Origin of the sequence: Micromonospora sp. NPDC005686, assembly GCF_042871665.1 — a bacterium.
Taxonomy (GTDB): Bacteria; Actinomycetota; Actinomycetes; order Mycobacteriales; family Micromonosporaceae; genus Micromonospora.
In genome coordinates, this window is record NZ_JBIAIY010000017.1 from 1 (window position 1) to 56,013 (window position 56,013).

General features: G+C 73.3%; 52 protein-coding genes and 5 tRNA genes (1 of these 57 only partly in view). 32 read left to right on the plus strand and 25 right to left on the minus strand.

Annotated elements, in window-relative coordinates; all coding sequences use genetic code 11:
- The 3 genes from ACFYON_RS27585 to ACFYON_RS27595 form a co-directional block, all read left to right on the plus strand.
- Positions 1-1,537 (plus strand): non-reducing end alpha-L-arabinofuranosidase family hydrolase (locus ACFYON_RS27585; protein WP_387321257.1); only part of this gene is annotated, 1,537 nt, incomplete at its 5' end.
- Between the two features lie 23 nt (positions 1,538-1,560).
- Entirely contained in the window at positions 1,561-1,722 is a 162-nt protein-coding gene (locus ACFYON_RS27590) for a hypothetical protein (RefSeq protein WP_355097487.1), read from the plus strand.
- Complete coding sequence (locus tag ACFYON_RS27595; RefSeq protein ID WP_354874942.1) at positions 1,704-2,234, plus strand: DUF488 domain-containing protein; 531 nt, start codon at positions 1,704-1,706, stop codon at positions 2,232-2,234. The genes ACFYON_RS27590 and ACFYON_RS27595 overlap by 19 nt, the downstream gene beginning before the upstream one ends.
- A 1-nt stretch (position 2,235) precedes the next feature.
- Here the strand turns inward: ACFYON_RS27595 and ACFYON_RS27600 are convergent, their stop codons facing one another.
- Genes ACFYON_RS27600 through bioB form a run of 3 tightly spaced genes read right to left on the minus strand, consistent with a single transcriptional unit; the run spans position 2,236 to position 3,964 of the window.
- Entirely contained in the window at positions 2,236-2,742 is a 507-nt protein-coding gene (locus ACFYON_RS27600; protein ID WP_354874944.1) for a GNAT family protein, read from the minus strand.
- 3 nt (positions 2,743-2,745) lie between these two features.
- The gene (locus ACFYON_RS27605) at positions 2,746-2,961 is read right to left on the minus strand and encodes a hypothetical protein (RefSeq protein ID WP_354874946.1); all 216 of its coding nucleotides are present in this window, start codon (positions 2,959-2,961) and stop codon (positions 2,746-2,748) included.
- Positions 2,962-2,968: 7 nt separating this feature from the next.
- Positions 2,969-3,964 (minus strand): biotin synthase BioB, encoded by a 996-nt coding sequence (gene bioB / locus ACFYON_RS27610; protein ID WP_354874948.1) that lies wholly within the window; start codon positions 3,962-3,964, stop codon positions 2,969-2,971.
- 157 nt (positions 3,965-4,121) lie between these two features.
- Between bioB and ACFYON_RS27615 the strand changes: the two genes are divergently transcribed.
- Genes ACFYON_RS27615 through ACFYON_RS27630 form a run of 4 tightly spaced genes read left to right on the plus strand, consistent with a single transcriptional unit; the run spans position 4,122 to position 8,356 of the window.
- Positions 4,122-5,258, plus strand: a complete 1,137-nt coding sequence (locus tag ACFYON_RS27615; RefSeq protein ID WP_355096654.1) for an 8-amino-7-oxononanoate synthase — start codon at positions 4,122-4,124, stop codon at positions 5,256-5,258.
- The gene (gene bioD / locus ACFYON_RS27620; protein ID WP_091420131.1) at positions 5,255-5,986 is read left to right on the plus strand and encodes a dethiobiotin synthase; all 732 of its coding nucleotides are present in this window, start codon (positions 5,255-5,257) and stop codon (positions 5,984-5,986) included. Before ACFYON_RS27615 ends, bioD begins: the two co-directional genes overlap by 4 nt.
- Before the next feature lie 46 nt (positions 5,987-6,032).
- A complete protein-coding gene (locus tag ACFYON_RS27625; RefSeq protein ID WP_387190778.1) occupies positions 6,033-7,682 on the plus strand; it encodes a sensor histidine kinase in 1,650 nt (549 codons plus the stop codon).
- Positions 7,679-8,356 carry a response regulator transcription factor gene (locus ACFYON_RS27630; protein ID WP_354874956.1) on the plus strand — a complete coding sequence of 226 codons (678 nt, stop codon included), beginning with the start codon at positions 7,679-7,681 and terminating at the stop codon, positions 8,354-8,356. Before ACFYON_RS27625 ends, ACFYON_RS27630 begins: the two co-directional genes overlap by 4 nt.
- Positions 8,357-8,371: 15 nt before the next feature.
- Here ACFYON_RS27630 and ACFYON_RS27635 read toward each other — a convergent pair whose 3' ends face one another.
- The 3 genes from ACFYON_RS27635 to ACFYON_RS27645 all read right to left on the minus strand — a co-directional run bounded on the left by ACFYON_RS27635 (position 8,372) and on the right by ACFYON_RS27645 (position 10,997).
- Positions 8,372-9,193: an ABC transporter permease gene (locus ACFYON_RS27635; protein WP_354874958.1), complete on the minus strand. Its 822-nt coding sequence runs from the start codon at positions 9,191-9,193 to the stop codon at positions 8,372-8,374.
- Positions 9,190-10,122, minus strand: coding sequence for an ATP-binding cassette domain-containing protein (locus ACFYON_RS27640; RefSeq protein ID WP_354874960.1), 933 nt, complete (start codon positions 10,120-10,122; stop codon positions 9,190-9,192). The genes ACFYON_RS27635 and ACFYON_RS27640 overlap by 4 nt, the downstream gene beginning before the upstream one ends.
- A gap of 206 nt (positions 10,123-10,328) precedes the next feature.
- Positions 10,329-10,997, minus strand: a complete 669-nt coding sequence (locus ACFYON_RS27645) for a 50S ribosomal protein L11 methyltransferase (RefSeq protein WP_354874962.1) — start codon at positions 10,995-10,997, stop codon at positions 10,329-10,331.
- Positions 10,998-11,186: 189 nt separating this feature from the next.
- Between ACFYON_RS27645 and ACFYON_RS27650 the strand changes: the two genes are divergently transcribed.
- The gene (locus ACFYON_RS27650) at positions 11,187-12,026 is read left to right on the plus strand and encodes a hypothetical protein (RefSeq protein WP_354874964.1); all 840 of its coding nucleotides are present in this window, start codon (positions 11,187-11,189) and stop codon (positions 12,024-12,026) included.
- Positions 12,027-12,076: 50 nt separating this feature from the next.
- On the opposite strand, the gene ACFYON_RS27655 is transcribed toward ACFYON_RS27650, so the two are convergent.
- Positions 12,077-12,679, minus strand: a complete 603-nt coding sequence (locus tag ACFYON_RS27655) for a TetR/AcrR family transcriptional regulator (protein WP_354874966.1) — start codon at positions 12,677-12,679, stop codon at positions 12,077-12,079.
- Between the two features lie 274 nt (positions 12,680-12,953).
- Here ACFYON_RS27655 and ACFYON_RS27660 point away from each other — a divergent pair.
- The 3 genes from ACFYON_RS27660 (at position 12,954) to ACFYON_RS27670 (ending at position 13,219) form a co-directional block, all read left to right on the plus strand.
- Positions 12,954-13,026, plus strand: a tRNA-Gly gene (locus ACFYON_RS27660).
- Between the two features lie 34 nt (positions 13,027-13,060).
- Positions 13,061-13,131: transfer RNA gene (locus ACFYON_RS27665), tRNA-Cys, on the plus strand.
- Between the two features lie 13 nt (positions 13,132-13,144).
- Positions 13,145-13,219: transfer RNA gene (locus ACFYON_RS27670), tRNA-Val, on the plus strand.
- A 203-nt stretch (positions 13,220-13,422) separates the two neighbouring features.
- Here ACFYON_RS27670 and ACFYON_RS27675 read toward each other — a convergent pair.
- On the minus strand, positions 13,423-13,668 hold the full coding sequence (locus ACFYON_RS27675; protein WP_013284878.1) for a DUF6458 family protein: 246 nt from the start codon (positions 13,666-13,668) through the stop codon (positions 13,423-13,425).
- 159 nt (positions 13,669-13,827) lie between these two features.
- On the opposite strand from ACFYON_RS27675, the gene ACFYON_RS27680 reads away from it, so the two are divergent.
- The 3 genes from ACFYON_RS27680 (at position 13,828) to ACFYON_RS27690 (ending at position 15,797) form a co-directional block, all read left to right on the plus strand.
- Positions 13,828-13,900: transfer RNA gene (locus ACFYON_RS27680), tRNA-Gly, on the plus strand.
- Positions 13,901-13,911: 11 nt separating this feature from the next.
- Positions 13,912-13,983, plus strand: a tRNA-Val gene (locus ACFYON_RS27685).
- 167 nt (positions 13,984-14,150) lie between these two features.
- Positions 14,151-15,797 (plus strand): PKD domain-containing protein, encoded by a 1,647-nt coding sequence (locus ACFYON_RS27690; RefSeq protein ID WP_354874968.1) that lies wholly within the window; start codon positions 14,151-14,153, stop codon positions 15,795-15,797.
- Between the two features lie 214 nt (positions 15,798-16,011).
- Here the strand turns inward: ACFYON_RS27690 and ACFYON_RS27695 are convergent, their stop codons facing one another.
- Complete coding sequence (locus tag ACFYON_RS27695; RefSeq protein WP_355015237.1) at positions 16,012-16,587, minus strand: hypothetical protein; 576 nt, start codon at positions 16,585-16,587, stop codon at positions 16,012-16,014.
- Positions 16,588-17,461: 874 nt separating this feature from the next.
- On the opposite strand from ACFYON_RS27695, the gene ACFYON_RS27700 reads away from it, so the two are divergent.
- Positions 17,462-18,463, plus strand: coding sequence for an NAD-dependent epimerase/dehydratase family protein (locus ACFYON_RS27700; RefSeq protein ID WP_387190771.1), 1,002 nt, complete (start codon positions 17,462-17,464; stop codon positions 18,461-18,463).
- Between the two features lie 91 nt (positions 18,464-18,554).
- Here ACFYON_RS27700 and ACFYON_RS27705 read toward each other — a convergent pair whose 3' ends face one another.
- Positions 18,555-19,529 carry an Acg family FMN-binding oxidoreductase gene (locus ACFYON_RS27705; RefSeq protein WP_354874712.1) on the minus strand — a complete coding sequence of 325 codons (975 nt, stop codon included), beginning with the start codon at positions 19,527-19,529 and terminating at the stop codon, positions 18,555-18,557.
- A gap of 186 nt (positions 19,530-19,715) precedes the next feature.
- Here ACFYON_RS27705 and ACFYON_RS27710 point away from each other — a divergent pair, with 186 nt between their 5' ends.
- A complete protein-coding gene (locus ACFYON_RS27710) occupies positions 19,716-20,354 on the plus strand; it encodes a response regulator transcription factor (protein WP_354874710.1) in 639 nt (212 codons plus the stop codon).
- A gap of 7 nt (positions 20,355-20,361) precedes the next feature.
- On the opposite strand, the gene ACFYON_RS27715 is transcribed toward ACFYON_RS27710, so the two are convergent.
- Positions 20,362-22,029 (minus strand): GAF domain-containing sensor histidine kinase, encoded by a 1,668-nt coding sequence (locus ACFYON_RS27715; protein WP_387188893.1) that lies wholly within the window; start codon positions 22,027-22,029, stop codon positions 20,362-20,364.
- Between the two features lie 93 nt (positions 22,030-22,122).
- Entirely contained in the window at positions 22,123-23,133 is a 1,011-nt protein-coding gene (locus ACFYON_RS27720; protein WP_354874708.1) for an Acg family FMN-binding oxidoreductase, read from the minus strand.
- 119 nt (positions 23,134-23,252) lie between these two features.
- Between ACFYON_RS27720 and ACFYON_RS27725 the strand changes: the two genes are divergently transcribed.
- Positions 23,253-25,601: a heavy metal translocating P-type ATPase gene (locus ACFYON_RS27725; RefSeq protein WP_354874706.1), complete on the plus strand. Its 2,349-nt coding sequence runs from the start codon at positions 23,253-23,255 to the stop codon at positions 25,599-25,601.
- A 1-nt stretch (position 25,602) separates the two neighbouring features.
- Here the strand turns inward: ACFYON_RS27725 and ACFYON_RS27730 are convergent, their stop codons facing one another.
- The 4 genes from ACFYON_RS27730 to ACFYON_RS27745 form a co-directional block, all read right to left on the minus strand.
- Positions 25,603-26,469 carry a universal stress protein gene (locus tag ACFYON_RS27730; protein WP_354874704.1) on the minus strand — a complete coding sequence of 289 codons (867 nt, stop codon included), beginning with the start codon at positions 26,467-26,469 and terminating at the stop codon, positions 25,603-25,605.
- Positions 26,466-28,844 (minus strand): phosphoketolase family protein, encoded by a 2,379-nt coding sequence (locus tag ACFYON_RS27735; protein WP_355015236.1) that lies wholly within the window; start codon positions 28,842-28,844, stop codon positions 26,466-26,468. The genes ACFYON_RS27730 and ACFYON_RS27735 overlap by 4 nt, the downstream gene beginning before the upstream one ends.
- Positions 28,845-28,923: 79 nt before the next feature.
- Positions 28,924-29,730, minus strand: a complete 807-nt coding sequence (locus ACFYON_RS27740) for a universal stress protein (protein ID WP_354874702.1) — start codon at positions 29,728-29,730, stop codon at positions 28,924-28,926.
- An 81-nt stretch (positions 29,731-29,811) separates the two neighbouring features.
- Entirely contained in the window at positions 29,812-30,612 is an 801-nt protein-coding gene (locus ACFYON_RS27745) for a PP2C family serine/threonine-protein phosphatase (protein WP_355096328.1), read from the minus strand.
- A 98-nt stretch (positions 30,613-30,710) separates the two neighbouring features.
- On the opposite strand from ACFYON_RS27745, the gene ACFYON_RS27750 reads away from it, so the two are divergent.
- The 7 genes from ACFYON_RS27750 to ACFYON_RS27780 all read left to right on the plus strand — a co-directional run bounded on the left by ACFYON_RS27750 (position 30,711) and on the right by ACFYON_RS27780 (position 36,255).
- Positions 30,711-30,947: an HTH domain-containing protein gene (locus ACFYON_RS27750; RefSeq protein WP_354874698.1), complete on the plus strand. Its 237-nt coding sequence runs from the start codon at positions 30,711-30,713 to the stop codon at positions 30,945-30,947.
- Positions 30,947-31,522, plus strand: coding sequence for a Clp protease N-terminal domain-containing protein (locus ACFYON_RS27755; RefSeq protein ID WP_355096326.1), 576 nt, complete (start codon positions 30,947-30,949; stop codon positions 31,520-31,522). Before ACFYON_RS27750 ends, ACFYON_RS27755 begins: the two co-directional genes overlap by 1 nt.
- Before the next feature lie 95 nt (positions 31,523-31,617).
- Positions 31,618-31,761: a hypothetical protein gene (locus ACFYON_RS27760; protein ID WP_354874694.1), complete on the plus strand. Its 144-nt coding sequence runs from the start codon at positions 31,618-31,620 to the stop codon at positions 31,759-31,761.
- Between the two features lie 100 nt (positions 31,762-31,861).
- Positions 31,862-32,869, plus strand: coding sequence for a diacylglycerol kinase family protein (locus ACFYON_RS27765; protein WP_354874692.1), 1,008 nt, complete (start codon positions 31,862-31,864; stop codon positions 32,867-32,869).
- A complete protein-coding gene (locus ACFYON_RS27770; protein WP_354874690.1) occupies positions 32,862-33,863 on the plus strand; it encodes a YihY/virulence factor BrkB family protein in 1,002 nt (333 codons plus the stop codon). The genes ACFYON_RS27765 and ACFYON_RS27770 overlap by 8 nt, the downstream gene beginning before the upstream one ends.
- A gap of 99 nt (positions 33,864-33,962) precedes the next feature.
- Positions 33,963-35,453, plus strand: a complete 1,491-nt coding sequence (locus tag ACFYON_RS27775; RefSeq protein WP_354874688.1) for a phosphatase PAP2 family protein — start codon at positions 33,963-33,965, stop codon at positions 35,451-35,453.
- Positions 35,454-35,457: 4 nt separating this feature from the next.
- Positions 35,458-36,255, plus strand: coding sequence for an endonuclease/exonuclease/phosphatase family protein (locus ACFYON_RS27780; protein ID WP_354874686.1), 798 nt, complete (start codon positions 35,458-35,460; stop codon positions 36,253-36,255).
- Between the two features lie 384 nt (positions 36,256-36,639).
- Here the strand turns inward: ACFYON_RS27780 and ACFYON_RS27785 are convergent, their stop codons facing one another.
- The gene (locus ACFYON_RS27785) at positions 36,640-37,338 is read right to left on the minus strand and encodes an alpha/beta fold hydrolase (RefSeq protein WP_354874684.1); all 699 of its coding nucleotides are present in this window, start codon (positions 37,336-37,338) and stop codon (positions 36,640-36,642) included.
- A complete protein-coding gene (locus ACFYON_RS27790; protein WP_354874682.1) occupies positions 37,335-38,297 on the minus strand; it encodes a TIGR03557 family F420-dependent LLM class oxidoreductase in 963 nt (320 codons plus the stop codon). Before ACFYON_RS27790 ends, ACFYON_RS27785 begins: the two co-directional genes overlap by 4 nt.
- A gap of 305 nt (positions 38,298-38,602) precedes the next feature.
- On the opposite strand from ACFYON_RS27790, the gene ACFYON_RS27795 reads away from it, so the two are divergent.
- Positions 38,603-39,979, plus strand: coding sequence for a cellulase family glycosylhydrolase (locus tag ACFYON_RS27795; RefSeq protein ID WP_387321260.1), 1,377 nt, complete (start codon positions 38,603-38,605; stop codon positions 39,977-39,979).
- Between the two features lie 167 nt (positions 39,980-40,146).
- Positions 40,147-40,719 (plus strand): hypothetical protein, encoded by a 573-nt coding sequence (locus tag ACFYON_RS27800; RefSeq protein WP_355094535.1) that lies wholly within the window; start codon positions 40,147-40,149, stop codon positions 40,717-40,719.
- 71 nt (positions 40,720-40,790) lie between these two features.
- On the opposite strand, the gene ACFYON_RS27805 is transcribed toward ACFYON_RS27800, so the two are convergent.
- From ACFYON_RS27805 to ACFYON_RS27820, 4 genes are read right to left on the minus strand one after another with little or no spacing between them, the layout of a single operon-like run.
- Positions 40,791-42,947 carry an alpha-galactosidase gene (locus tag ACFYON_RS27805; RefSeq protein WP_387190753.1) on the minus strand — a complete coding sequence of 719 codons (2,157 nt, stop codon included), beginning with the start codon at positions 42,945-42,947 and terminating at the stop codon, positions 40,791-40,793.
- Positions 42,944-43,828, minus strand: a complete 885-nt coding sequence (locus ACFYON_RS27810; protein WP_354874674.1) for a carbohydrate ABC transporter permease — start codon at positions 43,826-43,828, stop codon at positions 42,944-42,946. The genes ACFYON_RS27805 and ACFYON_RS27810 overlap by 4 nt, the downstream gene beginning before the upstream one ends.
- Positions 43,825-44,781, minus strand: a complete 957-nt coding sequence (locus ACFYON_RS27815) for a sugar ABC transporter permease (RefSeq protein ID WP_354874672.1) — start codon at positions 44,779-44,781, stop codon at positions 43,825-43,827. The genes ACFYON_RS27810 and ACFYON_RS27815 overlap by 4 nt, the downstream gene beginning before the upstream one ends.
- A gap of 22 nt (positions 44,782-44,803) precedes the next feature.
- Complete coding sequence (locus ACFYON_RS27820; protein WP_387190750.1) at positions 44,804-46,120, minus strand: ABC transporter substrate-binding protein; 1,317 nt, start codon at positions 46,118-46,120, stop codon at positions 44,804-44,806.
- A 279-nt stretch (positions 46,121-46,399) separates the two neighbouring features.
- On the opposite strand from ACFYON_RS27820, the gene ACFYON_RS27825 reads away from it, so the two are divergent.
- The 3 genes from ACFYON_RS27825 (at position 46,400) to ACFYON_RS27835 (ending at position 50,312) form a co-directional block, all read left to right on the plus strand.
- The gene (locus ACFYON_RS27825; RefSeq protein ID WP_387190748.1) at positions 46,400-48,409 is read left to right on the plus strand and encodes a beta-galactosidase; all 2,010 of its coding nucleotides are present in this window, start codon (positions 46,400-46,402) and stop codon (positions 48,407-48,409) included.
- A gap of 34 nt (positions 48,410-48,443) precedes the next feature.
- Positions 48,444-49,220: a DeoR/GlpR family DNA-binding transcription regulator gene (locus ACFYON_RS27830; protein ID WP_354874666.1), complete on the plus strand. Its 777-nt coding sequence runs from the start codon at positions 48,444-48,446 to the stop codon at positions 49,218-49,220.
- Positions 49,221-49,322: 102 nt separating this feature from the next.
- Positions 49,323-50,312: a sporulation protein gene (locus tag ACFYON_RS27835; RefSeq protein WP_354874664.1), complete on the plus strand. Its 990-nt coding sequence runs from the start codon at positions 49,323-49,325 to the stop codon at positions 50,310-50,312.
- A gap of 61 nt (positions 50,313-50,373) precedes the next feature.
- On the opposite strand, the gene ACFYON_RS27840 is transcribed toward ACFYON_RS27835, so the two are convergent.
- Entirely contained in the window at positions 50,374-50,748 is a 375-nt protein-coding gene (locus ACFYON_RS27840; RefSeq protein ID WP_354874662.1) for a hypothetical protein, read from the minus strand.
- A gap of 263 nt (positions 50,749-51,011) precedes the next feature.
- Between ACFYON_RS27840 and ACFYON_RS27845 the strand changes: the two genes are divergently transcribed.
- Positions 51,012-51,434 carry a hypothetical protein gene (locus ACFYON_RS27845; RefSeq protein ID WP_175438907.1) on the plus strand — a complete coding sequence of 141 codons (423 nt, stop codon included), beginning with the start codon at positions 51,012-51,014 and terminating at the stop codon, positions 51,432-51,434.
- A gap of 169 nt (positions 51,435-51,603) precedes the next feature.
- Here the strand turns inward: ACFYON_RS27845 and ACFYON_RS27850 are convergent, their stop codons facing one another.
- Both ACFYON_RS27850 and ACFYON_RS27855 read right to left on the minus strand, forming a co-directional pair.
- On the minus strand, positions 51,604-53,823 hold the full coding sequence (locus tag ACFYON_RS27850; protein WP_354874716.1) for an AAA family ATPase: 2,220 nt from the start codon (positions 53,821-53,823) through the stop codon (positions 51,604-51,606).
- Positions 53,824-54,064: 241 nt separating this feature from the next.
- Positions 54,065-55,183, minus strand: a complete 1,119-nt coding sequence (locus tag ACFYON_RS27855; RefSeq protein WP_354874660.1) for a sigma-E factor regulatory protein RseB domain-containing protein — start codon at positions 55,181-55,183, stop codon at positions 54,065-54,067.
- A gap of 95 nt (positions 55,184-55,278) precedes the next feature.
- Between ACFYON_RS27855 and ACFYON_RS27860 the strand changes: the two genes are divergently transcribed.
- Together ACFYON_RS27860 and ACFYON_RS27865 are read left to right on the plus strand one after the other, a co-directional pair.
- On the plus strand, positions 55,279-55,935 hold the full coding sequence (locus ACFYON_RS27860) for a response regulator transcription factor (RefSeq protein ID WP_354874658.1): 657 nt from the start codon (positions 55,279-55,281) through the stop codon (positions 55,933-55,935).
- On the plus strand, positions 55,932-56,013 hold the beginning of the coding sequence (locus tag ACFYON_RS27865; RefSeq protein ID WP_354874656.1) for a HAMP domain-containing sensor histidine kinase. Its footprint extends 1,322 nt past the window's final position; the window shows 82 of its 1,404 coding nt (coding positions 1-82); it begins with the start codon at positions 55,932-55,934; the stop codon falls past the right edge of the window. The genes ACFYON_RS27860 and ACFYON_RS27865 overlap by 4 nt, the downstream gene beginning before the upstream one ends.

The window sequence follows — 56,013 nt, forward strand, 5'->3', positions numbered from 1 at the left end:
CATCACGGTGTGGGGCGTGCGTGACAGCGACTCCTGGCGCTCCAACGAGAGCCCGCTGCTGTTCGACGGCAGCGGCAACAAGAAGGCCGCGTACACCTCGGTCCTCAACGCCCTCAACGCGGCCGGGCCGACCACCACCCCGACCACCACCCCGACCACGTCACCGCCGCCGAGCGGCGGCGCCGGCCGGATCGTCGGCGTGCAGTCGGGCCGCTGCATCGACGTGCCGAACTCCACGCAGACCAACGGCACCCGGGTCCAGCTCTACGACTGCAACGGTCAGTCGAACCAGCAGTGGACGTACACCTCCAGCAAGCAGTTGATGGTCTACGGCAGCAAGTGCCTCGACGCGAACGGCGCGGCCACCGCGAACGGCACCGGAATCATCATCTGGGACTGCAACGGCCAGCCCAACCAGCAGTGGAACATCAACTCCAACGGCAGCATCAGCGGCGTGCAGTCCGGCCGCTGCCTGGACGTCTGGGGCACCGGCAACGGCCAGCAGATCCAGCTGTACGACTGCCACGGGCAGACCAACCAGCAGTGGCGGACCGACTTCGGTGGCACCACGCCCCCGACCACGTCGCCGCCGACCACGCCGCCGCCGACCACGACGCCCCCGCCGGGCGGCTGCGCGCTCCCGTCGACCTACCGGTGGTCGTCGACCGGCGCGCTGGCCAACCCGCAGAACGGCTGGGTCTCGCTCAAGGACTTCACGAACGTGGTCTACAACGGCAAGCACCTGGTCTACGGGTCGTACGTCAACAGCAGCGGCCAGTACAGCTCGATGAACTTCAGCCCGTTCACCAACTGGTCCGACATGGCCTCGGCCGGCCAGACCGGAATGAGCCAGGGCACCGTGGCGCCCACGCTGCTGTACTTCGCCCCGAAGAACATCTGGGTGCTGGCGTACCAGTGGGGACCGACCTCGTTCAGCTACAAGACGTCGAGCGACCCGACCAACGCCAACGGCTGGTCCTCGGCGCAGACGCTGTCCACCGCCACCCTGCCCGACGCCCCGTACGGCGTCATCGACCAGACCCTCATCGGCGACGACCAGAACATGTACCTGTTCTTCGCCGGGGACAACGGCAAGATCTACCGGTCGAGCATGCCGCTGGGGAACTTCCCGGGCAGCTTCGGTTCCAGCTACACGACGATCATGACCGACTCGACGAACAACCTGTTCGAGGGCGTCGAGGTCTACAAGGTCGCGGGCCAGAACCAGTACCTCATGATCGTCGAGGCGATCGGAAGTCAGGGACGCTACTTCCGGTCGTTCACGTCCAACAGCCTCGGCGGCTCGTGGACACCGCAGGCCGCCACGGAGAGCAACCCCTTCGCCGGCAAGGCCAACAGCGGCGCGACGTGGACGAACGACATCAGCCACGGTGACCTGGTCCGCACCAACCCCGACCAGACCAAGACCGTCGACGCCTGCAACCTGCAGCTCCTGTACCAGGGCAAGAACCCCAGTGCGGGAGGCGACTACAACCTGCTGCCGTGGCGGCCGGGTGTGCTGACCCTCCAGCGCTGACCGTCACACAGTCACCGGAAAGCGTGCCCGGCACCCGCGTGGTGCCGGGCACGCTTCCAGGTGGGGCCGACCCCACCCGGCCGGACGGCAGGGCCCGGGTGGTGGCCCTGGGCCGGCCCGCGGCGAAACGCGGGCGGGCGGCGGCGACCCGGGGCAAGCTGGGGCGGTGGAGCGCGAGCTGCTGACCGTCGGCCACGGGGCCGCCCACCGCGACCAGATCGGGGACCTGCTGGCCGGCGCGGCTGTCGCCCTGGTCGTGGACGTGCGCCGCTACCCGGCCAGCCGGACCAACCCGGACGTCCGCCGCGAGGCCATGGAACGCTGGCTGCCCGAACGGGGCATCGGCTACCGCTGGGAGCCGCGCCTCGGCGGCCGCCGGCACGTCCGCGCCGGTGAGCCGGAACCGGACACCTGGTGGACTGTCGCGGCCTTCCGGGCGTACGCCGCGTACACCCGCACGCCCGACTTCGACGCGGCCGTGGCCGAGGTGCTCGCCGACGCCGCGCTGCGGACCACAGCGGTGATGTGCAGCGAGAGCGTCTGGTGGCGCTGCCACCGCCGGCTGATCGCCGACGTCGCCGTGCTCGGCCGCGGGGTGCCGGTGTCGCACCTCATGCCGGACGGCCGGCTCAGCCCGCACCGGCCCGCCGAGGGCGCCCGCCGCCTGCCCGGCGGCAACCTGCTCTGGGCCGGCTGAATCAGCCGGCCAGGTCCTCGGCGAGCAGATCCATCAGCAGCGCGTCGTGCCAGCGTCCGTCCGCGCCGCGCTCGTAGCGGCGCATGATGCCCACCGGACGGAACCCCACCTTCGCGTACGCGCGGATCGCCGCCGTGTTCGCCGCCGCCGGGTCGATGGTGAACCGGTGGTGGCCGTACTCGTCGATCAGGTGCCGGACCAGCGTGCGGATCGCGTCCCCGCCCAGCCCGGCGCCGCGTACCGCCGGGTCGAGGAAGACGTCCAAGCTGGCGTGGCGGTAGTCCGGGTCGGTCTCGGCGTACCACTGGATCGCGCCGACCAGCCTGCCGTCGTGCTCGACGGCGTAGGTCGTCAGCGCGTCGTCGGCCAGGTCGGCCCGCACCGACTCGGCCAGGTCGTCGCCGCCGCGCCACCAGCGGCGTACCTCGGGGGTGGCCCGGATCGCGGCCAGGGCGGGCACGTCGGCGTCGGTCACCGGTCGCAGTGTCACCGCTCGCCCGCGCAGCACGCCTCAGCCCTGCCGCTCGCCGTGCTCGACGCACACGGCCGACCAGCCGGCCGGTACGACCTGCACCTTCATCCGGCGCCGGCAGGACGCGCACCAGCGCGGTGGCTCCCACGCGCGGGCCGCCTCGCACGCCGGGTGCGGCCCGGCCGTCACCGACTCGCCGCACCTGTCGCACCAGCGCGCGGCGGGCGGCGCCGTGGCGGGGGAGGATTCGGTCACCGCTGCCTCACAGGGTCGCCGAGAGCGCCTTCACCGGCATCTTCAGGTCTTCCAGCAGCTTCAGGTCGGCCGTCGCCGGCCGGCCCAGCGTGGTCAGGTAGTTGCCGACGATCACCGCGTTGATGCCGCCCAGCAGACCGTCGCGGGTGCCGAGGTCACCGAGGGTGAGTTCCCGGCCGCCCGCGTACCGGAGGATGGTGCGCGGCATGGCCAGCCGGAACGCGGCGATGGCGCGCAGCGCGTCCTTGCCCTCCACCACCGGGCGGTCACCGAGCGGCGTGCCGGGGCGAGGGTTGAGGAAGTTCAGCGGCACCTCGTGCGGGTCCAGCTCGGCGAGCTGCGCGGCGAACTCGGCGCGCTGCTCGACCGTCTCGCCGAGGCCGAGGATGCCGCCGGAGCAGACCTCCATGCCGGACTCGCGGACCATCCGCAGCGTCTCCCAGCGCTCCTCCCAGGAGTGCGTGGTGACCACGTTCGGGAAGTAGGAGCGGCAGGTCTCCAGGTTGTGGTTGTAGCGGTGCACGCCCATCTCGACCAGCTCGTCGACCTGCTCCTTGGTGAGCATGCCGAGCGAGGCGGCGACCTGGATGTCGACAGCGGCGCGGATGGCGGCGACACCCTCGCGCATCTGCTTCATCAGCCGGGCGTCCGGGCCGCGCACGGCGGCCACGATGCAGAACTCGGTCGCCCCGGTGGCGGCGGTCTGCTTCGCGGCCTCGACCAGCGCCGGGATGTCCAGCCAGACCGACCGGACCGGCGAGGTGAAGAGGCCGGACTGCGAGCAGAAGTGGCAGTCCTCCGGGCAGCCGCCGGTCTTCAGCGAGACGATGCCCTCGACCTCGACCTCCGGACCGCACCAGCGCATCCGGACCTCGTGGGCGAGCTGGAGCGCGGCGGGCAGGTGCTCGTCGGGAAGGTTCAGCACCGCGAGGACACCGGCCTCGTCGAGGCCGACGCCGTTGCCCAGCACCCGCTCCCGGGCCTGGTCGAGGATCTCTGGCATGGCTCGTAACCTAACAGGCCACCATGAGCGCGGGAAACCGTCGCCGCGGCCCTCCGGCGAGCCGGGACCGCGCCACGCCGGGGCCCTCGGCGCGGGTGGTAACTTCGCCCCGCGGAAGCGCCCGGCGGGGCGAAAGTCGGCGGGAGGGGACGGCACGGTGGCGGACTGGCTCGCGGCCCTGGACCGCCGCGCCGAGCTGCGGGCCCGGGCGGGGCTGACCCGCACGCTGCGCCCCCGGGCCGCCGACGACGCCGTGGTCGACCTGGCCGGCAACGACTACCTCGGCCTGGCCACCCACCCCGAGGTCACCGCCGCCGCCGCGAGGGCGCTGTCCGCGTACGGACTGGGCGCCACCGGGTCGCGTCTGGTGCGCGGGTCCACCGACGCCCACCACGCGCTGGAGGACGACCTGGCCGACTGGCTCGGCGTCGACCGGGCGCTGGTGTTCTCCTCCGGCTACCTGGCCAACGTCGCCGCCGTCCGGGGGCTGACCCAGCCGCGTACGCTGCTCGTCTCCGACGCCCACAACCACGCCTCGCTGATCGACGGCTGCCGGATCTCCGGCGCCGAGACGTTGGTGACGCCGCACGCGGACGTGGCGGCGGTGGCCGCGGCGCTCGCCGCCGCACCGGGCCGCCCGGCGGTGGTGGTGACCGAGTCGGTCTTCTCCGTCGACGGCGACCTTGCCCCGCTCGCGGAGCTGCACGCGGTGGCCCGCCGGCACGGCGCGCTGCTGCTCGTCGACGACGCGCACGCGCTCGGCGTCACCGGCCCGGCCGGAGCCGGCGGGGTCGCCGCCGCCGGGCTGGCCGGCGCGCCCGACGTGGTGGTCACCGCGACGCTGTCCAAGGCGCTCGGCGGGGCCGGTGGCGTGGTCGCCGGGCCGGCCGAGTTCGTCCGCCACCTGGTGGAGACCGGCCGCACGTTCATCTTCGACACCGCGCCGCCGCCCGCCGTGGTGGCCGGGGTCCGCGCCGCGGTGCGGCTGGCCCGCACCGGTGACGCGCTGCGCGCCGAGCTGACCGACCGGGTCGCGGCGGCGGTGCGCCGGCTCGGCGCGGCCGGGCTGTCCGTGTCCGCCCCGGACGGCGCCGTGATCTCGGTGACCGCGCCCGGCCCGCAGGAGGCGACCGCGTGGGCCGCCGCCTGCCGGGACCGGGGCGTCGCGGTCGGCTGCTTCCGTCCCCCGTCCACGCCGGACAGCCGGTCCCGGCTGCGGCTCACCGTCAGCGCCGGGGTGGACCGGGCCGACTTCGACCGGGCCCTGGACGTCATCGTGGAGTGTGCGCCATGAGCTTCGGCGACGCCTGGACCGGGCCGGTGCTGGTGACCGGCACCGACACCGAGGTGGGCAAGACCGTGGTGACCGCCGCCGTCGCCGCCGCCGCGCAGGCGGCCGGCCTGCGGGTCGCCGTGGTCAAGCCCGGCCAGACGGGTACGGCCACAGGCGAGCCCGGGGACGTCGACTCGGTGACCCGGCTGGCCGCCCCGCTGACCGGCCGGACGCTGGCCAGCTACCCCGATCCGCTGGCCCCGCTGGCCGCGGCCCGGGTCGCGGAGTTGCCGCCGCTGGAGCTGTACAACGCCGTCGACGCCGTCCGCGAGGAGGCGGACAAGCACGACCTGGTGCTCGTCGAGGGCGCGGGCGGGCTGCTCGTACCGATGGGGTTGCGCCCCTCCGGTGAGCCGTGGACGGTGGCCGACCTGGCCGTGTCGCTCGGCGCGCCCGCGGTGGTGGTGGCGCGGGCCGGGCTCGGCACGCTCAACCACACCGCGCTGACGCTGGAGGCGTTGGAACGACGGGCCGTCCCGGCCGGCGTGGTGATCGGCGCCTGGCCGACCGAACCGGAGCTGGTGCACTGGCTCAACCTGTCCGAGCTGCTGCCGAACCTGCTCGGCGCGGTGCCGGCCGGCGCGGGCGGGATGGACCCGGGCGTGTTCCGCCGGTCCGCGCCCGGCTGGCTCACCCCCGCCCTGTACGGCGTGCTCGACGACTGGCGGGCCTGGGCCGAGGAGACCTGACTTTCGTCGGTGCCCGGCCCGGCCGGGCGTGGGTAGCGTGACCGTCGTGGAACCCCGCGAACGGCAGCGCCGGGCCGGTGACCTGCTGCTGTGGGCGGTGCTCGCGACGCCGGTGACGGCCGGCCGGATCAGCCCGCCGTGGCAGGCGCACGACCTGCCGCTGTACGGCGTCGTGCTGGCCCTGCTCGCCCTGGCAGTGGCGGTGAGCCGCCGATGGCCGCTGGCGGCGGTGCTGGTCGTGGTCGCCGGTTCGCTCGTCGACGGAAACGTGGTCTTCGCCATCCCGGTCTTCGGTTACCTGGCCGGGCTGCGCAGCGCCCGGGCCGCGCCGGCCGCTGTCGTCTTCGCCGCCATCGCGGTGACCGGCACCGTGCTCAACCTCGGGCTGTTCGGCACCGACCCGGCCACCTGGTTCATGCTCGCCTCGGTGCTGCTGTTCGCCGGGGTCTTCCCCTGGCTGCTGGGCCGGCTGCGGCGTCAGCAGCAGGCGCTCGCCGACGCCGGGCGGCGGCACGCGGAGGACGAGCGGCGGGCGGTGGTGGAGCGCGTGCGCCTGCGGGAGCGGGCCCGGATCGCCCAGGACATGCACGACTCGCTCGGCCACGACCTGAGCCTCATCGCGCTGCGGGCCGGGGCACTGGAGCTGGCGCCGGACCTGTCCCCGGCACATCGGGCGGCGGCGGGGGAGCTACGGGCCAGCGTGGCCGCCGCCTCGGAACGGCTGCACGACGTGGTCGGCGTGCTGCGCGAGGAGCACACGCTGCGGCCGCCGGGGGAGTCGGTCGCGGACGTGGTCGACGGCGCGCGCGACGCCGGGATGGCGGTCGAGCTGCGTGCCGACGCCGCGGAGCTGCCGCCGCTGGTGGCGCACGCCGTGCACCGGGTGGTCCGGGAGGCGCTCACCAACGCCGCCCGGTACGCCCCGGACGCCCCGGTCGTGGTCGAGGTGGCGCGGGCCGCCGACGCGGTGACCGTCGCGGTGGTCAACCCGGCGCCACCGGCCGGCCCGCTGCCCGGACCGGCGTCGCACGGCTCCGGCCTGGTGGCGCTGCGCGAGCGGGTACGCCTCGCCGGCGGCGTGCTGGACGCCGGCCCGCGCGACGGCGGCTGGGCGGTCACCGCACACCTCCCGCTCGCCGACGCGGCCCGTCCCGGCACGCCGCCGCTCGGCCGCGCGGACGCCGGTTCACCGGTCGCCGGCCCGATCCGGGCCTTCGGGACGCCGGCCCTCGCCGACGCCGGTCCGCCGGTCACCGGCCCGGCTGACGGTTCCGGGGCGACCGCCCCGCGACCCGGCGACGACGACCTCGCGGAGATCGACCCGCTCGACGCGGGACGCGTCGGCGTACCCGGCCGGGACGCGGAGCGCCGGCTGCGGGAGGCCCGGCGGCGGCTGCGGCGCAGCCTGCTCGTGGCGTTCGGCGCGCCCGCCGGACTGGCCCTGGTGCTGACCCTGGTCTACTACCCGCTCGCCACGGCCGGGGCGGTGCTCGACCAGGCCGGCTTCGAACGGCTGCGGCTGGGCGAGCCGCGCGAGGCGCTCGAACTGCCCCGCCGCCAGGTCGCCCCACCGGGGACCGGTGCCGTTCCGGGCTGCGAGTACTACACCGACCGCAACTTCCCGTTCGCCCAGGCGACCTGGCAGCTCTGCTTCGTGGGCGGGCGGCTGGTCAGCAAGGAGCAGATCGCACCATGAGCGACGAGCGTGGACGTCCGGTGCGGGTGGTGCTCGCCGACGACGAGGCTCTGGTCCGGGCCGGGGTCCGGGCGATCCTGGCCGCCGACCCCGGCGTCGAGGTGGTCGGCGAGGCCGAGGACGGCCTCGCGGCGGTCGAGCTGGTCCGCGCACACCGGCCCCGGGTGGCGCTGCTGGACATCCGGATGCCCCGCTGCGACGGGCTCAGCGCCGCCGCGCAGATCCGCCGGCTGGTGCCGGAGACGGCGGCGGTCATGCTCACCACGTTCGGCGACGACGACCTGATCGCCCGCGCGCTCGGCCACGGGGCCGCCGGATTCCTGCTCAAGTCCGGTGACCCGCGCGAACTGCTGGCCGGGGTGCGGGCGGTGGCCGACGGCGGGGCGTACCTGTCGCCGCGGGTGGCCCGCCGGGTGATCGAGCTGAGCGGCGGCCGGCTGGCCCGCGGTCCGTACGCGCGGGACCGGCTGGCCGGGCTCACCGACCGGGAACGCGACGTGCTGGCGCTGGTCGGGGCGGGACTGTCGAACGCCGAGATCGCCCGTCGGCTGCACCTGGTCGAGGGCACCGTGAAGAGCTACCTGACCAGCATCTTCACCCGGCTGGACGTGCGCAACCGGGTGCAGGCGGCGATCCTCGCGTACGAGGCGGGGCTGGTCCCACCCGCCGGCTGACCAGCCCCGCCCCGCTCAGGCGTCGCGCCGGGCCAGCGCCCACCGGCCCAGAGCCAGCGCGGCGGCGGTCCAGGCGGCGAGCACCAGCAGACCCACGGCCGGCGGGTACGGCGCGGTGTCCCCGGCCAGGAAATGGTTGCCGGCCACGCCGGGCAAGGCGTCGGAGATCCGGGTGAGCACGGTGATGTCCGGCTCCCGCAACGACAGCGGCACGATCATCAACAGCGCGAACAGCACTGTCAGCGTGAGTACCGCGCCGCGCAGCGCGCACGCCAGGCCGAGCGCCAGCACACCGGCCAGCGCCAGGTACGCGGCGCAGGCGATGACGTCGGCCACCGTGCCGCCCAGCGGGGCGCGGCCCCACTCGCCGAGCACCGGCCGGGCCGACACCGCGCCGACGACGCCGAGCAGCAGCCCGAGGCCGAACGTCACGGCGCCCACCACGATCGCCTTCGCGGTCAGCACCCGCCCCCGCGACGGGGTGCACCGCAGCGTGGTGCGGATCGTGCCGGTGGTGAACTCGCTGGTGATCGCGAACAGGCCGAGCGCCAGCACCACGTACTGGGTCAGCTCCAGCGACCCGGCCACGATCTCACCGACGCCGACGACGCCCGGGTTGTTCGCCGGATCGTCGTCGGTGTTGGCGTTGTGTGCGTAGATGGCGAGCTGGGCGTTGCTCGCCGCCATGGTCAGCACCGCCGCGAGCAGCGTCCACCAGGTGGAGCGCACCGACCAGAGTTTGGTCCACTCGGCGGCCACCGCCCCGGCGAGCGGATGTCCGGCCGGGGCGGGCCGGGCGGTCCGCCGGGCCGGGTCGAGCATGGACTGTGCGGTCATCGGGCGCCACCTCCGGTCAGGCCGGCGGCGTACTCCACGCTGTCGGCGGTCAGCTCCAGGAACGCCTCCTCCAGGGAGGGGGCGACGGGGGTCAGCTCGTGCAGGCGTACCCCCATCTCGTGCGCGAGGTCGCCGACCCGGGCGGCGGTGCTGCCGGCCACGGCCAGCCCGCCGTCGTCGGCGGTGACCGTCGCGCCCTCGGCGGTGAGCCGGTCGCCGAGCGCGGTCAGGGCGGCCGGCTGCGGGCCGCGTACCCGGACCGACGCGGCGGGCCGGGCGGCGATCAGCTCGGCCAGCGGCGCGTCGGCCACCAGCCGGCCGCGCCCGAGCACCACCACCCGGTCGGCGGTCTGCTGCATCTCGCTCATCAGGTGGCTGGAGACGAGGACGGTGCGGCCCTCGTCGGCGAGACGGCGGGTGAACCCGCGGATCCACCGCACCCCGTCCGGGTCGAGCCCGTTCACCGGCTCGTCGAGCAGCAGCACCGGCGGGTCGCCGAGCAGCGCGCCCGCGATGCCGAGCCGCTGACCCATGCCCAGCGACAGCGCCCGGCCCGGCTTGCCGGCGGCACGGGCGTCCAGGCCGACCAGGTCGAGCACCTCGGTCACCCGCCGGGCCGGTACGCCGTTGCTGCGCGCCATCGCCCGCAGGTGCGCCAGGCCGGAGCGGGCCGGGTGCACGCCTGTCGCGTCGAGCAGCGCGCCGACCTCGTGCAGCGGGTGCCGCAGGGTGCGGTAGTCCCGGCCGTTGACCAGGGCCTGCCCGGCGGTGGGCCGGTCCAGGCCGAGCACCATCCGCATGGTGGTGGACTTGCCCGCCCCGTTCGGGCCGAGGAACCCGGTGACCTGCCCGGGGCGGATCTCGACGGTCAGGTCGTCGACGGCTGTCACGTCGCCGAACCGTTTCGTCAACGCACGAAGTGTGATCATGCGGTGACGCTATGGGCCGGCGCGGGCGCGCCGCCGCCGTCGAACGGCAGCCGCTCACCCTGACTTTCGTCAGGCCCTCTCTCGACACCCGCGGGGCTCAGGCGCGGCGGACCACGAACGCGTCAGGCGTCCCTCGGCGACCACCACCGCGGCCTCCATCCGGCCAGTTGCGCGCCGACGCAGCGGTGCGGCCCGGCGCGGTAACGCTAGCGGCGGGCGCCGGGCGGGTTCGGGTCCAGCTCCCAGACGGTGGTGTGCTTCACCCGTACGCTCTCCAGCGCCTCGGAGACCGGCACCTCGTACGCGGCCAGCTCGTGGAAGCGCTCGCGGGGCAGGAACGCCCGGCCCGGGTCGCCCACCAGCACCCGGGCCCCGGCGCGGGCGGCCCGGAGCAGGAAACGCAGCATCCGGCGGGCCATCGCCTCGCTGTAGAAGACGTCCCCGGCCAGCACCACCTCGGCGTCGCCGGCGCCGGAGTCGAGGATGTCGCCGAGTTCGGCGTCGACGCGTACCCCGTTGGCCTCGGCATTGAGGGCGACGGCCGCGACGGCCCGCTCGTCCACCTCGACCGCCCGGACGGCGGCGCCGCCGGCGCGGGCGGCGGCGATGGCGACCAGGCCGGAGCCGGAGGCCAGGTCGAGCACCCGGCGGCCGGCGACCACCTCGGGGTGGTCGGTGACGTAGCGGGCCAGGCCCTGCCCGCCGGCCCAGGCGAACGCCCAGAACGGCGGCGGCTGGGAGCTGCGGAACTCGCCCTCGGTCAGCTCCCACAGCCCGATCGGCTCGTCGGCCTGGTGCAGCAGCACCTCGGGTACGAAGGCGACCGGGGCGAGGCGGGCGTGCAGCCGGACGAACGCTGCGGACAGCTCGGACACCGGAGAATTGTGTCCCACCGCCCGGCCGGGCCCGATCCCGGGCGTGTCGCGGTGACGCCGTGACCGGTTCACCACACTCGGTGAAACAGCCCTCTTGTCTTGGCGTTGGATGCGAACACGCCCGTCTACCGGCGTGCCCGGCGCGCTCCTAGCGTTGCCTGTGGACACGACCGAGGGGGAGGAGGCGTGGTGAGCGGCTGGCGGCACGCGCTGCGGATCGGACTGGTGCTGACCTTCGTGGCCGGGACCGGGTACGGCGGTGCCCTGCCGGCGCGGGCGGCCGCGGCCTTCTCCACCGAGTTGAGCGGCCTGCCCGACGAGTTCACCGCCGGGAACCGGGTGGAGACGCTCTCCGCCGTGGTGTCCCGCTCCGACGGGGGCGGCTGTGTCAAGGTGCGCTGGTCGATGCTGGTGCGGGTGCAGGGCCTGCGGCTGGACCAGCTCAAGGTGGACCGGGTGGAGGACAGCGGATCGTTCCCGCTGGAGATCCGCACCGAGGGAGACACCGCCCGGCTCACCGACCGGCAGCTCGACCCCGGGGTCCTCTGTCCCGGCCGTACCGTCACCGCCCGCTACCGGGTGGCGTTCGCCGAGGACGTCGGGCGCGGGCGGGTGAGCTTCGCCGCCGAGGCGTACGACCCGCAGCTGCGGCTGCTCGCCCGGCGGACCGCCTCCCGTCAGGTGGTGGGGGAGGGGCCCGAGCCGACGCCCTCGCGGAGCAGCGCGGAGCCCTCGGAGTCGCCGAGCGACGAGCCGCCCGCCGAGGAGCCCTCGGACGAGCCGGTCACCGGCGAGCGGACCGACGCCGCGGTGGTGGAGCCGCCGCCGCCGGGTGGCCTGGCCGGGCGGCCGGTGGCGGACAGCGGCGGGTTCGGCGTGGTGCAGGCCGCGTTCCTGCTCGGCGGGTTGCTGCTGTTCCTCGGCGCCGGTCTGCTGCTGCGCATGCGCCGGCTCCTGCGCCCGTCGGCGGAGGCCGAACCGGAGACGCTCCCGCCCCCCTTCGAACGCCCCCGCCCTCGCTGGCACTGACCCTGCCCTCACCCGCGCTCCATGATCGGCGGCGGGGTGGGCCGGGGCGGTCAGTCGAGCTGGCTGGGTTCCAGGCCCAGTTCCCTGGCGGCCACCAGGCGGATCCACTCGGCGATCTGCCGGCGGGTGATCACCCGCTCGTGCACCGCGAGCTGGACCGCCAGCCCGTCCATCACCGCGCTGATCCGCCAGGCCGCGCCCGCCGGGTCGGGGCAGTCGAACGTGCCCTCGGTGACCCCGGCGGTGATCACCGCCGCCAGGTCCTGCCGCCAGCGCAGGTCGAGGCGGCGGGAGAGCTTCTCCAACTCCGGGGTACGCAGCGACTCCGCCCACCCGTCGATCCACATCGACCAGGAGGTGGCCCGGCCGGTGGGCGTGTAGAGGCGCAGCATCCGGCGCAGCTTGGCAAGCGGCGGGGCAGAGGAGCGCAGCACCGCGTCGAGGCGGGCCAGATCCTGCTCGACCGCGTACGCGAAGGCCTGCGCGAGCAGCCGGTCCTTCGTCGCGAAGTGGTAGAACACGAGCGCCTGGCTGACCCCGGCGGCCTCGGCCACGTCCGCGGTGCGGGTGTTGGCGAGTCCTCGTTCCGCGATCACCTCGCAGGCCGTACGCAGCAGCGCGTCCAGGCGGATCTCGGCGGCTCGTCTCGTCACGGCGTTACGGTAACCCATCCGATTGACCACGAGGAGTTACCGAAGCGGCCGGTCGTCGATGGGACAGTCGGATGCCGGACACTCGACTCGCCGGACGTATTCGGGCAGGTCGCAGTCGCTGCGACTAGGGTCGGGGCCAGCCACCCAGGTTCCTAGGAAGCCTCGCGGGCGAGAGGGCGGTCACCCGCGGACGCGCCGGACGGGGACCCGATTTGGCAACCGTTCCCGGACTCGGCTAAAGTTCTCATCCGTCACCGGTTAACACCGGGGGCGTGCGGACGTAGCGCAGCTGGTAGCGCATCACCTTGCCAAGGTGAGGGTCGCGGGTTCGAATCCCGTCGTCCGCTCGGAGATGCCGCCACGCAGTTCGGGGGCAACCTCGGTGGAGTGGCCGAGAGGCGAGGCAACGGCCTGCAAAGCCGTGTACACGGGTTCAAATCCCGTCTCCACCTCGGCAGTAGACGAGGGCGATTGGCGCAGTGGGAGCGCGCTTCCTTGACACGGAAGAGGTCACTGGTTCAAACCCAGTATCGCCCACCAGCGGAAAGGCCGTGTCGATCATTCGACACGGCCTTTCTCGTCGTCATCGATCGGTCAGCTCTCGTCGTCCGTCTTCTGCCCTTGGCCGCCGCCGCCCTACTCGTGGTCGGCGCCGGCACGCCCGTAGCAGATCGGACCGGCCGGATCGGGTGATCCGGCCGGTCCGGTTCGGGACCGATCAGCTCCGTCGGCCCCGGCGGCGGTCACATCGGCGGGGCGACGTCCCGGCGCTCCTCGACCCGGCGGTACTCCACCGGCTGCTCGGCGGTGGTGGTGACGACCTGGCGACGGCGGCCCCACACCAGTGTGGTCATGATCAGGCCGAGTACGCCGGCCGCCATGAGGATCCAGCCGACGACGTCGAGGTCGACCCCGCCGACGCTGGCGTTGAGCGCGAACGTGAGGATCGCGCCGACCGCGATCAGGAAAATGCTCGTACCGATACCCACGACAGCCTCCTTCGGGGGGATGGTTGTGCTGTCACCGGCCTCAGTACCCCGGCGGCGAGCAGCGCAACCACCGGGCCACCCGACGCGGCGGGGGTGTGCCGCGCGGAGATCTTGTCATCGGGTAGAGTTCACCCCGTCGCCGGCGCGAACCGGCGGCACGCGGACGTAGCGCAGCTGGTAGCGCATCACCTTGCCAAGGTGAGGGTCGCGGGTTCGAATCCCGTCGTCCGCTCGCGATTGCCCGGGCGATTGGCGCAGTGGGAGCGCGCTTCCTTGACACGGAAGAGGTCACTGGTTCAAACCCAGTATCGCCCACCGAGAGTCACCCTCCCCGCCCGTCGGCACCGCCGGTCGATCTGCGGACGTACCCCACCGGACGGTTCGTACCGGCCACATCGGTCACCCGCCTCCACCGTGCGGGTTATTCAGCCACCGCCACCGCGCGTGTCACTGTGATGCCCGACGCGCAGGGAGGCGGTCACATGCACATGATCGAGCGGGGACGATGGCGGCGGACGGCCGCCCGGTTAGGGGTGGCGACCGTCGTCGTGGCGGCCGGGGTGACGATCTCGGCCGCGCCCGCGCAGGCCACCGCGACGCGGACGGTGGCGTTCTTCAGCATGGACGAGCCGACGTCGTCGACGCTGCTGACCGACTACAGCGGCAACGGCCGCCACGGCACGATCGGCGGCGAGGTGGTCACCGGCGCGCTCTACGCCGGGGCCACCGGCCACCGCTTCGCCACGCACCTGCCCACCGACGAGGAGTACGTTCCGGGCCACGTCGACCTGGTGCCGCACAGCACCGACTTCAACCCGGATGCCGGGGACTTCTCGGTGACCATCCGCTACCGGACCACGTACTCCTTCGGCAACATCCTCCAGAAGGGACAGGGCAACACCGCCGGCGGCTACTGGAAGCTCGAGGCGCCGAACGGCAAGCCGAAGTGCCTGTTCCGGGGCGCGGACGGCGCATCCCGTACCGGCTACACGGATCTGCCGATCTCCGACGGCCAGTGGCACACCGTCACCTGCAACCGCACGTCGGCGTACGTGGAGATGTACGTCGACGGCGTGCGGACCAGCCGCCTCAACGGGCCGACCGGCACCATCGCGAACACGTGGCCGCTGTCCGCCGGCGGCAAGAGCCAGTGCGACGGTACGAATGTCACCTGCGACTACTTCGCCGGTGACATCGACTACGTGAAGATCCTCAAGGGATCGGGCGGCCCGGCCAACCAGGCGCCGGTGGCCGCGTTGACGCCCACCTGCTCCGGCCTGGTGTGCACGTTCTCCGGCGCGGGCTCCACCGACGCCGACGGCGCGATCCAGGACCACAGCTGGAACTTCGGCGACGGGGACACCACCGGCACGGCCTCCGTGCCGACCACGTCGCACACGTACGCGGCGGCCGGCACCTACCCGGTCACGCTCACCGTCACCGACGACCGAGGCGCCACCGGCACCGCGACCGTCGAGGTGACAGTCGCGCCCGTGCCGGAGCGGATCTCGTTCGTCGGCCAGGCCACCGCGAACGCCAACTGGATCAGCCACACGGCCACCGTCCCGGCCGGCGTGCAGGCCGGCGACATGCTGCTGCTCCTGCTCAGCCAGAACACGCACACCGGCACCGGTGAGCCGACCGGGGTGACCGGGTGGAGCAGGCTCGACCGTCTCGACGGTGGCTTCGCCACCACCACCGCCTGGTGGAAGACCGCGAGCGCGGGCGACGCGGGCACGACTGTCCGGGTGGCGCTGGACAGCCAGGCGAAGGGCAACCTGGTGCTGGCCGCGTACCGGGGGGTCGCGCCGGGAGCGCCCGTCTTCAGCAGGGCCACCGATCCGGCGAGCACCGCCACCCGGCTCACCCCGTACGCGCCGGTGACCGCCGCGCAGAGCTGGGCCGTGTCGTACTGGCTGCACGGCGACAGCACGTCCACCGCGCTCACCCCGCCGTCCGGCGTGGCGGTGCGCAGCAACTCCTCGCAGACCGGCGGCGGACGGGTGACCGGCCTGCTCGCCGACTCGGCGAGCAGCGTGCCGACCGGCAACTACGGCGGGCTGACCGCCACCGGCGCCGCGGCCAGCACGACCACCACCACGTGGACGTTCGTCCTGCCCCCGGCCTGACCCATCGGGTACGCGAGAGGAAGGCCGGCACCCCGTCTCGGGGTGCCGGCCTTCCGACGTGTTCCAGCGGACCAAGCCGCGCCTCGTGTGACGTCCGGAGCCATGCTCGGTGGAAGGCCGGAGGGCGTTTGCGGCGGTCGCGGACGAGCTTCACCATCAGGGCAAGGCCAGGCTGGCCGGGCCCGGTGCACGGGGTCCGGCCAGCCGGTTGGTCTTACTTGGTCCAGTGCTGGGCGACGAGGTCGGCGGCCTGCTGCTCCCACTGGGCGTAGTGGTCCGGGTAGGCCGACACCTGGACGGTCTGGGCGGCCTTGGTCAGCGGCATGTCCCGCCAGCCGTCGACCTGCTTGAGACCCTTCAGGAAGGCCGTGGTCGAGTACTCGGGGTCGGTGATCTGCTCCACCGTGCCCCAACCACTCGACGGGCGCTGCTGGAACAGGCCCTGCGAGTCGTGGTCGTTGCGGTCGCCGAGGTGGCCCAGGTTCTCCAGCTTCGACTCCTGCAACGCCGTGGCGATGGAGACGACCGCGGCACGCTCGTCCATGCCGGCCTTCTTCGTCGCCGCGATGATCGCCTTCACATTCGCGGTCTGCTCGTCGTTCAGCTCGATACGCGACTGCTCGCCCTGCACACCGTGCGGGATCAACTTGTCACCCTGCACCGTCACCGACACCGGCCTGACGCTGGCCGTGGTGTCAGCCGCGTGAGCGGCCACCGGACCGGCGAACACACCACCGGTGAAAGCCAGACCAGCAACACCCAGAACGCTCTTCCGCAGAATCGTGTTCATGATGAGGGCTCCATTCGGGGGATCGACGCCCACACCGACGGGGGATCGGCGCGGGTGCGAGCACCACGTCAGGCGCTCAAAAGGTCTTCGGGGGAACCGGCCGCTCGCGGGGCAAGGGGATGCCACGTCGCGGCGCCGGAGACATGTCCAACGACCCACCACCCGGCATCATTCCCGAGGGCCACACACCAGCGGGGAGCAGCGCGGGCCGTCACGTCGTCGTGGTGCTCGGTCGTTCACCCGATTACAACGCCACCCACCCGCCCACGATTCCGCCACCAGAGTGCCGCCCACCACCCCCGACCCGGACACCCGCCCACACACACCAGATCCTCGCCGCGCCCAGCCGGGCGCCTCGCTCTGCGCCCCGTGATCAAGGAGTTTGCGGCACCTTCCAGCGCCCGCGAGACCACAAACTCCTTGATCACCCCCGGAGAAGCCCTCCCCAGGCGCCCACCACAGGGTCGATCATGAGTTTAGCTGCGACAAATCGGACACAAAGCCGCCGCTAAGTTCATGATCGACGCCTCGGGGTGGGCCGAATCGGAGGGCGGAGCGGGGCCGGCGCCGATCTTGACGGGCGGGCCCTGCGGGTGTCCCATTTGCACGTTATGCGGGGCGCAGAGTGCAAGATCGCGGGTGACCCGGGGCGAGGCTTGTTCGGAGGGCTCGGAACTCGCCGTGATCTCGCCTGAGCGGTCAGGGCGAGGGCCGCGTGGAGCCCGACAGCGCGGCAGTTGCTCCGCTCACTGGGCGCAGGCGCCGGCCGGTCGCGCGGCGCGGCCCGCTGCCGACCGCGGGTTCTGCCGTTGGCAGATCCGCTGACCGTGAACAGGGCACGCAGTACCCGACACGGGGCGGCAGGCTGGGACTCATGCGACTCCTGATGCTCGGCGGTACGGGATTTGTGGGTGGTGCGGTGGTGGCCGAGGCGGTACGCCGCGACTGGCAGGTGACCGTGTTCAACAGGGGTGTGCACGGGCAGGTGCCGGACGGCGTACACCGGTTGCGAGGTGATCGGACCGTGCCGGACGGGCTGGCCGCGCTCACCGGCGGTGAGTGGGATCTGGTGGTGGACACCTGGGACGGCGCCCCGCGGGCGGTGCGGGACGCGGCGCTGGCGCTCGTCGACGCGGTGCCGCACTACGTCTACGTGTCCAGCGGGTCGGTGTACGCGCCACCCGTCACGCTCGGCAGCGGCGAGGAGTCGCCCACGGTGGCGGCCGACCCGGACGCCGACGACGGCGACTACCCGGCGAACAAGGCCGGCGGGGAACTCGCCGCGACGCGGGTGTTCGGTGACCGGGCGCTGCTGGCGCGCGCCGGGCTGATCCTGGGGCCGGGGGAGGACATCGGGCGGCTGCCCTGGTGGCTGCACCGGATCGCCCGGGGCGGCGACGTGCTGGCGCCCGGGCCGCGTGACCTGCCGATCCAGTACGTGGACGTCCGGGACCTGGCGACCTGGCTGCTGGACCGGGGCGCCGAGGGCGTCGGCGGGGCGTACAACGTGGTGAGTCGCACCGGGCACGCGACGATGGGTGACCTGCTCGACGCGGCGGTGGCGGCGACCGGGTCGGACGCGACGCTGCGGTGGACCGCGCCGGAGCCGGTCCTGGCCGCCGGGGTGGAGCCCTGGAACGACCTGCCGGTGTGGATCCCGCGCGGACACGAGTACCGCTGGCTGCAGGAGCGGGACGTCGAGCGCGCCTACGCGGCAGGGCTGGTCTGCCGGCCGGTGACCGAGACGGTCGCCGACACCTGGCGGTGGCTGCGCGAGGTGGGGCACGTGCCGGACCGGGCGGGGCGGCCGGCGCGCGCCCCGGTCGGCCTGGCGCCGGAGCGGGAGGCCGCCCTGCTGGCCACGCTCCCGGCCTGAGGCCCGCGCGGCTCCAGCCGGGCCCGCACGGCAGCACCACGCCGCACGGGCGGGGGCCGCGCGGCCGGCCCGACCCGCGGAGGGGTACGGGTCAGGCCGACACGACCGGCAGGTCGAGCACCTCCTCGACCCGGCGGCGGGGGGTGGCGCGGCCCGGCTGGCCGTACCCGATCCGCATCACCATCTGCGGGGTGCCGAACCGGCCGAGCGACATTCGCAGCGCCTCACGTGCGGCCGGCACCTCGATCGGCTGGGACAGCATCGACACGCTCAGCCCGGCGTCGGTGGCGGTGAGCAGCACCCGTTGCAGCGCCTGCCCGGCCAGGATCTGGTCGGCCGAGGTGTTGCCGGCCGAGCCGATCACCGCGACCAGCGGCTCCGGCTCGAAGTCGCGGCCGGGGGCGCGGTTGCGGCCGCCGAAGCCGCGCTGGGGCAGCAGGTCCTGCGGCTCGCTCTGCGGTCCGCCGGCACCCGTCGGCACGCCGTCCGGGGCCGGCTCGGAGCGGATCCACTCGGCCCGTTCGGCCACGTACGCGGGGTCGCGTTCCAGCACGCGGTGGGCGCTGCGGGCGACCTCGGCGACGGCGTTGACGGCGCTCGTGCCGATCACCAGCTCCAACCAGCACTGCTCGGCGCGGGCCGCCTCGCCGAGCCGCCAGCGGGCCTCGGCGGGCACCGGGTCGGGCCAGAACGGCGCGCGGTTGCTGAACCGGTGGGGGATCGCCCCGTACAGGCTCTGCTCGACCGGGGTGGGACGGCGCGGTACGTCCGGCACCAGCCGGGCCACGACGTCCGGGTCGGCTGGGTACGGGCGCAGCCGGACGGTGGCCGGGGTGCCCGCGACGGCGAGTGCCAGCCGCAGGTTGAACAGGGCCGCTCCGGCGGCGATCCGTGAGCCCCAGCCGCTCGGGTCGGTGGCGGGCAGGCCGCGCAGCGGGTCGACGGCCACCTCGATGCCGCCGTCGACGAGCCGGAACCGCCACGGCTGGGTGTTGTGCAGCGACGGCGCCCGGACCGCGTCGGCGACCGCGGCCCGCAGCTGCTCGCCGGTGTATTCGGTCGTCATGGTGGTGCTCCCTCTCGTGCGGAGCCGGCTCCCCGGCCGGGTACACCACTACGGTGCGTCAGCGTGCGGCGCGGTGAGCAGGGCCGGAGGTCCCCACCTGGGCCCGGCCGTCGGTCCCGGCCGGCGCGGGCAGAACGGGACTTTCGACCCGTGCTAACGGGCCGGGAAAGCGGGTAGAAAGGACTGATGATCCGGGTGTTCCTGCTCGACGACCACGAGGTCGTCCGTCGTGGCCTTGCCGAACTGCTCCAGAGCAGCGGCGACATCGAGGTGGTCGGCGAGTCCGGCCTGGCCCAGGAGGCGGCCCGCCGCATCCCGGCGCTGCGTCCCGACGTGGCGATCCTCGACGCCCGGCTGCCCGACGGCAACGGCATCGACGTGTGCCGGGACGTCCGCGCCGTGGACTCCTCGATCAAGGGCTTGATCCTCACCTCGTACGAGGACGACGAGGCGCTGTTCGCGGCGATCATGGCGGGCGCCGCCGGCTACGTGCTCAAGCAGATCCGCGGCACCGACCTGGTGGACGCGGTCCGCCGGGTGGCGGCCGGGCAGTCGCTGCTCGACCCGGCGATCACCACTCGCGTGCTGGAGCGCATCCGCAGCGGCGTGGAGCAGCCCCGGGAGCTGAAGTCGCTCACCGAGCAGGAGCGGCGGATCCTGGAGTACGTGGCGGAGGGGCTCACCAACCGGGAGATCGCCGGGAAGATGTTCCTGGCCGAGAAGACGGTGAAGAACTACGTCTCCAGCGTGCTGGCCAAGCTCGGCCTGGAGCGGCGTACCCAGGCGGCGGTGCTGGCCACCCGGCTGCTCGGCAAGAACACCTGACCGGCGCTCAGTCGAGCGGGGCACTCCAGCGCACCTCGGTGCCGCGCGGCTCGGCCCGGCGCAGCGAGAACTCGCCGCCGAGCCGCTCGGCCCGCTCGCGCAGGTTGATCAGGCCGCTGCGGGCCGCCTCCGGGTCGCAGCCGACGCCGTCGTCGGTGACGGTGACCTCGACCCGGCCGGAGCCGACGCGTACGCGCACCGACACCCGGCCGGCCCGGGCGTGGCGTACCGCGTTCGACAGCGCCTCGCGCAGCACTGCGGTGAGTTCGGGGCGCAGGTCGTCCGGGACGGCGCTGTCGATCGGGCCGACCAGTTCCAGCTCGGGACGGTAGCCGAGCAACTCGGTGGCCACCTCGATGGCCTCGCGGATCTCGGTGCGCAGCGCCGCGCTCATCGGGGTGCGCAGCTCGAAGATGGTGCGGCGGATGTCGCGGATGGTGGCGTCCAGGTCGTCGACGGCCTGGTTGATCCGCCTGGCCGCCTCGGGGCGGGCGTTCATCGCGCCGCTCTGCAGTTGCAGGCCGGTGGCGAACAGCCGCTGGATCACCACGTCGTGCAGGTCACGGGCGATGCGTTCGCGGTCCTCCAGGACCACCAGCAGTTCCCGCTCCTCCTGCCCGCGGGCCCGCTCCATGGCCAGCGCGGCCTGCCCGGCGAAGCTGGCGAGCAGGGTGAGGTCGTCGTCGGCGGCGGGACCGTGGTCGGGCCGGTAGCCGATCACCAGCACGCCGTGCAGCGTGTCCGCGGCGGTCAGCGGGGAGAGCACGGCCGGCCCGGCGACCACCGGCCGGGGCCAGGGCGCCGCGGCGGCGAGGTTCTCCACCTGGTCGTGCCGGCCCGACGTGGCGGACGCCGCGAAACTGGTCTCGGCGGCGGGCAGCACCGCGCCCACCAGTTCCCGGGTGACCGGGTCGGGGCCGTCGACCACCTCGACGGTGAACTGCGCCTCGTCCTCGTCGTAGAGCAGCACCAAGGCCAGTTCGGCCTCGGCGACCTCGCGGGCGCGGCGGGCCACCAGGCTCAGCGCGTCGGTACGGCGCACCTCGCCGAGCAGCACCGAGGTGATCTCCGCGGCGGCGGCCAGCCAGCGTTCCCGCCGGTGCGCCAGCGCGTAGAGGCGGGCGTTCTCGATCGCCACGCCGGCCGCGGCGGCGAGCGCCACCACGATCTCCTCGTCGTCCTCGGTGAACTCGGTCGCGCCCTGCTTCTCGGCCAGGTAGAGGTTGCCCCAGACGTGGTCGCGGATGCGGACCGGCACGCCGAGGAAGCTGTGCATCGGGGGGTGGTTCGGCGGGAAGCCGTACGAGTCGGGGTGCTTGGTGATGTCCGGCATGCGCAGCGGCTTCGGGTCGTCGATGAGCAGACCCAGCACGCCCCGGCCGTGCGGCAGCTCGCCTATCTTCGCGTGCAGCTCGGGGTCGATGCCGTGGACGATGAAGTCGTGCAGCATGCGGTCCGGGCCGATCACGCCGAGCGCGCCGTAGCGGGCGCCGGCCAGCTCACACGCGGACTGCACGATCCGCTGCAACGTGCTGCGCAGGTCGAGGTTGGAACCGATGCCGACGACGGCGTCCAGCAGCGCCCGTAGCCGCTCGCGGCTGGTCACCACCTCGCCGACCCGGTCGAGCATCTCCTGGAGCAGTTCGTCCAGGCGGACGCGGGACAGCGGGGTCAGCCCGAGCGACGGCGCGACGTGCTCGTGCGAGGGCTGGGGTTCGGCGGCCACCCGGCGATGGTATCGCCCGGTGACCGCCGTGATCGAGACCGGTCAGGAGAGCTGGTCGCGGACCGCCGAGGTGTCGACTGTCTGCGCGACGTCCAACCGGGGGGTGTGCGGCGGGCCGGCGTGCACCGGGTCGGCCACGCCGAGCCGCATGCTGAGGTACGGGAACCCCAGGCCGGCGAGCATCTGCCGCAGCACCTCACGGGTGCCCTCGACCTCCACCACACCGGACAGCGGCACCAGCGACACCCCGTGCCGGGTCGCGGCGAGCCAGGCGGCGGAGAGCGCCTCACCGGCGCGCAGCCAGCTCAGCGTCTCGTCGTCGGAGCCCCAGAGGATCCCGTACACGGCGGTCTTGTCGTGGCCGGGCCCGACCGGCAGCGAGCCGGCGCGGCCGAAGTCGCGGGCCGGAACGGTCGTCTGCGGGGCCTGCTCGGGCAGCACCTCCGGCGGCAGCCCGGTGCCGGTGCCGGCCCGGCTGGTCCAGTACGCCAGCTCCTCGCGCAGCTCGGGGCTGTCCGCCTCGACGGCGGCGGCCTGCTGGGCGGCGCTGGCGAGCTGGATCTTCTGAGTGTCGTCGAGCAGTTGCAGGTTGACGCCCTCCAGCGTGGCGGCCCGGTCGATGTCAGCGAGCGCGGCGGTGGGGATCTGCTCGTCGCTGACCGGCCGCCGGTCGGTGTGCCGGACCCGCATGCACTGCACGAGGTGCATGGCGTCGGGGTCGGCGCCGGTGTGCTTCAGGCCGGTGATCCGGGCCAGCAGGTCGGGTTCCTTCGCGTCGGGCAGCCGCTCCACCACCGGGGTCCAGCCCTCGGCGGCCAGCGCCACCCGGGCGTGGTGCAGCGCGGCGCCGCAGCTCACCACCAGCAGGTGCCCTTCCGGGTCCATCGCGCTGAGGTGCCGTTCGCGGACCACCCGCAGCTCCAGCGCGTCGGGCAGGACAGTCCAGTGCCACGGCTGCGTGTTGTGCACCGAGGGGGCGTGGCCGGCCATTCCGGCGGCCTCCGCGAGCGCGGTGGTCAACGGGCGATCGGCAGCCGGCGTCTCGTGGCTCATCGTCACGACCTTTCCTGTTTTCCCCATCGTGCCCCACGCGCGGGTGGGGACGCCGTTCCATCCCCCGGATTACCCGCATCGCCCCGCCCGTCCCACGTCCGGGCTGAGACGATCCCCACGTGGGAACCGAACCGGGCGAGTGCGTACCCGAGCAGCCGTCCCGCGCCCCGCGGCGGGCCTGGATCGAGTGGGCGCCGCTGGTGCTGCTCACAGTGGCCGTGCTGGCCGGGGCGGCGCTGTGGTTCGCCGGTGCGCACGACGCCGCCCGGCTGATCTGGGCGGCGGTCACCGTGGTGGCCCTGGTGCCGGCGGCCTGGACGACGCTGCGCCAGCTCTGGCTGCGGCAGTTCGGCGTGGACGTCATCGCGGTGCTGGCGCTGCTCGGCGCGTTGCTGGTGCGGGAGTACCTGGCCGGCGCCGTGATCGCGGTGATGGTGGCCACCGGGCGGGCGCTGGAGGAGTACGCCCAGCGCCGGGCCACCCGCGACCTGCGGGCGCTGCTGGAACGCGCGCCGAGGCAGGCCCGCCGGCGTACCCCGGACGGCGGCATCGAGGTGGTGCCGCTGGACCGCGTCGCGGTGGGGGACCGGCTCGTGGTGGGACCGGGCGACGTGGTTCCCGTCGACGGCGTGGTCGAGGAGCCGGCCACGCTCGACGAGTCGGTGGTGACCGGCGAGTCGCAACTGGTCACCCGCGCGGCGGGGGAGGAGGTGGCCAGCGGCGTGGTGAACGCGGGCGCGGGCTTCGGGCTGCGGGCCCGCCGCAACGCGGCGGAGAGCACCTACGCGGGCATCGTCCGCCTGGCCGGCGAGGCCACCGCCCGCAAGGCCCCGATGGTACGGCTGGCCGACCGCTACGCCGCCGCGTTCGTGCCGTTCACGCTGGTGCTGGCCGGGCTGGCGTGGCTGCTGTCCGGCGACTTCACCCGGGCGGTGGCGGTGCTCGTGGTGGCCACCCCGTGCCCGTTGCTGCTGGCCACCCCGATCGCTGTGGTCTCCGGCCTGTCCCGGGTGGCCCGGCGCGGCGTGCTGGTCCGCGACGGCGGGTCGCTGGAACAGCTCGGCCGCGCCCGTACCCTGCTGCTGGACAAGACCGGCACGCTCACCGCGGGCCGGCCCCGGGCGTCCGAGGTGGTGGTGGCGCCGGGCGGCGACCGGGACGAGGTGCTGCGGCTGGCCGCCTCGGTCGAGCAGCTCTCCCCGCACGTGCTGGCCGCCGCGCTGGTCCGGCAGGCCCGCGAGCGCGGGCTGGCGTTGGCCGAGCCGACGCAGGTCACCGAGGAGCCGGGGCACGGGGTGAGCGGGCGCGTCGACGGGCGGATGGTGCACGTCGGGCAGCTCGGCGGCGAACCGCCGGAGTGGGCGGGCCGCGTCGGTGAGCGTGCCGAACGGGCCGGGCGCTCCGCGGTCTGGGTCAGCGACGACAGCGGGCCGCTGGGCGCGATCCTGCTGGAGGACCCGGTCCGCCCGGACGCCCGGCGGACCGTGCGTCGGCTGCGCGAGGCGGGCCTCGACCGGCTGGTCATGGTGACCGGCGACCGTCCCGGCACGGCCCGGCAGGTGGCGCAGATCGTGGGCGTGGACGACGTGATCGCGCGGTGCTCGCCCCAGGAGAAGGCCGAGCGGGTACGCCAGGAGTCGGCGCGCGCGGTGACGGTGATGGTCGGTGACGGCGTGAACGACGCGCCCGCGCTGGCCGAGGCACACGTCGGGGTGGCGATGGGCGCGACCGGGGCGACCGCCTCGGCGGACGTGGCCGACGCGGTGCTCACCGTGGACCGGCTGGACCGGCTCGCCGACGCGGTCGAGATCGCCCGGTACGCCCGCCGCATCGCGGTGCAGAGCGCCACCGTCGGGATGGGCCTGGCGGTGCTGGCGATGCTGGTGGCCGCCGCGGGCCGGCTGCCCCCGGTGGCCGGCGCGTTCCTCCAGGAGGGCATCGACGTCCTGGTGATCCTCAACGCGCTGCGCGCGCTCGGCGGCGGCCTGCGGCGGCGTGACCTGCCCGCGCACACCCGCGAGCTGCTGGACCGGTACGCGGGCGAGCACGGCGGCGTCCGCGACGTGCTGGCCCGGCTGCGCGACACCGCCGACCTGGTGGCGACCCGCCCGGACGACCCGGCGTGCCTGCCGGCGCTGCGCGAGGTGCACCGGCGGCTGGTCGACGAGGTGCTGCCGCACGAGGCGGCCGAGGACCGGCAGCTCTACCCGGCGTTGGCCGGCCCGCTGGGCAGCGCGGAGGCGACCTCCACGATGAGCCGGGCGCACGTGGAGATCGTGCGGCTGGTGGAGCGGATCGGCGGGCACCTCACGGCGCAGCCGGACGGCCGGCTGCGCCGTGACGAGATACCCGATCTGCTGGCCGCGCTCTACGGCCTGGACGCGGTGCTGCGCCTGCACCTGGCCCAGGAGGAGGAGGACTACTTCTCGCTCAACCCCGACGAGGGCTCCACCGCGTCCGGCCGCTGAGTCAGCGCTCGCGTACCACGGCGACCGGGCAGTGCGAGTGCTGGATGAGCTGCTGGCTGACCGAGCCGAGCAGCATGCCGCGCAGGCCGCCCCGGCCCCGGCTGCCGACCACCACCAGTTGTGCCGACCGGCTGGCCTCCACCAGCAGCGCCGACGCGCTGCCGGGCACCGCCTCGATCCCGACCGGCACGTCGGGGAAGCTCGCCCGCCACGGCGCCAGCTCCGCCTCGGCGGCGGCCCGTTCGCTGGCGGCGACCCGCTCCGGGTCGAAGTCCGGCGGCACCCACCGCTCACCCGGCGGCTCCCAGGCGCGCAGCACCCGCAGCGGCACGTCCCGCTGCGCGGCCCGCTCGACGGCGAAGCCGAGTGCCCGTAGCGCGGACTCCGAGCCGTCCGAGCCGACCACCACCGGTCCGGACGTGGCGGCCTGGCCGTCGCGGACCACCACCACCGGGCAGTGGGCGTGCGCGGTGACCGAGACCGCCGTGGAGCCGGCGAGCAGCCCGCCGAAGCCGCCGTGGCCCCGGCTGCCGAGCACCAGCATTCCCGCCCCGGCGGACCGCTCCTGGAGCACGAGCGCGGGCGGTCCGTCGAACACCTCACCGTGCACGGTCAGGCCCGGCCGTTCGGCGGCGGCGTCCGCCGCCGCCTTGCGCACCAGTTCCTCGACCTGCTGCCGGGCGGTCTCGTCCGGCCACACCCCCGGCGCCACTGCGGGTCCGACCCAGCCGGTCACCGTCAACCACTCGAAGACGTACGCCAGGCGTACCGGCCGCCCCGAGCGGCCCGCCTCGTCCAGCGCCCAGTTCAGGGCTACCGCCGCGTCGGCGGAGCCGTCGTAGCCGACCAGGATCTCGTCGTCACTCATTCGTCACTCCTCACGGCCGGGTCGTTCTCGCGGATCCAGCGCCACTCGGCGACCCGCGGGTCGTCCTCACCGTAGCGGCGGGTGTGGTCACGGCAGGACCGGCGGGTGTCCACCATGTCCTGGCGCAGGTGGGCGGCGCGCGACCGCAGCCCGGGCACCCGGTCGATCACGTCGATGACCAGGTGGAAGCGGTCCAGGTCGTTGAGCATCACCATGTCGAACGGCGTCGTGGTGGTGCCCTCCTCCTTGTAGCCGCGTACGTGCAGGTTCTCGTGGTTGGTGCGGCGGTAGGTGAGCCGGTGGATCAGCCAGGGGTAGCCGTGGTAGGCGAAGATGACCGGCTTGTCGGTGGTGAAGATGGTGTCGAACTCGTTGTCCGGCAGGCCGTGCGGGTGCTCCGACGGCGGTTGCAGGCGCATCAGGTCGACGACGTTGACCACCCGCACCTTCAGGTCCGGCAGGTGCCGGCGCAGCAGGTCCGCGGCGGCGAGCGTCTCCAGCGTCGGCACGTCGCCGGCGCAGGCGAGCACCACGTCCGGCTCGGCGCCCTCGTCGCTGCTCGCCCAGTCCCAGATGCCCAGGCCGCGGCGGCAGTGCTGGATCGCCTCGCCCATGGTCAGCCAGTTCGGCGCGGGCTGCTTGCCGGCCACCACCACGTTGATGTACTGCCGGCTGCGCAGGCAGTGGTCCATCGTGGACAGCAGCGTGTTGCCGTCCGGCGGTAGGTAGACGCGGACCACCTCGGCCTTCTTGTTCACCACGTGGTCGATGAAGCCCGGGTCCTGGTGGGAGAAGCCGTTGTGGTCCTGGCGCCACACGTGGCTGGACAGCAGGTAGTTCAGCGACGCGACGGGCTCCCGCCAGGGGATGTCCCGGGTCACCTTCAGCCACTTGGCGTGCTGGTTGACCATCGAGTCGACGATGTGGATGAACGCCTCGTAGCTGGTGAAGATGCCGTGCCGGCCGGTCAGCAGGTAGCCCTCCAGCCAGCCCTGGCACAGGTGCTCGGAGAGCACCTCCATCACCCGGCCGTCCGGGGAGAGGTGGTCGTCGCCGGGCACCTCGGTGCCGACGAACGCGCGGTCGGTGACCTCGAACGCCGCGCCGAGCCGGTTCGAGGCGACCTCGTCCGGGCCGAACAGGCGGAACGTCTCGGGATTGCGCACGATCACGTCGCGTACCCAGGGGCCGAGCACACCCGTCGCGCCGGCCATCGGCTCACCGGGCGTCGGTACGTCGACCGCGTAGTCGCGGAAGTCCGGCAGCTCCAGGTTGCGCAGCAGCCTGCCGCCGTTGGCGACCGGGTTGGCGCTCATCCGGCGGTCACCGGTGGGTGGCAGCTCGGTCACCTCGGCGACCGGACCGCCGGTGGCGTCGAACAGCTCCTCCGGCCGGTAGCCGCGCATCCACCGCTCCAACTCGGCCAGGTGCTCCGGGTTGTCCCGGACGCCGGAGATCGGCACCTGGTGGGCGCGGAACGTGCCCTCGACCTGCTTGCCGTCGACCCGGGACGGCCCGGTCCAGCCCTTCGGCGTCCGCAGGACGATCATCGGCCAGCGGGGGCGCTCGACGCGCTCACCGGAGCGGGCCCGGCGCTGGATCGCGGCGATCTCGTCGACCGCCCGGTCGAGCGTGCCGGCCAGCAGCCGGTGCACGGCCGCCGGGTCGTCGCCCTCGACCAGGTACGGCTCGTAGCCGAAGCCGCGCATCATGTCCCGCAGGTCCTCGCCGGGGATCCGGTCCAGCACCGTCGGGTTGGCGATCTTGTAGCCGTTGAGGTGCAGGACCGGCAGCACCGCCCCGTCGCGGGCCGGGTTCAGGAACACGTTCGACAGCCAGCTCCCGGCCAGCGGGCCGGTCTCGGCCTCGCCGTCGCCGATCACGCAGGCCACCAGCAGGTCCGGGTTGTCGAACGCGGCGCCGTACGCGTGGCTCAGCGCGTACCCCAGCTCGCCGCCCTCGTGGATCGAACCCGGCACCTCCGGCGCCACATGGCTCGGGATGCCGCCGGGGAAGGAGAACTGCCGGAACAGGCGCTGCATGCCGGTCGCGTCCCGGGGGATGTGGTGGTACAGCTCGCTGTAGGTGCCCTCCAGCCAGGTGTTGGCCACCAGCGCGGGGCCGCCGTGGCCGGGGCCGGTGACGAAGATGGCGGACAGGTCCCGCTCGACGATGACCCGGTTGAGGTGCGTGTAGAGCAAGTTGAGCCCGGGGCTGGTGCCCCAGTGGCCCAGCAGGCGCGGCTTGACGTGCTCGGGCCTGAGCGGTTCACGCAGCAGCGGGTTGTCGAGCAGGTAGATCTGGCCGACGGTCAGATAGTTCGCCGCGCGCCAGTACGCGTCCAGCCGGCGTACCTCGTCTTCGGTCAGGGTCACATCTTCCTCCTCGGCACGTCCAGCCTCGACCTCGGCAAAGGGTGCCGGTCAGGGCCGTAGGTCCCGCCCCGCGCGGGCGTCACGACCCGTCCCCGGCGTCCGCGGGTAGTCCCCGTACGACGATCAGTGGGGCCGGCGAGTGGTACAGCAAGGACTGGCTGACCGCGCCCAGGGTGGACCCGAGCGGCCCGTCACCCCAGGCGGCCACCACCGCGAGCTGCGCCGCGTGGGACCGGTCGAGCAGGACGGGTCCGGGCTCACCGTGGACGGTCTCGCAGTCGGCGGTGACCCGCGGGTGCCGCCGGGCCTCCCGGGTGACCGCCTCCTCCAGCCGCCCGTCGTCGCGGTCGCCGGAGTCCGGCTCGATCACCCGGACGGCGAGCAGGCGCGCGCCGCGGTGTTGCGCGCAGTCGAAGGCATACCCGAGGGCGGCCCGCGAGCTGGCCGAGCCGTCGAAGCCGACCAGCAGCGGCCCGGGCGGGGCCGGCTCGGTGCGGCCGACCAGCACCGGGCAGGTGGCCCGGGCGGCCACGTCCACGGCGGGCGTGTCGGCCGGTACGCGGGCCGGGTGCGCCGAGCTGCCCCCGTCACCGAGCGCGATCAGGAACGCGGTGTCGGCGACCCGCAGCAGCGCCTCGACCGGGGAGCCCTCGACGATCCGGCCGCTGACCGGCACCCGCGGCGCGCACTCGGCAGCCACCCGTCCGGCGTTCTCCAGCACGTTCTCCGCGTCGGTGCGGGTGCCGCCGGCCCAGTTGAACGCGTGCAGCAGGTGCAGCGGACGGTCGTGGGCGGCGGCCTCGGCGGCGGCCGTGCGGACCACCGTCAGGTCGGCCTCGGCGCGGCCGACGCCGACCACCACCGCGCCGTGGCTGGGTGCGGCCACCCGGCTCACCTCCCGACCCTGCTTTTCACCCACCGTAGTCGCGGGACCGGGTGCGCCGGAGCGGGTCGGCGGAACTGGCGGTCAGCGCGGGGCGGGCAACGCCGGGTGTACGCGCAGCACGACTGCTGTGGCGTTGTCCTCGCCGCCCTCGTCCAGGCTGGCGGCGAGCAGGGCCTCGGTGGTGCGCGCCGGGTCCCGCCGCGCGGCCAGCAGGTCGCGTAGCCGGTGGTAGCCGAGCTGGTCGCTGATGCCGTCGGTGCACAGCAGCCAGGTGTCGCTCCGGCGCAGCGGCACGGCGAGCAGGTCCGGCTCGGGCCGGTCCGGGTGGCCGACGTAGCGCAGCAACTGGTAGCGCGCCCGCGCCGCCTCCGGCGAGTCCGCCGGCCACCAGCCGTGCAGCAGGCCGAGCCAGGCCATGGTGTGGTCGACGGTGACCAGTTCCAGCAGCCCGTCGCGCAGCCGGTACGCCCGCGAGTCGCCGAGCTGGACCAGCCAGCCCTGGCCGCCGTCCGGTTCGGCCACGAACGCGGTGAGCGTGCACCCGGTCAGGCCGGCCTGCGCGGCGCCGGCCTGGCGTACCCGCCGTTGGGTCTCGGCGACGGCGGCGCGCAGCGTGGCGGCGCCGACGGCGGGCCAGCCGGCGCGGACCCGCGCGGTGAACGTCTCGGCCGCTGTCGTGCCGGCCACCCGGCTGCCCTCGCCGTCGCCCATCCCGTCGCAGAGCACCGCTAGCGGCAGCTCGGTGTCGACGTGCAGCACGTCGTAGTTCTCCGGGTAGCGGTGCCCGACCACGCTGCCCCCGGCGATCTCCAGGCTGAGGCGGCCGACGGTGAGCCGGCGCGCGGACTCGACCGGCCGGTCCGGCGGACGGCGGCGGAACACCAGCGGACCGTAACACCGCTGCGGGCCGGGCAGCGGAAGGCCGGGTCGCGTGTCAACCAGGGTTGACAGGCCTCATGCTGTCAACCTACATTGACAGCATGAGTCAAGCGACGGAACTCGCGGCGGCGGCCGGCAGCACCGACCCCAAGGTCGGCCTGCGCGCCGTGCTCGCCCTGCGCCGGCTGCTCGAACGGCTCGAGGTGATCCAGGTCGACAACGCCCGGCGGCAGGGCTGGTCGTGGCAGGAGATCGCCGACGCCCTGGAGGTCAGCCGGCAGGCGGTCCACAAGAAGCACGCCGGACGGCCGGCGGTGCGTCAGAGCTGGGAGGCGTGATGTTCGAACGATTCACCAACCGGGCCCGGACCGTGGTGCACCATGCCCTCGACGAGGCCCGCAGCGAGGGGCGGCGGCCGGTCGGCACCGAGCACCTGCTGCTGGGCGTGCTCGCCGACCGCGACAACCTGGCGGTACGGCTGCTCGCGGCCGGTGGCGTGGAGGCCGACGCGCTGCGCGCCGCGGTGGCCCGCCACACCGAGCAGGGCGTCGACGGGCTCGGCGCGGCGGACGCCGCGGCGCTGCGCGAGATCGGCATCGACCTCGCCGCGATAGTGGCCCGGATCGAGGAGTCCTTCGGCCCCGACGCGCTGCGCGAGGCGACCCCGAGCCCGCGCCGGTGGTGGCGTCGCGGGACGCACCACGGCACGTTCTCGCCCCGGGCAAAGAAGGTGCTGGAGCTGTCGCTGCGCGAGGCGCTGCGGCTGCGCCACCGGCACATCGGCACCGAACACATCCTGCTCGGCCTGCTGCGCGAGGGCGACGGCCTGGCTGCCGTGGTGCTCACCGAGGCCGGGGTGGACATCGACGACCTGCGGCGGCGCGTCGACGCGGCGCTGCGCGAGGCGGCCTGACGCGTCACCGCCAGGACGCGGGCGGCGGTCGGCGACGTCCCCGCCGGCGGTTTCGTCGGCCCGAGCCGCTTCGGTGGGTCCGCGGACCCGCAGCGGTGACCGAGCCGTCCGCCGGAGCGAAGGACCTCGATGCGGCCGGACGGCTCTGGCAGGTCTCGGAGGAACTCACGCAGACCCGCTTTCCGCTCACGTACCGGCCGGCCGTGCCAGGTCAGGCGACCGGCGGCGCGACGGCCTGACGGCGGCCGGGCGCATCCGGTTCTCAAACCTGATTGCGGTCCTCGCAACGTCCCGCTGCGCCGGGTCGCCGTCACGCCCCGTGTCCTGCACACTGACGCCGTGGACGGTGCAGACGACAAGCGCCCGGTGAACGCGGATAACCGCACGCCGCGCTCGGCAGTGGTGGTCAACCCGGTGAAGGTGGCCGACCTGGACGAGTTCCGCCGCACCGTGGACGGCGCGCTCGACGCCGCCGGGTGGCCGGCTCCGACCTGGTACGAGACGACAGTCGAGGACCCGGGCCGAGGGCAGGCGGAACAGGCCGTCAAGGCGGGCGCCGAGGTCGTCTTCGCCTGCGGCGGCGACGGCACGGTGATGGCCTGCGTGACCGCGCTGGCCGGCACCGACGTGGCGCTGGCCGTGCTGCCCCAGGGCACCGGCAACCTGCTGGCCGCCAACCTCGGCCTGTCGAACGACCTGGCCGCCGGGCTCCAGGTCGCCGTCGACCGCGGGATGCGCCGCCTCGACGTCGGCGTGGTCGGTGACAGGTGCTTCGCGGTGATGGCCGGGATGGGCTTCGACGCCCAGATGCTCGACTCCACCTCGGAGACCACGAAGAAGCGGATCGGCTGGCCGGCGTACGTGGTGGGCGCGGCTCGTCACCTGCGCGACCGGCCGATGCGGGTCTCGGTGCGCATCGACGGCAAGCCGCCGCTGCGCCGCCGGGCCCGCTCGGTCCTGGTGGCGAACGTCGGGCGCCTGCAGGGCGGGGTACGCCTGCTCACCGAGGCCGAACCGGACGACGGCTGGCTCGACGTGGCGGTGCTGACGCCGCGCCGGCTGCGCCACTGGCTCGCGATGGGCTGGGCGGTGCTGCGCCGCCGCGACAGCGTGCCCCGGATGGAGGTGTTCCGGGCCCGCTCAATCGAGATCACCAGCACCCGGGCGCAGCCCCGGCAACTCGACGGCGACCTGATCGAGCCGGGCCGGTCGCTCAAGGCCACCATCCGGCCCGAGTCGCTCTGGCTCTGCGTACCGCGCCCCGAGGAGGACCCCGACCTGGCGGTGGACGCCGACGCGGTCGGCGAGCGCGGCGAGCACCTGGTCGAGGAGGCCCGCCGTGAGTAGCACGAAACTGGTCCCCGAGACCCGGCTGATGGCCGAGGACCAGCTCTCCGCCGACGACGCCTGGCACACACTGCGCCGGCACGGCGGCTGGTGCCTGCTGCGGGACGCCTTCGTCCGGTTCCGCTACGGCGACGGCTTCAGCCACTCCCGGGCGCTGGGCTTCCAGCTCTGCCTGGCGGTGGTGCCGTTCCTGATCGCGCTCACCGGCCTGATCACCGACCTGGGCGTGGACGAGGGCGGCAAGGTCGTCGCCGACACGGTGCTGGCCATCACGCCCGGTCAGAGCGAAGCCGTGGTGCAGGACCTGCTGACCGACGGCGAGCGCACCGAGGACGCCGGTGAATTGGCGCTGACGCTCGGTCTGCTCACCGGACTGGTCGCGCTGACCACCACGATGGCGCAGATCGAGCGGGGCGCGAACCGGATCTACGGCGTCGAGCGGGACCGCCCGGCGCTGCCGAAGTACCTGCGCGCCTCCATCCTCGCCGTGCTCGCCGGCGTACCCGCGCTGGCCGGCTTCCTGATCCTGGTCGGCGGCCGGGCGATGGGCGAGTCGGTACGGCGGCACTACGAGTGGGGCGACGTCGCCATGGCCACCTGGGACGTGATCCGGTGGCCCCTGAGTCTCGGCCTGACCGTGCTCGCCGTCGCGGTGCTGTTCCGGCACGCCCCGCGGCGCCGCCAGCCCGGCCTGTCCTGGCTGTTCTTCGGCGCGTCCATCGCGATCGCGCTGTGGTGGCTGGCCAGCCTGCTGCTCGCCGCCTACGTGAAGTACAGCGGCGGATTCGGCCAGACCTACGGCGCGCTGACCGGCATGATGGCCCTGCTGCTCTGGGCCAACCTGACCGGGATCGCGCTGTTCGGCGGGCTGGCCTTCGCCGCCCAGCTCGAAGCGATGCGCATCGGGGTGGAGGAGCCCGCCCAGCCGGACCTGTGGGAGCCGGAGGCGCAACGCGAGGAGCTGCTCGACACCGGTGAGATGACCTCGCTCTGACGCCACGCCGGTCGGGCGTGTACGCCGCGCCGGTCGGGCGTGTACGGGACACGCCGATCGGGTACAGCGCGCCTCGCAGAGGAACGAGGGAGGTGCGGTGTGACCGCGGTCAAGGAAGCCGGGAGCCGGCCGCTCAGCCATTTCGCCGAGCGGAGCCTCGCGGGCCTGCTCGCCGTGGCCGGCGCGGGAGTCGGGTTCGGCGTGCTGCTCATGCTGGTCCGGTTCCGCTGGAGCCCGCTGGGCGACGCCGACCACGCGGTGGCCGAGTGGTTCAACGACCTCGTGGCCCCGCACGGTCCGCTGGTCACCGTGCTCCAGGCGATCACCGACCTGGGCGGGCGGCCGGTGCTGATCTGGCTGGTCACCATCGCGGTGGTGGGCCTGCTGATCCGCCGCCAGTCGCGGCTGGCGGTCTACCTGATCGTCACCGGCGTGGGCGGGCTGATCCTCGACCCGTCGCTCAAGGCGCTGGTCGGACGGCTGCGCCCGGTGGTGGACGTCCCGGTCGCCGCCGCCCCGGGCAACAGCTTTCCCAGTGGCCACGCGCTCGGCTCGTTCGTCGCGTACGGGGCGCTGCTGCTGGTGTTCCTGCCGGCCATGTCGAAGCGCTGGCGCAAGCCCGCGATCGCCATCGTCGGTGTGCTGATCTTCCTGGTCGGGCTGACCCGGATCGCGCTGGGCGTGCACTACGTGTCGGACGTGATCGGCGGCTGGCTGCTCGGCGCGGCCTGGCTCGGCGTCACCGCGTACGCCTTCCGGCTGTGGCGGCGCGAGCGCGGCCGGCCGGTGCCGCCGCTGCGCGAGGGTCTGGAGCCGGAGGCGGGCGAGGAGCTGGCGCTCGCACCCGACGAGGAGAAGGTGCTGGAGCACCCCCGCTCGGCGGTGGCCGAGCTGCTGGTCGGCTGGGTGCTCGTCTTCGGGGCGCTCTACGCGTTCGGCATGTTCGTCAGCTACCACGCCAAGGGCACGTTCTTCCACACCCTCGACACCGAGGTGCCGCGCTGGTTCGCCGAGCGGCACACCGACGCGCTGACCGACCTGAGCTGGTGGTGGAGCAAGTTCGGCGACACCCACGCGATCCTGCTGGTGTCGCTGGTGTTCTGCCCGATCGTGCTGGCCCTGTGGCGGCGCTGGCGCCCGGTGCTGTACGTGGTGCTGGCGATGTTCGGCGAGCTGAGCCTGTTCCTGGCCAGCGCCCGGGTGGTGGACCGGCCCCGGCCGCCGGTGGAGAACCTGGACGGGCAGATGCCCACCTCGTCGTTCCCGTCCGGGCACATCGCGGCGACCATCTGCCTCTGGGTGGCCATGGCGATCATCGTGTTCCCGCGTACCGACAGGTGGTGGCGGTGGCTGTTCGTCGGCATGGCCGTGCTGATGCCGGTCGGCGTGGCCACCTCCCGGATGTACCGGGGCATGCACCACCCGACCGACTTCATGGGCGCGATCCTGCTCGGCGCGCTCTGGCTGTCGCTGCTGTACTGGGTGATCCGGCCCAACGCCGACGTGGCCGAGGGCAACCAGCCGGCGATCGAGTCCGAACAGGTGGACGAGCTGGACGACGAGCTGGCCAAGGCCGCGCGGCCGGGCTGAGCCGATGCTGCGGGTGATGACCTGGAACATCCGGACCGGCGGGCGGGACTCAGGCAGCGCCGACCGCCGGGACCGGATCGTCTCGGTCGTCACCGCGCAGCGTCCGGACGTGCTGGCGGTGCAGGAACTGCGCGGCATGGACGCCACGCTGGACGGCCTGGCCGATCGGCTCGGAATGGCGGCGCACCTGGCCCGGTCCTGCTTCGGGCAGCCGGTGGCGGTGCTGGTCCGCCCGCCGCTGCGGGTGCTGCGCGCCGGCCGGGTCCGCCGCCCGTTCCACCACGCCGCCGCCCGGGTGCGGGTCGCCACCGGCGCCGGGCCGCTCACCGTGGTCAGCACCCACCTGTACCCCTACTCGGGCGGGCGGCGGCGGATCGAGGCGGACTGGCTGGCCACGGCGATGCGCCGCACCGGGGGAGAGCTGGCCCTGCTGGCCGGGGACCTGAACACGCTGGAACCCACTGTCGACCACACCGCCCGGCTGGCCGGGCTGGCCACCGCGTACCGGCGGCGGCACCTGCGCCGCGACGGCCGTACCGTGGACACCCGCGCGGTGGCCCGGCTGATCGACGCAGGCCTGGTCGACCTGTGGCCGTGGTCCGGCGGCGACGAACCCGGCGGCCTGACCGTGCCGACCCGGCACGGCGGCGCCGAGTTCGCCGGGATGCGGCTGGACTACCTGCTCGCCACCCCGGCGCTGGCCGATCGGGTACGCGCGGTGCGGGTGGTCCGTGACGGCGACGCGGACACGGCGTCGGACCACTATCCGGTGCTGGCCGAGCTGGACCTCACGGCCGGCTGAACGACCCCGCCAGGTCGGCCACCACGAAGGCCGCGAAGATCAGGACCGCCGTCTCGCTGACCGGCCAGGAGTGCCTGGCTGCCGCCCACCCCGATGCCGCGCACGGTCACGCCGCCGCGGTCCTACAGGATGAGGTTGAGCAGCACGGTGAGCACCACCGAGGCGACGATCGAGAAGAGGATCATCAGCAGGCAGCCGAGCCCGCCCCCGGCGGGCCGGATCTCGGTGTTCCCGATACGCATGGCGTCAACTCCTCAGTGGGGTGGTGAGCAGGCCGTGGACGGCGTCCGCGACCTGGGCCGGTGCGGTGGTGACCACGTTGTGCGCCGCGCCCGGGACGGCCACCGTGCGGGCGTCCGGCACCAACCGGGCGACCTGTTCCCGCTAGGCGGCCGGCGCGACCGGGTCGCGGGCGCCGGTGAGCACCAGCGTGGGTGCGGTGATCCGGGCCAGGTCCTCCTCGACCGCGTTGCGGACGGAGTGGGACAGCGTGGCGAACACCCGCCAGGGCCGGGCGTCGGTCACGTCGCGCAGCAGGATCGGCGCCTGCCACGTCGCCTCCCGCAGCGTGTCCCGCAGCCACCGGCCGATCAGGGCGTGCCGGGACCGGGCGGCCGGGTCGCAGGTCGGGCCGGCCAGCACCAGCGCGTTCACCAGGCCGGGGTGGCGGGCGGCGAGCGAGGCGGCCACCTCCGCGCCGAAGGAATGGCCGAGCAGACAGACCGGACCCAACCGGTACGCGGCGAGCCAGTCGACCAGGAACGCCACATGCCGGTCCACGTCGTACGCGGCGGCGGGGCGTTCGGTCAGCCCGAAGCCGGGCAGGTCCGGCACGTACACCTGCCGGCGCGGCGCCAGCGCGACCGCCAGCGGGGTGAGGTAGCGGTGCGACACGGCCAGGCCGTGCACCAGCACCACGGGCGGCCCGTCCCCGCCCGGGTCGCCGGAGCGGCGGGTGTGCGCCCGCAGCCCGGCGACCTGCCGGAACTCGCTCGTCAACCCGGCGGCCGGCCGGGGCGCGGCGAGCGCCAGGCGCAGGTCGGCCGGGCCGAAGCGCCCCGGCGGGGACGGCGGGACCGTCACAGCTCGCGCAGCCGGGGCAGCAGCTCCTCCTGGGCCCAGTCGAGGAACATCGGCTGGGTGTCGCCGCCCACCTGGATCAGCGCGACGTGGGTGAAGCCCGCGTCGACGAACTTCTTGAACGCCTCGACGTGCCGGTCGGTGTCCGGGCCGCAGGAGATGCCCTCGGCCACGTCCTCCTCCCGGACGAACTGGGTGGCCGCGTCGAACGACTCCGGGCCGGGCAGGTCGGCGTTGACCTTCCAGCCCAGGCCGAACCAGCGGAACTGGTCGTGCACGATCTTGCGGCACTCGTCCTCGTCCGGCCCGTAGCAGATGGCCACCTGCCCGTAGCGGGGGCGGCCCGCGCCGCCGGCCTCCTCGTACATGTCGATCAGGTGGGACAGCGGGTCGGTGGCGATCATGGCGTCGGCGTACTCGGCGGCGAGCGTCGCCGACTGCCGCCCGGACGCGGCCACCGCCATCGGCACCGGCCGCTCCGGCCGGTCCCAGACGTACGCGTCGGGCACGTCGAAGTGGTTGCCGGAGAACGTCAGCGTCTCGCCGTTGAGCAGCGGCCGGATGATCTGCAGCGCCTCCTCGAACATCTCGTGCCGCTGCTGCACGTGCGGCCACCCGCCCACCACGTGCTCGTTGAGGTTCTCCCCGGCGCCGAGGCCGAGCGTGAACCGCCCGTCCGAGAGCACACCGATGGTGCTGGCCTTCTGCGCCACCACCGCCGGGTGGTACCGCCGGATCGGACAGGTCACGAACGACATCAGCTCCGCCCGGCTGGTGGCGTGGGCGACCGCGCCGAGCACCGACCAGGCGTACGGGGAGTGGCCCTGGGACTCCAGCCAGGGGTAGTAGTGGTCGGACATGACCAGATGGTCGAAGCCGGCGGCCTCGGCGCGTACGGCGTGGTCGACAAGTTGCTTCGGGCCGGCCTGCTCGCACATGAGGGTGTAACCGACGTTGACCATGGCACGTCTCCTTCCCGGGCGGATCGTCCCGGGATACCCCACCCGGCGCGGGTCAACCCTGCTGTCCACTTCCCTGCTCGTCTTCGCCCGGATTCCTTAACCGGTTCAGCGCGTGTGGCCCGTCAAACGCTCTCGCCTCCCGGCTCGTCCCGCTTAACCGGTTGCTTCGCGCCTTCCATCGCCCTACGCTGATGCCTGCGTCCGTTCGGGAACCGGGCGGCGGCTACCGGGCTCAGTCGCCACCACCTCGTCACCGTCACCGCACCCCCGCTCGGGCACGGGGGAGACTTCCCCTGAGGACAGCCATGAAGAAACTGCTCTCCGTCGCGGGCGCCGCCCTGCTGACGGCCCTCGCCGCCGTCTTCGCCCTCGGGCAGCCGGCCCAAGCCGCCACCGGGTTCTCCGTCTCCAACGGTCGGCTCTACGACGCCAACGGCGTCGAGTTCGTGATGCGCGGGGTCAACCACGCGCACACCTGGTACCCGCAGCAGACCAACTCGTTTCGCGACGTCAAGGCGCTCGGCGCGAACACCGTCCGGGTGGTGCTGGCCAGCGGCGACCGCTGGACGAAGAACAGCGCCGCCGACGTGGCGAACGTGATCTCGCTGTGCAAGGCCAACCGGCTGATCTGCGTGCTGGAGGTGCACGACACCACCGGGTACGGCGAGGACGGCGCCGCCACCACGCTGGCCAAGGCCACCGACTACTGGCTGAGCATCGCCGACGTGCTCAAGGGCCAGGAGAAGTACGTCATCGTCAACATCGGCAACGAGCCGTTCGGCAACCAGGGCTACAGCGCCTGGACCACCGACACCTCGAACGCGATCAAGCAGCTGCGCGCCGCCGGCCTGACCCACACGATCATGGTGGACGCGCCGAACTGGGGCCAGGACTGGTCGTTCACCATGCGCGACAACGCCGGCACCGTGTTCGCCGCCGACCCGCAGCGCAACACCGTGTTCTCCATCCACATGTACGGCGTCTTCGACACCGCCGCCGAGATCAGCGACTACCTGGGCCGGTTCCGGGCAGCCGGGCTGCCGATCGTGGTCGGCGAGTTCGGCTTCAACCACTCGGACGGCAACCCGGACGAGGACGCCATCATGGCGTACAGCCAGGCCAACGGCATCGGCTACCTGGGCTGGTCGTGGAGCGGCAACGGCGGCGGCGTGGAGTACCTGGACATGACCACCGCGTTCAACCCGGCCCAGCTCACCAGCTGGGGCCAGCGGATCTTCAACGGCGCCAACGGCATCGCCGCCACGTCCCGCGAGGCGTCGGTCTATGCCAGCAGCACCCCGACCGCCAGCCCGACGACCAGCCCCACCGCCAGCCCGACGGTCAGCCCCACCCCGCCGCCGGCCACCACGCCCCCGCCCTCGGGCGGCTGCACCGCCACCTACACCGTCGGCAACTCGTGGCAGGGCGGCTTCCAGGGCGAGGTCAAGGTGACCGCCGGAGCCGCGGCGATCACCGGCTGGACGGTGCGCTGGACGTACGCCAACGGCCAGTCCGTCACCCAGGCGTGGAACGCCAGCGTCAGCAACAGCGGTTCGGCGTACACCGCCCGCAACGTCGACTACAACGGCCGCCTCGGCGCCGGCGCGAGCACCAGCTTCGGCTTCATCGGCACCTCGCAGGGCACCAACTCCACCCCCGCGGTGACCTGCACCCCCGCCTGACCGCCGATCCGATGATCAAGGAGTTTGTGTCGCCGTCGAGGTCCGATCGGGACACGAACTCCTTGATCACGGTTCCGGCGTGGAGGGCGAGGGCGGGGGCGGCCGGGCTGCCGTACGATCTGCCGCGCGCCGCATCGACCGGTGGGCGACCGTCGGGAGGAGACACCATGAGCGCGGGGACCAGGGGGCGACCGTCGGGGCTGGTGGTCGGCTCGCTCGTGGCCGTCTCGTTCGGCACCGTGTTCGTGCTGGTCAACAGCGGCGGCCTGGACGCGCCCTGGCCGCTGGTGCTGCGCGTCGCCGGCCTGCTGGTGGCCGCGCTGCTCCTGGTCGCCCTGTCCCGGGTGGCCCGCGTCGAGACGCCCGGCCCGCAGCGGGAGGCCGCCGGGTTCATGGACCGCCGCTACTGGCTCGTGGTGGCGCTGGAGGCCGTCGCGCTCTTCGGTGGCCTGTTCGTGATCAACAACGTGCTGGACCGGCCCGCCGTGGGAGTCGCCTGGGTCGCGGTGGTCGTCGGCGTGCACTTCTTCGGCCTGGCCCACGTCTGGCGGATGCCGCTCTACCACTGGCTCGGCGCCGCGATGACAGCGCTCGGCCTGGCCGGCTTCCTCGCCCACGCGCTGGGCGCCGGTGCCGGCACGGTCGGGCTGATCTCCGGCGTGGGCTGCGGCGCGGCCCTGTTCGCCGCCGTGGCCATGGCCCTGCGCGACACCGTCCGCCGCGCGGAGCGCCCGGCCTGACTGCGCGGACGACCTCGCCGCCCGCCCCGCACCTTCGACGACTGGACGGCCGGGCACGCCCACCTGTTCCGCTAGGCCGCGACAACCTCCAGCAGCAGGGCCTGTTCGGGGTGCAGGGCCGGTAGTTGCAGGCCGACCGACCCCAGCACCGAACCGCTCACTGTGATCCCGTCACCGGGCCAGGCCAGCCAGCCCGGCGGGACCATCTCCAGCAGCGCGGGCTCCGGCACCCCGGCCGGCGGGCGGACCCGGTAGCGCCGCTGCGGGTCCAGCCCCGGCAGCCGTACCGCGCCCGGCACCTGTGCCGCCGAGGTGGTCAGCCGGCTGACCGCGTACACCGCATGTGAGCGGTCGTGGGCGACCACGCCGTGGGCCTGCACGGCCGGATCCGGGTGGTCGACCCGGACCACCCGGCCGCCGTGCAGCAGCGGGCGCAGCCGCTTGTGCAGCGCCACCCACGCCGTGAGTTCGGCCCGCTCGGTCGCGTCGATCGCGCTGATGTCCCACTCGATGCCGTGGTGGCCGAACAGCGCGGTGACCGCGCGGAAGCCCAGGTCGTGCACGCGGTGCGTGGTGTGCGAGCGCGCCGGCCCGATGTGCGTGCCGATCAGTTCCGGCGGCAGCAGCAGACCGGTCCAGCGCTGGATGGACAGCCGTTCCAGCGCGTCGTTGCAGTCGCTGGCCCAGACCCGGTCGGTACGCCGCAGGATCTCCAGGTCGACCCGCGCGCCGCCGGAGGAGCAGCTCTCGATCTCGACATCCGGGTGCCGGGCGCGCAGCTCGTCGAGCAGCCGGTAGGCCGCGAGCGTCTGCCCGTGCACACCCGGCCGCCCGGCGTGCCCGGCCTCGGTCAGGTCGCGGTTGTGGTCCCACTTCAGGTACGCGAGCCCGTCGTGCTCGCCCAGCACCGCGTCGAGCCGTTCGAGCAGGTACGCGTACGCGTCCGGGTGGGCCAGGTCGAGCACCTGCTGGTGCCGCCAGGGCGGCGGCAGCCGGTCCGGCGCCTGGAGCACCCAGTCCGGGTGGGCGCGGAACAGGTCGGAGTCCGGGTTGACCATCTCCGGCTCGACCCAGAGGCCGAACTGCATGCCGTGCCCGCGTACGTGGTCGATCAGCGGCTGCAACCCGTCCGGCCACACCTCGCCGTCGACCCACCAGTCGCCGAGCCCGGCCTGGTCGTGCCGCCGGCCGCGGAACCAGCCGTCGTCGAGGACGAAGCGCTCCACACCGACCTCGGCGGCCCGGTCGGCGAGCGCCCGCAGCCGGTCCAGGTCGTGGTCGAAGTAGACCGCCTCCCACACGTTCAGCGTGACCGGCCGTGGCGTGCGCGGGTGCGACGGACGGGCCCGCAGGTGCGTGTGCAGCGCCTCGCTGAGCCCGTCCAGCCCATCGGCGGAGTGCGCCGCGTAGAGCAGGGGAGTGGCGCACTCCTCGCCCGGCCCGAGCACGATCTCACCCGGCGCGAGCAGCTCACCGCCGCCGAGCGTGGCCTCGCCGGTCGGGCGGCGTTCGGCGGCCGTGACGTGGTCGCCGCTCCACGCGGTGTGCACCGCCCACACCTCGCCGTGCCGGAAACCGAACCCGGCCGTGCCCGCGACCAGCAACAGCGTGGCGTCGTGCCCGGTGCGGCCGTGCCGCCCTTCCCGTACCCACGCGCCCATCGGCCACGGATGCCGCTGCGGCGCGCGCTCCCGGCACCACCGGCCGGTCAGGTCGAGCAGTTCGGTGGCGACCGCCGGCACCGGCAGCACCGGCGTCAGCTCCCGCACCTCGTACCGGCCGTCGCCGTCGTTGCGCAGCCGGTGCCGCAGCGTCAGCACCCCCGCCGGGTCCAGCGTGATCTCGACGGTCAGGCTCAACCCCGCGCCCGGGTCCGCCGCCCGCACCGTCACCCGTGCGGCACCGGCCCCGTCGTGGTCCCGCTCCTCATCGGGTACGTCGAGGTCGACCAGGCGGAACGCCGTCGACCAGTCCCGGCCGTCGCGGTGACCGGCCAGCCCGGGCCGCCCGCTCCACCCGGCGCTCGCCTCGGGCAGCAGCGACAGCACAGTTGGCGCGTCGAAGCTGCTCGGCACCACCGGTGGCACCGTGGCGTCGACGAGCGCGGGCAGGTCCCCGTCGGGCAGCGGGCCGAGGTCGGCGCCCCAGTGCACGACCCGGGGCAGTCCCGGGCCGCGTGCGTCGAGCACCAGGCTGGTTCGCGCGCGGCGCAGGTGGACGATCGTCATCCCTTGGAGGCTCCCAGCGTCAGACCCCGGACGAACTGCTTCTGGAGCAGGAAGAAGATCACCAGGGTGGGGATCGCGACCAGCACCGAACCGGCCGAGACCAGGTTGTTGTCGGTGAAGAACTCGCCGCGCAGGTTGTTCAGCGAACTGGTGACCGGGAACTTGTCCCCGGTACGCATGAGCACAGTGGCCCAGAAGAACTCGTTGTAGATCCAGGTGACCTCCAGCGTCGCCAGCGCGGCCAGCGCCGGACGGCACAGCGGCATCGTCACCTGCCAGTACTGCCGCCACACGTTCGCCCCGTCGACCATCGCGGCCTCGTACAGCTCGTGCGGCAGCGCCTTCATGTAGTTGCTGAGCACGAACACGCAGAAGCCGCACTGGAACGCGACGTTCACCAGGATCAGTCCCCAGTAGCTGTCGTAGAGCAGCTCCGAGTCGCTCATCCAGGCCGGCAGCGGGATCTCGGTGAACATCCGGAACAGCGGGATGAGCAGCGCCTGTTGCGGCAGCAGGTTCGCGGCCGTGAACAGGCCGAGCAGCGCGATGTTGATCTTCCAGCTGAACCGGGCGATCACGAACGCCACGCAGGAGGCGAGGAAGAGCGTGAGCAGCACCGCCGGGACGGTGATGTATGCCGAGTTGAGGAAGTGCTTGCCGAACTCGGCGGTACGCCAGGCGGTGACGTAGTTGTCGATCGTCCAGCCGCCCAGCGACACGTAGCCGTTGGCGGCGGTGTACTCGTAGGAGCGGAACGAGGTGAGCAGCGCCCAGAGGATGGGGAACAGCCAGCCCACGGCGACCGTACCCAGGAACAGGTGCAGGGCGATCCGGGCGGGCCGCACGGGGCGGCGGCGGCCGGTGGAGACTGCGGCGGTCATCGCTTGCCCTCCCGCATCACGGTCCAGAGGTAGATGGTGATGAAGACCAGCGAGACGGCGAGCATGATGGTCGCCAGCGCGGAACCGAAGCCGATCCGGCTGGCCTCGCCCACCACGTTCTGGGTGACCAGCGCGGAGATCAGCTCCAGCCCGTTGCGGCCCTTGTTGATGACCCAGACCAGGTCGAACGCGCGCAGCGACTCGATCACCGTCACCACCAGCACGATGATGTTGATCGGGCGCATCACGGGGAAGACGACCCGGAAGAACGTGCTGGTCTCCGACGAGCCGTCGACCGCGGCGGCCTCCCGCAGCGACGGGTCGACGCCCTTGAGGCCGGCCAGGTAGAGCAGCATGATGTAGCCGACGTGCCGCCAGCCGGCCGCCACCAGCACGGCCCAGATGTTGACGTTCGGGTCGCCGTACCAGTCGGTCTCGCCGCCGAACACGCCGTTGAGCAGCCCCTGGTCGCGGCTGTAGATGAGTTGCCAGACGAAGCCGATGAGCGCCAGCGACAGCACCACCGGCAGGTAGAGCGCGGTCTGGTAGAAGCGGCTGCCGCGAATCTCCTTGTCGAGCAGCACGGCGAGGAACATGCCGAACGGGGTGGCCACCACGAACAGCGCGGCGAGCCAGAGCAGGTTGTTCTGCACCGCGGGGACGAACGGCGGGTAGATGGTCACCACGTCGTCGTAGTTCTTCGCCCCGACCCATTCGATCTCGCTGATCGGGCCGATGCCGTCCCAGTTCGTGCCGGAGAGCAGCACCGTCGCCACCGCGGGAAGCCAGACCAGGCCGGCGACGAGCAGCAGAGGTACCAGCACCATGAGCGTGATCACCACGCGGTCGGTGCGGGACAGGAGCCGTAGCCGGCGACCGCGACCACCCTTCGTGGTGGTCGCGGCCGGCGGCGGCACGGCGCGATCCGCTTGGATCAGGGGCAGGTCGGACATGATGTCCTTCCCCCTTCCGCCGTCAGCTTGTGAAGATCGACTTCTTCTGGTTCTCGATGCTGGTGAGCAGCCCGCTGATGTCCTTCGGGTCCTTGATGAACTGCTGCAACGCCGGGATCATCACGGTGGAGGCGAAGTCCGGCCGGGTGTCGCGATCGAGGAACTGGGCGATCTCGGTGGCGGAGCCGACCAGATCGGCGGCCTTCTTCTGCAGCGCGGTGTAGGCGCCGGTGTCCGCGCCGCTGTTGGCCACCAGCGTGCTCGGGTCGTTCTTCACGGTGATGTCCGCCGCCTCCTTGGAGCCGAGGTACGTCAGCAGCTTCTCCGCCGCGTCCTTGGACTTCGGCTTGCGGGCCATCATGTAGCCGTCGATCGGGGCGTCCAGGGCCTTCGCGCCGATCGTGGAGTCGACCTCGGGGAACGTGAAGAAGTCCAGGTCCTCCAGGTCGGCGCCGCTGAACTGCTGGCCGACGAACAGGCCGAGCAGGTACATGCCGCTCTTCTTCTGCTGCAGCGACTGGGCGGCCTCCTGCCAGGTGCGGCCGAGCGAGTCCGGCTGGTGCAGGGGGAGCAGCCCGGCCCAGGTGTCGAAGACCTTCTTCACCTTGTCGGAGGTCCACGCCTCCTTGCCGGCCATCAGGTCGACGTGGAACTGGTAGCCGTTGATCCGCAGGTTGAGGATGTCGAACGTGCCCATCGCCGGCCAGCCGTCCTTGTCGGCGAACGCGATCGGGTTCAGCCCGTCCTTCTTCATCCGCGCGCCGAGCGTGTTCAGGTCGTCGAGCGTCTTCGGCACCTCGTAGCCGCGCTGCTGCCACACCGACTTGCGGTAGAAGACCGCCCACGGGTAGTACGACGCCGGCACGAAGTACTGCTTGCCGTCGTCGCCTGTGGACGCCTTCTTGAACGCGTCGGAGTAGCCGTCGAGCTTGCCCCACACGTCGCTGAGGTCACCGGCCAGGCCCTTTGCGGCGAAGAACCGCATCCGGTAGCCGGCGAACCAGGTGAACACGTCGTCCGGCTTGCCCTGCAGGTAGTTGTTGATGTTCTCCTGGAAGGTGTTGTGGTCGACCGTGTTGATGTTGACGGTCACCCCGGAGGACGTCTTGAAGCCGTCCATCACCTTCGCGACGACGTCCTTGGGCTTGGGGTCCGACTGGTTCGAGCCGAGCGAGACGCTCTTGGCGTCCCCGCCCGACCCGGAGTCGCCGCAGCCGGCGAGCAGTCCGGTGCCGAGCAGCGCCCCCGCGCCGGCGAGCAGCGAGCGCCGGTTCAGGCCGGCGACGGACGGGGGTACGAGCCGGGCGAGGTATTCGGCTTGTGAGCGGGGACGGGACATGGTGCCTCCTGCGTGGAAGAGGTGCGCTGCGCTCATGGACCGTGGCGGTGGGCGGTGGGCGGTGTTCGTGTCGGCCGGGGCAGATCCACCGAGAATCCACACGTCCGAACACAAACAGCCGGTGGCGCTTGAAGCTACCCCTTGGCGCGGCGCTGTCAAGAGGGCAAAAAGACGGCGCTGCTGCCGCTGAGGCAGGGCAAAGCGTCGGTAAACGTTGGAACCTCAGTCGATGTTGGAAAGTGTTGACTTGGGTGCTGTTCGGGGGCAACCTCTGCTGTCATGCGGAACTGGCACGGCGAGGGCATCTGGTACGGCGCCGACTACAACCCGGAGCAGTGGCCCGAGCAGACGTGGGCCGAGGACGTCGCACTCATGCGCCGGGCCGGGGTCAGCCTGGTCTCGGTCGGCATCTTCTCCTGGGCCCTGCTGGAGCCCGCCCCCGGCCGGTACGTCTTCGACTGGCTCGACAAGGCGATCGACCTGCTGCACGACGGCGGCATCAGCGTCGACCTGGCCACCGCCACCGCCAGCCCGCCGCCGTGGCTGGCGCACCGGCACCCGGAGACGCTGCCCCGCCGGGCCGACGGCACGGTGCTCTGGCCCGGCGGCCGGCAGGCGTACTGCCCCAGCTCGCCGGTTTTCCGGGGCCACTCGCTGGCCCTGGTCGAGGCCGTCGCCCGGCGGTACGCGCGGCACCCCGCCGTGGTGCTCTGGCACGTCTCCAACGAACTCGGCTGCCACAACGTGCACTGCTACTGCGACGTCAGCGCCGAGGCGTTCCGCGGCTGGCTGCGCGCGCGCTACGGCGACCTGGACTCGCTCAACGCGGCCTGGGGCACCGCGTTCTGGAGCCAGCGCTACCACGACTGGGCCGAGATCAACCCGCCGCGTACCGCGCCGACGTTCGCCAACCCGACGCAGCAGCTGGACTTCCTGCGGTTCTCCTCCGACGAGCAGCGCGCGCAGTTGCGCGCCGAGCGGGAGCTGCTGAACCGGCTCGTCCCGCAGCCGGTCACCACGAACTTCATGATCGGCACCGGCATCAAGTACCTGGACTACCACTCCTGGGCCTCCGACGTGGACGTGGTCTCCAACGACCACTACCTCAGCGCCGCCGACCCGCAGCCGCAGGTCGACCTGGCGCTGGCCGCCGACCACACCCGGGGCGTCGCCGGCGGCGCGCCGTGGCTGCTGATGGAACACTCCACCAGCGCGGTCAACTGGCAACCCCGCAACGTGGCCAAGACGCCGGGCCAGATGCGCCGCAACAGCCTCGCCCACGTCGCGCGCGGCGCCGACGGGGTGCTGTTCTTCCAGTGGCGGGCCTCCCGGGCCGGCGCGGAGAAGTTCCACTCCGCGCTGGTCCCGCACGCCGGGCCGGACACCAAGGTGTTCCGCGAGGTCTGCCGGCTCGGCGCCGACCTGCGCGCGCTGGCGGAGGTACGCGGCAGTCGCGTGGAAGCCGACGTGGCGATCCTGTTCGACTACGAGGCGTGGTGGGGCGCCGAACTCGACTCCCACCCGAGCGTCGACGTCGCCTACACCGACCGGTTGTCCGCGCTGCACGCCGCGCTGTGGCGGGCCGGGGTCACCGCCGACGTGGCCCACCCGTCCGCCGACCTGTCCCGCTACCGGCTCGTGCTGGCGCCCACGCTCTACCTCGTCCGCGACGCCGACGCCGCCGCGCTGCGCCGGTTCGTGGAGGCCGGCGGCACCGCGCTGGTCACCTACTTCAGCGGCATCGTCGACGAGCACGACCACATCCGGCTCGGCGGCTACCCCGGCGCGTTCCGGGAACTGCTCGGCGTACGCGTCGAGGAGTTCTTCCCGCTGCGGGACGGCGAGACGGTACGCCTCGACGACGGCGCCCGCGCCGACGTGTGGACCGAGTGGCTGCACGCCGAGGGCGCGGAGGTGCTGGCCGCGTACGCCGACGGGCCCCTGCCCGGTGTGCCGGCGCTGACCCGGAACGCGGTCGGCGCGGGCGCCGCCTGGTACGTCGGCACCCGGCTCGACGACGAGGCCACCGATCGGCTGGTGGCGCGGCTGCTCGCCGAGACCGGCGTACGTCCGCCGGTGAGCGTGCCGGCCGGGGTGGAGGTGGTCCGCCGCCGCTCGGCGGACCGGAGCTGGCTGTTCGTGGTCAACCACACCACCGGGCCGGCCCGGCTGGCGGTCACCGGCGTCGAACTGCTCGGCGGCGTGCGCTGCGACGGTGAGCTGGAGGTGCCCGCGGGCGAGGTGGCGGTGGTCCGCGAGGAGCCCGCGCCGGTGCCCGCGACCGCCTGACCGGTACCCTGCCGTGCGCGCCGAGGAGGTCCCCATGCTCGCCCAGCAACGGCAGAGCGCCATCCTGGAGTTGATCCGCCAGCGTGGCGGCGTCCGGGTCAGTCACCTGGTCAGCCGCTTCGGGGTGTCCGACATGACGATCCGCCGCGACCTGGAGGTGCTGGCCGATCGCGGCCTGATCGACAAGGTGCACGGCGGTGCGACGCTGGCCGGGCCCGGCTCCACCGAGGAGCCCGGCTTCGCCGCCAAGTCGGTCCGGCAGCAGGCCGAGAAGCGCGCCATCGTGGAGCGCGCCGCCGGCCTGGTCGAGCCGGGTATGGCGGTGGCTCTGTCCGCCGGCACCACCACCGCCGCGCTGGCGGCGCGGCTGGCCGAGGTACGTGGGCTCACGGTGGTCACCAACTCGATTCCGGTGGCCGACGCGCTCTACCAGGACCCGCGCGCCGACCAGACCGTGGTGCTGACCGGCGGCATCCGTACCCCGTCGGACGCGCTGACCGGCCCGGTCGCCGAGGCGGCCATCGCCGCGCTCAACGTCGACCTGCTCTTCCTCGGCGTGCACGGGATGAGCCCGCGTACCGGGTTCACCACGCCGAACCTGCTGGAGGCGGCGGTGAACCGGCGGCTGATCGGGTCCGCGCGGCGGCTGGTGGTGCTCGCCGACCACACCAAGTGGGAGACCATCGGCATCGCCACCATCGCCCCGCTGGAGGAGGCCGACGTGCTGATCACCGACGGCGGCCTGCCGCCGGACGCCCGCCGGCAACTCGGTGAGCAGGTCGGCGAGCTGATGGTCGTCCGCGCGGACTGAGACCACGGCGTGCCTCACAGCCACTTCTCAGCCCCGCCGTCTAGGGTGCCCTGACCAGTGCCCGACGGTCCATGTCGGAGCGCAGTCGCACGGGAGTGACCGATGGTCTTCAAGAAGATGTTGAGCGCGTTCGGCGTGGGTGGCCCGAGCGTCGACACGGTGCTCAGCAACCCGAACACCCGCCCGGGCCTGGCCCTGGACGGGCGCGTGAACCTCGTCGGCGGCGACGCGCCGGCCCGCATCGAGCAGATCGCCATCGGTCTGGTGACCCGGGTCGAGATCGAGAGCGGCGACCACGAGTACGCGGGCGTGATGGAGTTCCACCGGATGCCGGTCAGCGGCGCCTTCGAGCTGGCTCCGAAGCAGCAGCTCTCCATCCCGTTCCAGATGCCGGTGCCGTGGGAGACCCCGATCACCGACGTGTACGGCCAGCGCCTGCACGGCATGACCATGGGCCTGCGTACCGAGGTGGCGGTGGCGCGCGCTGTCGACAAGTCCGACCTGGACCAGGTGTCGGTGCACCCGCTGCCGGTCCACGAGCGGATCCTCGACGCGTTCCAGGCGCTCGGCTTCCGGTTCAAGCACGCCGACCTGGAGCGGGGCCAGATCTACGGGGTGCCGCAGACGCTGCCGTTCTACCAGGAGATCGAGTTCTTCGCCGCGCCGCAGTACGCGCAGACGGTCACCGAGGTCGAGCTGACGTTCGTGACCAGCCAGCAGGGCGTCGAGCTGATCCTGGAGTGCGACAAGCGCGGCGGCTTCCTCCGCCCCGGACACGACGTGATCGGCCGCTACTCGGTTCCGCACAGTGACGCCGCCCGTACCGACTGGGTGCAGGTCGTCGACGGCTGGCTGCGGGAGATCACCGGCCGCTACGGCAACCTGCGGGCCCAGGGCTTCGGCATGCCGCCCGGCGGGCACGGCTACCCGGGCCAGCACGGCTACGCCGGCCACGGTCGGCGCGGCCCGGGCATGGGTGGCGTGGTCGCGGGCGCCGCGCTCGGTGTCGCCGGCGGCCTGGTCGCCGGTGAGCTGATCGAAGAGGCGTTCGACGGCGGCGACGAGGACTTCGGGGACTTCGGCGGGGAGTGAGCACACGCGACGACGCCCCCGGGACGGATCCCGGGGGCGTCGCCGTTCACGCGGCGTGCAATCAACGCCCGCGACGCTCCTTGCCGGAGCGGTGCGCGCTGCCCGCCTTCGACAAGCCCCGGCTGACCAGGTACGCGCCGGTCAGCGCGGTCAGGTACCACCAGGCCTGGTTCGGGTTGTTGATGTTCAGGCCGTTGGCGGTGGTGCCCTTCCAGAACGCGGCGATCGCGACGAGCGCGACAGCTGCGGCGTACACCCAGAACTCGGTGGTCAGCAACGCCTGCTTCGTCTCCGTGCCCGGGGACGGCATCGGCTCCCGGTGACCGTCGTGCATCGACGGCATGTTTCGGGTCGACGTGTCCTGCATGTTCGACCGGTTCTGGACGTCGGACATCGGCCGGTTCATCGGCCTGGTGGATGCAGCCTGCGTGCTCATCTGGTCCTCCTCAGGATTTGATGAGTCGTTACCTCGTACACCCTCGCCCCGCTACCGCAGGTCGGCCACGGCGCGGTTCGCGCTCTGTGGCGGGGCAACCTGGGTCTACCCGAGGCCGGAGACAAGGTAACCGCCGATCGGCATGGTGTTCTGAAGCCCGACATCCGGGCACGTACCGGACCTCTCGTCGCCGGTTCCGGTTTCAGCCACCCAGCCTCGGGCACGCCGGACCGATACCCCGACACACCTGCGAGGTGGTTGACGTGCGTGAGGACGACATGCGGCAGGACGCCGCCCGGCGGGCCGAGCAGCGGGTCGCCGGAGGCGTGTACGGCGAGGGCGCGCTGGACGAGGTCACGGTGCCGCAGACCGACGTGGAGCGGATGCGTCAGGAACTCGACCCGGACGACCCGGCGGACGTACCCGTCGACCCGACGGTGCTGCGCGACGGCGGACCGACCCGGGGTCAGGGCGCGGTGACCACGACCGGTGGTACGGCGGGACCGGCCAGTGTGCGCCGCCTGGCCCGCCAGCCGGAGAAGCACCGGGGCAAGGTGGCGCCCACGACGACCGGTGACGCCGGTACGGGTGGCATGAGCACCCCGGCCGGCGGCTCCACGAGCGACAACTCGGCCACGGGTGCCCAGGTAGGCGACTTCACCAACAACCGTCCCAACCCAGGCTGACCGAGGCAGAACGACGGAGGGGGCGGCACCGATGCCGCCCCCCCACTGGCCTCTGCTCGCCGATCCTGCACTTGACTCGTCGATCATGAAGTTGACGGCGGTTTTGGAGATCCACATGGCCGCTAACTTCATGATCGACGGGGCGAGGGCGGGTGGGGTGGGTGGGGGGTTATGGGGTGCGGAGGATGCCCAGGCGTTGGGTGGCTCTTGTCAGGGCCACGTAGAGGTCACTGTTGCCCCTCGGGGACTCGGAGACCATGCGGGCCGGGTCCACCACCAGCACGGAGTCGAACTCCAAGCCCTTCGCCTGCTCGGTGGTCAGCACCACCACCCGGTTCGCCAGCTCGGGCTGCTCGCCCACTGTCGCCTCCGGCAGCGCCGCCACCACCGCGCCGCCCAGCTCGTCCACCCGCCCGGTCGGCACCAGCACGCCGAGGCGCCCGTCACCGAGCGATGCGGCCTCCCGGCTGGTCGCCTCGACCAGCTCCGCGACGAGCCGGTCCGCCGGCACGGTCCGGTCCCAGGGCGGTACGCCGGTCGCGCGTACCGAGCGGGGTGGCCGCAGCGCCGGGTCGATCTCGGCCAGCACCTCGGCGGCGACCGCCATGATCTCGGCCGGGGTGCGGTAGCTGACCGTCAACTCCTCCAGCCGCCACCGGTCCGCCACGTACGGCGCCAGCGCCTCGCCCCACGACGGGGTGCCGGCGAGCGCGCCGGTCTGCGCCACGTCGCCGACGATCGTCATGGACCGGCTCGGGCAGCGGCGCATCAGCAGCCGCCACGCCATCGGCGACAGCTCCTGCGCCTCGTCCACGATCACGTGCCCGAACGCCCAGGTGCGGTCGGCGGCGGCCCGCTGGGCGGTGGTGAGCCGGTCGGACTCCTCCTGCCGCTCGGAGAGCCGGTCGGCGTCGATCAGGTCGGTGACGCCGAGGATCTCACCGCCGTCGGCCTCGTCCTCGACGTCGATGGAGCGGGAGCCGCGCCAGATCTCCAGCACGCCCTCGGCGTACTCGCGTTCCAGCGCCCGGATGCGTTCCCGGCGGGCCACCGCCGCGCGCTCGTCCTCGCCGAGCAGTTCGGCTGCCTCGTCCAGCAGCGGCACGTCGGCGGGCGTCCAGCCGCCCGGCTCGCGGTGCAGCGCGGCCCGCTCGGCATCGGTGAGCATCGGCGCGGCGGTGGCGATCCGCTCCGGCGAGGCGTACAGGTCGGCGAGCAGGCGTTGCGGGGTCAGCACCGGCCACAACTCGTCCAGCGCGGCCCGGATCTCCGGTTCCTCGCGCAGCTCGCGGCGGATCTCCGCGCGGTCGGCCTCGGAGAGCAGGTTCTCCCCGCCCAGCGGGTCGGCGCCGATCCGCTCGGCCACCTGGTCGGCGAGCGCGTGCACGATCTCCACGTCGAACAGGGCGCGGGCCAGGTTGTGCGGGCGGCCGGTGCGGCGTACCCGGTCGCGGGCCTGCCGGACGGTCTCCGGGTCGAGCGTCAGCACCTCCCGCTGCGGCAGCTCGATGGCGACCGGCTCGTCCGGCACCCACTGCCGGTCGCGTACCGCCGCGGCGAGCACCTCGGCCAGCACCGCGCGGCCCTTGAGCGCGGCGGTGGTGGCGGGCTCCGCACGCCGGGCGTGCACGCCGGGGAACAGGTCGGCCTGGGTGCGCAGCAGCACGCCGGTCTCGGCCAGCGTGGGCAGCACCTGGGAGATGTAGCGCAGGAACGTGGCGTTCGGGCCGACCAGCAGCACGCCCCGGGTGGAGAGCTGCTGGCGGTGGGTGTAGAGCAGGTACGCGGCCCGGTGCAGCGCCACCGCCGTCTTGCCGGTGCCGGGCCCGCCCTGCACCACCATCACGCCCGGCAGGTCGGCGCGGATGATCCGGTCCTGCTCGGCCTGGATGGTCTCGACGATGTCGCGCATCCGCCCGGTGCGCCCGGCGTTCAGCGCGGCGAGCAGCGACGCCTCACCGGTCAGTTCCTCGTGCGCGGTGGGGGAGGCGGCGGTGATGTCCAGCACCTCGTCGTTGAGCCCGGTCACCTTGCGGTCGCGGGTCCGCAGGTGACGGCGGCGGCGTACGCCCTGCGGGTTGGCGGCGGTGGCCAGGTAGAACGGGCGGGCGGCCGGGGCACGCCAGTCCATCAGCAGCGGGTCGTAGTCGCCGGAGGTGTCGAAGATGCCGATCCGGCCGATGTAGCGGACCGAGTCGTCGTCGCCGTCGAGCCGGCCGAAGCACAGGCCGCTCTCCACCGCGGAGAACTGCTCGACCTGGTCGGCGTACATCGCCACCGTCGAGTCGCGCTGCGACCGGGCCTGCTGTGTGCCACCGGTGTGACGCAACTCCTCGTCGAGCCGCCGGGCGGCCTGTTCCCGCATGCCGTCCAGCCGGTCGTACAGCATCGAGACGTATTCCTGCTCCCGGCCGATCTCGACGCCCTGGCGCAGGTCAGCCGACACGTCGGAGTGCGTTGACAATCCGGCTCCTCATTGACTAAAATTGCCGCAGGAATGGCATTCAAAAGCCATTCCTTTTTTGTGCCTGAACTGAGAAAGATAGCGCGTCGGCCGCCACCCGACCAAGCCCGGACACAACTCGGGGCCCGGTCGACGTCAGCCGACCGAGCCCCGGGCACGGCATGTCTCAGCCCTTGGCCGCCTCGTAGAGCCGCTCCGGCGTGACCAGGCCGGCGATCACCCGGCCGTCGTCGGTCAGCAGCACGCTGAACAGCTTGCCGCTGAGCAGCCGGCCGCTGCCCCAGTCGCCGCTGACCTTGGGCAGGTCACCGAGCACGCCGGCCAGCATCTGCGCGTCCGGCGCGTCCGCGCCGGGCTTCGCGTCGCCGCCCGCCGCCGCGTCGCCGATCTTGGCGACCACCACGGTGGTCCAGCCGGTGCCGACGGTACGCACGTCCGGCTTCCCGGCGTCCTTCTTCTCGAACTTCTCGAACCGCTTACCCGCCGGTCCGGGCCGCTCGCCCTCGGTCGCCTCGGTGACCTTCACGCCGGGCGGCGGGTTGAACCGGAACTGGTCAGCCTCCGGCGTGCGGAAGTCGACCTGGGTGAACGCCACCTGGAACGCCGGCTCGTCCTGACCGTCGGCGAGCACCTGCAGGCGCAGCGGCACGTGCTCCTTCGCGTCGAGCGCGATCCGTACCTGGTGCACCAGGGACGCCTTGTCGCGCGGGGTGAGCACCAGCTCGTACGCGTCGCGCCCGGCCACCGTCGCGGTGCGGCCGACGGTGACCGCCGTGGTCGGGTCGATCGCCTCCAGCGCCCGGTCCGCGGCGTCGGCCGGGGTGGCCGGCACTGTGGCCCGGTTCGGGGCGTCGGCCGGTAGCGTCCGGTGCGTGGCGGTGTTCTCCCGGCTGTTCCAGGTCCAGACGTCGCGCCCGTTGCGCAGGATGTCCTGCTCGCCGAGCGTGTCGACCAGGGCGAGTCGCTGCCGGTCCGCGCCGGCGTACCAGACGCGCAGCGTGTGCGTGCCGGACACCAGCCCGGCCAGGTTGTTGCCGGTGGCCCGGCCGGCGAGCGCGGCGATCGGCGGCAGGCCGAGGTCGGCGCGCTGCACCACGGTGCCGGAGAGCCCGTCCAGGCGGGACGTGCGCAGGTCTTCCAGGAGCTGGGCGGCGCTGCGCGGCGGCAGTGCCGGGTCGGCGCCGGCGGCGAACGTGCCGACGGCGGCGCCACCGCCGATCACGGCGACCCCCGCGGTCACCGGGACCAGCCAGCGCAGCACGGCGCGGTTCTTCATCACAGACATAGTGTGCACCTCCTGCGCACCATGCTGCGCGATGGTCGCTGTGACCACGCTGAGGAGATCCCCTACGGGTGAGCCCGTGGTGGCACCCTGGACCGGTGCGACTGCTGGTGGTGGAGGACGAGACGCGGCTCGCGGCGGCGCTGCGCCGGGGCCTGTCGGCGGAGGGCTTCGTGGTGGACGTGGCGGCCACCGGGCCGGACGGGCTGGACGCGGCCCGGCACGGCGAGTACGACGCGATGATCCTCGACGTGATGCTGCCCGGCCTCTCCGGCTACGAGGTGGTGCGCCGGCTGCGTGCCGAGCGGCGCTGGCTGCCGGTGCTGATGCTGTCGGCCAAGGACGGCGAGTACGACCAGGCCGACGGCCTGGACTGCGGCGCCGACGACTACCTCACCAAGCCCTTCTCGTACGTGGTGCTGCTGGCCCGGCTGCGGGCGTTGCTGCGCCGCGGCGCGCCCCGGCGGCCGGCCGTGCTCACCGTCGGTGACCTGCGCCTGGACCCGGCCCGCCGCCGGGTCACCCGGGCCGACGCCGAGGTCGTGCTCACCAGTCGCGAGTACGCGCTGCTGGACTACCTGATGCGCCGCCCCGGCGAGGTGGTGTCGAAGACCGAGCTGCTGGACCACGTCTGGGACGCCTCGGTCGACACCGCCCCGAACGCGGTGGAGGTCTACGTCGGCTACCTGCGCCGCAAGATCGGCCGGGAGCGGCTGGAGACGGTGCGCGGCGCGGGCTACCGGCTGGCCACATGAGCCGGTGGGTACGCGGCCCGCTGCCGCGCCTCGGCCTGCGGGCCCGGCTGCTCGCGCTCGGTGTGCTGGGGCTGGTGG

What these genes read in the sequence shown, in the direction of transcription:
- bioB (WP_354874948.1), bottom strand. Translation starts at nt 3,964, where the DNA reads ATGCCAGAGATCCTCGACCAGGCCCGGGAGCGGGTGCTGGGCAACGGC.
- bioD (WP_091420131.1), top strand. Translation starts at nt 5,255, where the DNA reads ATGAGCTTCGGCGACGCCTGGACCGGGCCGGTGCTGGTGACCGGCACC.
- ACFYON_RS27630 (WP_354874956.1), top strand. Translation starts at nt 7,679, where the DNA reads ATGAGCGACGAGCGTGGACGTCCGGTGCGGGTGGTGCTCGCCGACGAC.
- ACFYON_RS27635 (WP_354874958.1), bottom strand. Translation starts at nt 9,193, where the DNA reads ATGACCGCACAGTCCATGCTCGACCCGGCCCGGCGGACCGCCCGGCCC.
- ACFYON_RS27640 (WP_354874960.1), bottom strand. Translation starts at nt 10,122, where the DNA reads ATGATCACACTTCGTGCGTTGACGAAACGGTTCGGCGACGTGACAGCC.
- ACFYON_RS27690 (WP_354874968.1), top strand. Translation starts at nt 14,151, where the DNA reads ATGCACATGATCGAGCGGGGACGATGGCGGCGGACGGCCGCCCGGTTA.
- ACFYON_RS27695 (WP_355015237.1), bottom strand. Translation starts at nt 16,587, where the DNA reads ATGAACACGATTCTGCGGAAGAGCGTTCTGGGTGTTGCTGGTCTGGCT.
- ACFYON_RS27700 (WP_387190771.1), top strand. Translation starts at nt 17,462, where the DNA reads ATGCGACTCCTGATGCTCGGCGGTACGGGATTTGTGGGTGGTGCGGTG.
- ACFYON_RS27705 (WP_354874712.1), bottom strand. Translation starts at nt 19,529, where the DNA reads ATGACGACCGAATACACCGGCGAGCAGCTGCGGGCCGCGGTCGCCGAC.
- ACFYON_RS27710 (WP_354874710.1), top strand. Translation starts at nt 19,716, where the DNA reads ATGATCCGGGTGTTCCTGCTCGACGACCACGAGGTCGTCCGTCGTGGC.
- ACFYON_RS27720 (WP_354874708.1), bottom strand. Translation starts at nt 23,133, where the DNA reads ATGAGCCACGAGACGCCGGCTGCCGATCGCCCGTTGACCACCGCGCTC.
- ACFYON_RS27730 (WP_354874704.1), bottom strand. Translation starts at nt 26,469, where the DNA reads ATGAGTGACGACGAGATCCTGGTCGGCTACGACGGCTCCGCCGACGCG.
- ACFYON_RS27750 (WP_354874698.1), top strand. Translation starts at nt 30,711, where the DNA reads ATGAGTCAAGCGACGGAACTCGCGGCGGCGGCCGGCAGCACCGACCCC.
- ACFYON_RS27755 (WP_355096326.1), top strand. Translation starts at nt 30,947, where the DNA reads ATGTTCGAACGATTCACCAACCGGGCCCGGACCGTGGTGCACCATGCC.
- ACFYON_RS27780 (WP_354874686.1), top strand. Translation starts at nt 35,458, where the DNA reads ATGCTGCGGGTGATGACCTGGAACATCCGGACCGGCGGGCGGGACTCA.
- ACFYON_RS27790 (WP_354874682.1), bottom strand. Translation starts at nt 38,297, where the DNA reads ATGGTCAACGTCGGTTACACCCTCATGTGCGAGCAGGCCGGCCCGAAG.
- ACFYON_RS27795 (WP_387321260.1), top strand. Translation starts at nt 38,603, where the DNA reads ATGAAGAAACTGCTCTCCGTCGCGGGCGCCGCCCTGCTGACGGCCCTC.
- ACFYON_RS27800 (WP_355094535.1), top strand. Translation starts at nt 40,147, where the DNA reads ATGAGCGCGGGGACCAGGGGGCGACCGTCGGGGCTGGTGGTCGGCTCG.
- ACFYON_RS27805 (WP_387190753.1), bottom strand. Translation starts at nt 42,947, where the DNA reads ATGACGATCGTCCACCTGCGCCGCGCGCGAACCAGCCTGGTGCTCGAC.
- ACFYON_RS27810 (WP_354874674.1), bottom strand. Translation starts at nt 43,828, where the DNA reads ATGACCGCCGCAGTCTCCACCGGCCGCCGCCGCCCCGTGCGGCCCGCC.
- ACFYON_RS27815 (WP_354874672.1), bottom strand. Translation starts at nt 44,781, where the DNA reads ATGTCCGACCTGCCCCTGATCCAAGCGGATCGCGCCGTGCCGCCGCCG.
- ACFYON_RS27820 (WP_387190750.1), bottom strand. Translation starts at nt 46,120, where the DNA reads ATGTCCCGTCCCCGCTCACAAGCCGAATACCTCGCCCGGCTCGTACCC.
- ACFYON_RS27825 (WP_387190748.1), top strand. Translation starts at nt 46,400, where the DNA reads ATGCGGAACTGGCACGGCGAGGGCATCTGGTACGGCGCCGACTACAAC.
- ACFYON_RS27830 (WP_354874666.1), top strand. Translation starts at nt 48,444, where the DNA reads ATGCTCGCCCAGCAACGGCAGAGCGCCATCCTGGAGTTGATCCGCCAG.
- ACFYON_RS27835 (WP_354874664.1), top strand. Translation starts at nt 49,323, where the DNA reads ATGGTCTTCAAGAAGATGTTGAGCGCGTTCGGCGTGGGTGGCCCGAGC.
- ACFYON_RS27840 (WP_354874662.1), bottom strand. Translation starts at nt 50,748, where the DNA reads ATGAGCACGCAGGCTGCATCCACCAGGCCGATGAACCGGCCGATGTCC.
- ACFYON_RS27850 (WP_354874716.1), bottom strand. Translation starts at nt 53,823, where the DNA reads ATGCTGTACGACCGGCTGGACGGCATGCGGGAACAGGCCGCCCGGCGG.
- ACFYON_RS27855 (WP_354874660.1), bottom strand. Translation starts at nt 55,183, where the DNA reads ATGTCTGTGATGAAGAACCGCGCCGTGCTGCGCTGGCTGGTCCCGGTG.